The sequence below is a fragment of the Wukongibacter baidiensis genome (assembly GCF_050888315.1).
Lineage (GTDB): Bacteria > Bacillota > Clostridia > Peptostreptococcales > Caminicellaceae > Wukongibacter > Wukongibacter baidiensis.
The window spans coordinates 230,687-288,357 of record NZ_CP138202.1; the positions used below are offsets into that span (position 1 = coordinate 230,687).

Sequence of the window (57,671 nt, forward strand, 5' to 3'; positions counted from 1 at the left end):
ATAGTATATTTAAAGTAAAATTAGGCCATATTATAATAGCAGGATTAAAATACTTATGGACTAAGAAAAAGTAAACCTGGATTATTCATAGGAAGTTTAAAAGAGTGTAGTAGAATTTTGAACTTTCTATAAACAATCTTGGGTAAATAAGAAGGTGGTGTTAGGTATGGATAAACATCCAATAGAAGCATTAATGAAGACCACAATGGAAAGTTTAAAAGAAATGATAGACGTTAATACAATAGTGGGAGATGCAGTTGAAACACCTGACGGTACGACAATAATACCTATATCCAGAGTATCATTTGGTTTTGCTTCTGGAGGTGGGGAATACAAAAATAATAGTGGTTCAGAAGAAAACAGCGACAACTATCAGGATGGACAAGACCAAGGCTTACCTTTCGCTGGAGGAACAGGTGCAGGGGTATCTGTACAACCAGTTGCCTTCATGATAGTTGGAAAAGAAAAAACAAAACTACTTTCAGTTGATCAAAACGCTAATATGTTTGAGAACTTAGTAGGTCTGTCATCAAAAATAATTGATAAGGTTCAGAATGGAAATTCGAAAGGGAACAATAAAAATAGTAAAAATAATAATGGCGAAAACCAAGATAGTAGCAGCGAGAATTAAGGGCGGTCAACCGCTCTTTAATAGTTTTTAAACGGAGTGATGGATATGAGATTAAAAAAGACACTATTTAAAGCTTTAATGATATTACTCATATTTTCCCTAATTCCTGCAAATGTCTATGCCAATTCTGCTGAATGTGCCATTGTAATGGAAGTAAAAACTGGGAGAATATTGTATTCTAAGAATATAAATGTGAAAAGACCCATGGCTAGTACTACAAAGATAATGACAGCCTTAGTTGCCATGGAAAATAGAGATTTAGAATCGATTGTTAATGTACCAGATGAGGCTGTGGGCGTAGAGGGATCATCAATTTATTTAAGAAATGATGAGAAAGTTAAACTTAAGGATTTGCTATACGGTCTAATGCTTAGATCCGGAAATGATTCAGCTGTAGCTATAGCACATCATGTTTCAGGCTCAGTTGAAGACTTTAGTAATTTAATGAACAAAAAGGCTAAAAAACTAGGTGCGAATAACTCGAACTTTAAAAATCCCCATGGGCTACATCATAAAGATCATTATACAACAGCTTATGATTTAGCTTTAATTACAAGAGCAGCTCTCCTAAATGAAAACTTTAAAAAAATAGTTAGCTCTAAAAGATGGATTGCAGAAAGAGATGGATACAATACTTTCTATAATAAAAACAAAACTCTAAGCCAGTTTAAAGGTGGAGATGGAGTAAAAACAGGCTATACTAAGGTTGCAGGCAGGTGTTTAGTTACATCAGCCACAAGAAATGGAATGCAAGTACTGTGTGTAGTTTTAAATGATCCAAATTGGTTTAACGATTGTTACTCTTTAATGGGAAGAAGCTTTGAGAAATATCAGGCCTATAAAGTACTTGACAAAAATTTTGACATTAAAGGCTTTACAGTTGATAAAGGAGAAAAAGATAAATCCTACATGAGAGTTAAGAAGGATATCATTATACCAGTTACAGAGAGCGAAAGAGATAAAGTCCGTACCGTCATTGAGTGTAACGAAAAGTACCAAGCTCCTATAGCGAGAAGCCAAAAACTTGGTAAGGCTAAAATATACATTGGTGACAAGCTTATCACAACAGCAGATTTATACTCAAGAGAAGACATAGATAAAAATACTTTTATGAATAAGATAAAGAACTTTTTTAACAAAGACTAGGTCTGGTTGATTTTTCAACCAGGCTTTTTTATTGAGGTGATTTCTTGAAGAGAAGTCTGACCAAAACGAAAGGGTTCGATGCCCTTGAGTTTTTATTCTTTAGCTTTTCTGGCACCAAAAAGCGATCCACTCACTTCCTTGATTTTTGTAACACAATTTATGTGTTGTCAATATGCTAATATTATAAGGTTTATTTTGAAAAGTGAGGGATTAAGGTGAGTAAAAGAATAATATATGAATGTATCGATGCGGGCAGCGATTACTGCCCATGCTATTTAGCTGAAACCAATGATTGTATCACATGCTCTCATCTCCAAGGAAAGGAATTTTGCGACTGTAATTGGAGGGGAGTATGCATTTTTCAAGAGTATGTTTGGAATGGAAAGAAGGCTAAAACATCAAGGAAAAACTTCAAAGCTAAGATAGTGGAAAAGAAATTGGTCGGTGAGAATTTAATTATTTTTAAAATCGCTGTTACAAAAACATTTGCAAGAGATTTATTGCAGCCCGGTTCCTTTGTATTTATAAGAGATATCAGTAAGCCAGAGTATTTTGACATCCCAATGTCAATAATGCACTCCGATGATAGTAAGGGTGAGATCCATGTTGCTGTTCAAATAATAGGAACGAAAACTAAAACTCTGTTAACTATTGGTGATGAGATAATGATACGTGGTCCATATTGGAATGGTATTTTAGGACTAAAGGACCTGAAAACTTTAAAAGACTCAAATGTATTGATTGTTGCAAGGGGAGTTGCCTTAGCACCTGCTGTGCATATTCTAAAATACTTGATTAGGAATAATAATAGGATAACTATGATAATGGACAGAGGAAAGATACATGAAATATTTATAAATGATTATATTGATGAATCAAGAATTATCAACATTGAAACGGATATTATAAGTGAGAAAGGGAAATTAATAATACAAGAATTAATCAGAAATAATCATTATGACCTATGCTTTAGTGGGGGATCAGATAGACAGCACGATGAAATTCAAGAGCTTTTAAAGGAATCATCTCCTGACACAAAATTTGTAATAACAAATAATAAAGAGATATGTTGTGGAGAAGGGATTTGTGGTTCCTGTACCATCAAAGTAGGGGATAAGATCATAAAGGCATGTAAATCTCAAATAAATACTTCTTATATATTTGAAAAGGGGGATAAATAATGAGTAAGGTTGTAATAATTGGTGGTGGCTGGGCAGGATGTGCTGCGGCAGTTACGGCTAAAAAAGCTGGTGCAGATGTAGTAATATTAGAAAGAACTGACCTCCTGTTAGGACTTGGAAATGTAGGAGGTATAATGAGGAATAACGGAAGATATACAGCAGCAGAGGAGGCTATTCTACTTGGAGGTGGAGACCTTTTCAAAATTTGTGATAAGGTTTCTAGGCATGTTAATATTGATTTCCCAGGACACAAACATGCGAGTTTATACGATGTAAGTAAGATTGAACCCGCAGTAAGAAGACATCTTCAGGAGATGGGTATAAAAATTCTTTTTAGAACAAGAGCTATAGATGTTGATATGACAGATGGTGTTATAAATGGTATAGTTCTTTTTAATGAGGAAATTATAGAAGGCGATATATTTATAGAAACAACAGGATCAACGGGTCCGATGGGTAATTGCTTAAAATATGGAAACGGCTGTGCTATGTGTATTCTTAGGTGTCCAACATTTGGACCACGGATTAGTATAAGTAAGAAGGCCGGTACGGAGGATATTTTGGCACAAAGAAAAGATGGTTCATATGGAGCTTTTAGTGGGTCCTGTAAGTTAAATAAGGATTCTCTAAGTGAGGAAATAGTAGATGAGCTTAATAGAACGGGAGTAGTTGTTTTACCGGTGCCTGTGGAGGATATTAACGAAAGTAAACTGGAAAAGAAGGTATGTCAGCAGTATGCTTTAAAGGAATACGCACAAAATGTAGTATTGCTTGATACGGGTCATGCAAAACTGATGGCTCCATACTACCCATTAGAGAAGCTTAGGAAAATTGTAGGATTAGAAAATGCTAGATATGAGGATCCATACTCAGGAGGTATAGGTAACTCAATAAGATATTTGTCCATTGCTCCTAGGGACAATAATATGAAGGTAAAGGGTGTAAAGAATCTACTATGTGCTGGAGAAAAGTCAGGATTATTTGTAGGCCATACAGAGGCCATAGTAACTGGCAGTTTGGCAGGACATAATGCTGTTAGATTAAACAAAGGAATGAAATTGTTAGAGCTTCCAGTTAGCATAGCAATAGGTGATATAATTGCCTTTGCTAACGAGAAGATAGGTAATCCAAATGGATTGATGAGTAGATATACCTTTGCTGGTTCAGTATATTTTGAAAGAATGAAGGAATTAGGTATGTATACTATAGATAAATCTAGTTTAAAGAAGAAGATAGATAGATTAGATCTATTAAAGATTTTTGAGGAAAAATTAGTATAGAACATGTAGTTTTTAGTTTGAATTATAGTAACTACTCGTATAAAATATATATAGCTGTAAAACAATTAATTTATACATATTCAAAACTCTCCCCAAAAGAGAATTTGGATATGTATAAATTAAGTTTTATATACATATGATAAGGAGTTGTGAAGAATGAGACTTCAAAAATATATAGCATTAGCTGGAGTTGCATCACGAAGAAAGGCTGAAGAACTCATTAGTAATGGAAGAGTTAAGGTTAATGGAGAGGTTGTCACTGAGATGGGTATAAAGGTTGACCCAGAAGCAGATAAAGTAAGGGTTGATGATAAAGAAGTGCACATTTCGCTGGATAAAATATATGTTTTATTAAATAAGCCCGTAGGCTACGTAACTACACTATCCGATGAGTTTAACAGACCTAAGGTAATAGATCTTCTAAAGGAAATAAAGGAAAGAGTATATCCAGTTGGAAGGTTAGACTATAATACTTCTGGATTGCTTTTGCTAACCAATGATGGAGACTTAACCCATAAGATCACTCATCCTAGCAGTCATATATACAAGACCTATGTATGTAAGATAAAAGGAAGAATAACGAAAAAGGAAATGAATCTATTTAGGAATGGGGTAGACATTGGAGGATATATAACTGCTCCTGCAAAGATAGAGCTATTAAAACAATATCAGGATAATTCTTTAGTTAAGGTTATTATTCATGAGGGGAAAAATAGACAAATAAGAAGGATGATGGAGGCTATAGATCATCCCGTTATTACACTAAAAAGGATATCCATAGGTAATATAGAATTAGATGATTTGCATGTTGGAAAATGGAGATATTTAACGAAGAAAGAAGTAGAATACTTAAAATCTTTATAATTGTCTAACCTCGTTAAAAAAGCGAGGTTATAGTCGTTTATAAAGCTTTGACATTCTAAAGCTTCATTTTAAAAGATATGACTTATCTTGGAACTCTCTATAAATGATTCTTTATCTAAAGGAGGATGCATATGTTAAATATTAGAGTTGCTGAAGAAAAGGATAAGAAGAATATATATAATTTATTGAATGAAGAAGGATATAATAGTATTAATTTAGACAGTGATAAATTACATAATTCAATGGTAGTTTCTGACGGAGGAGAAATTATTGGGTATTCTGCATATAATGAAATACCTAATAGAAACATTGCCATTATTGAAGTATTGCTTATAAAAAGTGAATTCCAAGGGCAATATTTAGGAGACGGGTTAATTAAGTCCGTTTTAAATCTAGCCGATAAGAGAGGGATAACAAAGGTTTATGTACCAGCCAATAGTAAAAATTCTTCATTCTTCAAGAACGCTGGACTGACTAAAAGAGTATTAGATAAGGCCAATGAGATTAGTACCTATATAGAAGTGAATTCCGGTAGTGATGCCGTTGAAGCCTTTGAAGCAGTATTACCTGATTTTTTTAATAAAGCATGTAGATCAAAGAGATAGAATGCTGTTAATAAAAGCCTATCAGATATAGAACGGAGGGAAAATATGCAAGCAAAATACCTAAATAAAGCCACAGACCTAGCAAAAGACTTAATATCTAAGGTTGTGATGGAGAAGGATATAGTGGTGGATGCTACTGTAGGAAATGGAAATGATACATTATTTTTATGCGATTTAGTTGGCGAAGAGGGAAGGGTTATTGGCTTTGATGTTCAAAAAGTAGCATTAGAAAAGGCTGAAAAAAGACTTTTAGAAAGAAAAGTATTAGATAGGGTAGAGCTTATAAATTCTGGACATGAAAATATGAAGGATTATATTAATGGTGAAGTGTCAGCTATTATGTTCAATTTAGGATATTTACCTGGTAAGGATCACACTATAACAACAAAATATGATACTACCCTTAAAGCTATAAAGGAAGGAATGGAATTATTAAAGAAAAATGGTGTAATGACTGTAGTTATTTATCCTGGTCATAGTGATGGCATGGAAGAAAAGGAAAATTTACTAAAGTTTTTATGTACAGTGGATCAGAAAAAAGCCAATGTATTAAAAATGGAATTCATAAATCAAGTAAATAATCCTCCCTTACTTGTAGCTATAGAAAAGAAGTAAAAAAAGAAATCAATTAGCAATTTTCATGAAGATATATTTTTTGGGGTCTATTACTTCTAAACTCCAATATTTTTACTGGGCTGTTATCTTCGATTCTTTTATCGCACTTAAGACAGATATATCTAGATTTTTTAACTTTGTCATAGCTAATTTTCGTTGGAAGAGATCCGTATTTGGCAAAACTTTTCCATCCAGTTTTACAAAGGCTAACTCTATTATCATAGTCAGAATAAACCCAGCGAAGAATTCTATGGAAATGAAAAGGATATTTTGTATAACTAATAAACCTTTTGGGAAAGCCCAAGGATACAGTATAGTCTTCAAAACTCGTTTCAATTTGTGATTGTAAGGGTTCTTCTATTTTTGCATTTATATACTTGTAGTTGTTATCTGAAATCCAAGGTCTAAGTTTATCAAACATATAACCTCGGCAGATATAGATTTCTTCATTATGATCAACATTTAGCTTCGTAAATAAATCTTCAACGATATTGATCACGTAATCAAGATAAATTTTTTTTTGAAACAGTTCAGGTGAATAATACTTTAGTGGAATGGTATCATAAAAATATTCTTTAGTATCATACCTCATTGCACCTATTATAGTTCCACCAATTAAACTTCCACTACCTGCATCATCTATTAAAATCAATAAAATCACCTCAGAATTTTTTGTAGAGCATTATATATCTTTATTATTTGTATAAAATTATTTGACTATTAGTTTAATTTTAATATTTGCTGAATTTAACATGACTATAGCAAGAAAATATTTGACATTTTGAGGGTATATAAGTTATGAAAAATATTATCGTATTATATATAGAAAGGACGTGTTTGTATTGAAGATACTTGTAACAAACGACGATGGCATTTTTGCTGAGGGAATATATAGGTTAGCGAAAAAGTTAAGTGAAAAATATGAGGTTGTTGTTGTAGCTCCTGATAGACAGCGAAGTGCTACAGGACACGCCATTACAATGCATAATCCTTTAAGAGCAAAGAAAATAAAATTTTTTGATACAGACTTAAATGCATGGTCTGTGGATGGTACTCCATCGGATTGCGTAAAATTAGCTTTAGAAGCCTTGCTGCAGGAAAAACCTGACTTTGTTATATCCGGAATTAACGATGGACCAAACTTGGGAACTGACGTACTGTATTCAGGTACGGTTTCAGCAGCAGTGGAAGGTGCAATCCATGGGATACAGTCTATTGCAGTATCCATGGCATATACCAGAGATATTGATTTTAATGTGGGAGCAGATTTTGCAAATAAAATGGTAGACGAGTTAAGGCTTAAAAAACTACCTCCACATACTCTATTGAATATCAACGTTCCAAAGGGTTCGAAGGAAGAACTTGGTGGAGCTAAAATAACTACATTGGGAATAAGAAGGTATAAGAATGCCTTTGAAAAGAGACATGACCCAAGGGGCAATGAGTACTATTGGCTTAGTGGGGAAGTAATAAATGAAGCTCAGGGGGAAGACTCTGACATAAGTTGCATAGAGAATAAATATGTATCTGTGACGCCTATACATTATGACTTAACAAAGTTTGATTTGGTTCAAACAATGAAGCAATGGGATATTAAATTGTAAGATTTCTAAGTGTCATCTATATAGATAAAAGTAAGATCGTCATACTCCTTGAAAAATTTGTCGAAATTATGCTATAATGGGAATACTGACCTCAAACTACATGTGTTTTCATGCTAATAGTTTTAATGATAATACTTGATTGTGTTCGCTAGTATAATTTTGACCTTGGAGTAGGTGATATATAAACATGTTAAATACAATAAAATATATAAAAAATAATGAATCAAATAGTGATTGTGTAGGAATGAGACCTAGAAAGAGCTCCATTCTGAATATGTCAATCATCTACTCATTAATAATTTTCATTATTCTTGTCAGTCTTGGCGAAGCAAGTCATAAACTATATGAGACTCGTAAGCAAAAGTATGTTAGCGAAAAACTATTTTCTTTAACTAATAAATATTCTCAAGAAATTCAACGAAACCTAAATAATGGAATGTATGTTGTAAATACATTAGAAGCAATTTTAGATTTAGTGGAGTATGATGCGTCAAGCTTTGATAAATGGGCTCCACACATATTAGAATCAAATTCTAATGTAAGCGTTATTCAGTTAGCTGAGGCTGGTACTGTTAGTCATATATACCCGTTAGAACATAATGAAAAGGCCATGGGACATAATCTCTTAAAGGATAAAAATAGAGACGATGGTGCACTTATTGCTATTGAAAATAAAGAGGTAACTCTTGTGGGTCCAATAAGACTCATACAAAATGATAAAATAGCAGTAATTGTTAGAAAACCAGTATTTAGACAGATCGATGGTAAAGAAGAGTTTTGGGGATTTACTATTGCTTTGATTTATGTAGACGATATCTTAATACCAGAACTCAAGAAAATGGAAAGCCAAGGATATGCATACAGGATTATAGGAAATGACCCAGACTCTGATAAGGCTCCTATAATATTAGCATCTTCTAGCGAGGAAGTGGAGTGGGAATGTTCCTATCCAATAGTTGTTCCAAATGGCGAATGGATGATACAAATGGCCTATGTAGAGTCAGAGGATTATACATATTTACATTTTATCATAATACTTGTGTCTTTGATCATATCAAGTTTATACCTTTTTCAGCAGACACGAATACACAAGAGAACTGTTAAAATAGAAGAACTTAATAATGAACTAAAAAAGATGTCCTATACGGATTACTTAACTAATATAAAAAATCGCAGGGGAGCTTTCATATTACTTGAAGCATTAATGAAGGAAGCTGCTTTATATAGTAGGCCCCTTAGCGTTGGATTAATGGACATAGATTTCTTTAAGAATGTAAATGATACCCTTGGTCATGATGGTGGTGACAGTGCGTTGCTATATATCGTAAATCTTTTTCAGGAAAATTTACGAGAGGGTGATATTCTGGCTCGAATAGGTGGCGATGAATTTATTTGCATATTTACAAATACTGATTTAGAGAAAGCCAATGCAATTGCTAAAAGACTAAAAGATATTCTTGGATTTGCACCATTCAATTACTTAGGAAAGGAAATCTTTTTAACCTTTTCTATGGGAATTACTCAGCTTTCATCTGATGAAGAATCATTAAAATCTTTTATAACACGGGCTGATAAAGCACTTTATGAAGCAAAGGCAAATGGAAGGAATCAAATAAAAAGTACCGATAATAAGTAGCTTATTGGCTTTTTTATAACACATGGGAAATTATAAACCATGTAAAGTTATGGAGAACTTTATATGGTTTATAATTTTTTTTGCATATCTTGCTATGTATATAGAGTTCATAGAGAAAAACTTAATTCATACATTTTTAAGAAAAAGTCTGACTCGAAAAAAGTAAAAGAGGATAAACTTATTGGAATATCTTAGATATAGAGGTTATTTATAGATGGAATAAATGCATACAATTATAGAAAAACTCATTTATACCGTGATGCTGACATACAAAATGCAATATAAATTGCAAAATACCATTATATTTTGAAAAAAATGAAATTTTAATTGCATAATTTATTTGAACCTGTTATTATGTATTTAGACATTGAAATATGCATGAATAACCAACAAAAAACTACAAAAAATATCAAAAAAATTAGATTGATATTTTGGTTGGTTATCTATTGATAATAAAGGGAGGTAATGTTCTTGAGCCAAAATAATAAGAATCTATTAATAAAGCCAGAACTATGTAAGGGATGTGGAATATGTGTAGCTTTCTGTCCTAAACAAGTCCTTGCTATGGAGAATGAAAAGGTTGTAGCTGTAGATATAGAGAAATGTATAAAGTGTGGATTGTGTGAGCTTAGATGTCCAGATTATGCTATTTACTTAGGAGGTAACGAGGATGAAAAATAGAAAAATAAAACTAATGCAAGGAAATGAAGCATGTGTTGAAGGAGCTATGGCTGCTGGAATGATGTTTTATGGCGGATATCCAATAACACCGTCAACAGAGATTGCAGAATTTTCAGCTGAAAAATTACCTCGTGTTGGAGGAAAATTTATACAAATGGAAGATGAGATTGCTGGTATAGCAGCAGCAATTGGAGGTTCTTTAGCAGGACTTAAGTCAATGACAGCTACTAGTGGTCCTGGATTCTCACTTAAGCAAGAGAACTTAGGTTATGCAATAATAGCTGAGATTCCTCTTGTTGTTGTAAACGTACAAAGAGGTGGCCCAAGTACAGGTCTTCCTACAGCTCCTGCTCAAGGAGACGTTATGCAAGCAAAATGGGGTACTCATGGAGATCATCCAATAATAGCAGTTAGCCCATCATCTGTAAAGGAAACTTTCGACTTAACAGTTAGAGCATTTAACTTAGCTGAAAAATATAGAACACCTGTAGTTATTTTGACTGATGAAGTTGTTGGTCACATGAGAGAGAAAATTGAAATTCCTGATCCAAGTGAATTAGAAATAATAGATAGAGTAAAGCCTTCTGCAGATGAAAAAGACTATAAGCCTTATAAAATGTCACAAGGAGATTTAGTACCTCCTATGGCTGCATATGGAGACGGACACAGATTCCATGTTACTGGTTTAATGCATGATGAGACGGGTTTCCCAAGTAACAGTTCAGAAAACGCTGAAAAAGAATTAGATAGATTAATGAACAAGATAAATAAAAATCTTGATGACATAGTACAGTATGAAGAATATATGTTAGAAGATGCAGACTTTGCTATCCTTTCCTACGGAAGTACAGCAAGATCGGCTAAAAGTGCTGTTAAAGCCTTAAGAGAAGAAGGAATAAAAGTAGGAATGTTCAGACCAATTACTATTTGGCCTTTCCCTGAAGAGCAAGTTTCTAGATTAAGTGAAAAGGTAAAATCAATAGTTGTAGCTGAAATGAACCTTGGTCAAATCGTTTATGAAGTAGAAAGAATCGCAAAAGGAAATTGTAAAATAGATCTAGTTGGAAAAGCCAATGGAGAAGTTATAACTCCAGACGAAATCGTAAGCAAAGTTAAGGAGGTTTTATAAGTGACTAGCAAATTAATCAAAGACTACTTTAGAACAGATAAATTGCCTCATATTTGGTGTCCGGGTTGTGGTCACGGAATTATAATGAGATCAGTAGCTCAGGCCATTGATAACTTGGGTTTAGATAAAGATAAGGTTTGTGTTGTATCAGGTATAGGATGTTCATCAAGAGCTCCAGGGTATATGGATTTCAATACTCTACATACTACTCATGGTAGAGCGTTAGCCTTTGCGACTGGTGTTAAACTTGCTAGACCAGAACTTGAAGTAATAGTAATAACTGGTGATGGAGACTGCGCAGCAATCGGTGGTAACCACTTAATCCATGCAGCTAGAAGAAATATCAATATAACTACAATCGTATTTAACAATAATATATACGGTATGACTGGTGGACAATACTCACCAACTACACCAAAGGATGAGTACGGTACAACTGCGCCATACGGAAATATAGATAAGTCATTTGATATACCAGCACTAGCAGGAGCTGCTGGAGCAACTTATACTGCTAGAGGAACAGCATATCATGCAAAGCAACTTACAAAGCTTGTAGAGAACGGAATTAAAAACAAAGGATTTTCATTAGTAGAAGGAATCAGTATCTGTCCTACTTACTATGGAAGAAAGAATAAAAAAGGTACAGTTGTTGATATGATGACTTGGCTTAAGGATAACGCTGTAGATGTAAAAGTAGCAGCTAAATTACCAGCTGAAAAGACCGAAGGTAAGTTCTTAATAGGAGAACTAAAAAACACTACAGAGCCTGAATACACAGAAGAATATATGAAGATTATAGAAAGATTTCAAAAGGAGAGATAATATGGCTATGCAGACTGAGATTAGATTAACTGGTTCCGGGGGTCAAGGACTAATATTAGCTGGTATTATATTAGCGGAAGCAGCACTTTTAAAGGGTGATAATGCTATACAATCACAATCTTATGGACCAGAAGCTAGAGGTGGAGCTAGTAAAGCAGAGGTTATTATAAGTAAAGAAGAAATAGATTTCCCAAAGGTAAGAAAGGCAGATATTATGCTTTCACTTACTCAAGTGGCTTTAGATAAATATGCTGATACATTAAAGGAAGATGGATTATTAGTAGTTGATTCTTCAATTGAAGTACCTTCAAACTTAAAGGCTAAGAAAATTGTATCTATTCCAATGTTAAACACTGCAAGTGAAGTTATTGGTAAGACTATGGTTGCAAACATAGTAGCTTTAGGGGCAATCCAAGAGCTTACTGATATCGTTACTAAGGAATATCTTGAAGAAGCAGTTTTAAGTAGAGTACCTAGGGGAACTGAAGAGTTAAACAAAAGGGCTTTACAGGAAGGGTATAATTTAGTAAAATAGCCTTAACACAAGAAAAGAGGGCTATTTATGAATGGAGATAAAAAAGATTTACTAATTAGAATTAGAGAAAAATATAATAAACTTAGTAAGGGTCAAAAATTGATAGCTAGTTTTGTTATGAATAACTATGACAAAGTGGCTTTCATGACTGCATCTAAATTAGGAGAAAAGGTCGGGGTAAGTGAATCAACAGTTGTAAGATTTGCTAATGCTTTAGACTATAAGGGTTATCCTGATTTACAAAAGGAATTACAGGAGCTTATCAAGACTAAGCTCACTACGGTTCAAAGACTGGAGCTTTCTAAGAACTATGATGAAGAAGGTTTTTTCAAGAAAGTTATGCAGGCCGACGTAGACAACATCTTGAAAACTGTCAGTGAACTGAATACTGAATCCTTTAATGAAGTAGTCAAAAATATCCTTGAGGCAAAGAAGGTATATGTGTTTGGACTAAGGAGTTCTACTGTAATTGTTGAGTATTTCTCTTTTTACTTGAATTTTATCTTAGATAATGTACGCATCGTGCCTTCAGGTATAAATGATATATTTGACCAATTAATTAACATAAATGAAGATGATGTCCTTATAGGATTCTCATTCCCAAGATACTCAAAGAAGACCATTGAGGTTATGGAATTTGCTAAAAACAAGGGTGCAAAGATACTAGGTATTACAGATAGCCAGTTTTCTCCAATATCTGAAGTAGCAGATATAACTCTAACAGCTAAGAGTAATATGACGTCATTTGTTGATTCCCTAGTCGCGCCTATGAGTTTAATAAATTCATTAATAATAGCTTTGAGTATGAAAGAGAAAGACAGGATCGCTGATAGGCTAAAAAGTTTTGAATCTACTTGGGAAAAATATGATATATATATAAACAAGTAGTTAGTTAATAAGAGGCAAAAGCTTTTCACTTTAAGTGAATCAGCTTTTGCCCTTTCTTTTTGTTAAGGCCATTTTAAGGAGAGGAATCTAATCAAAAAGGAAGCGATTAGGTGACACTAAGTTTTTCTTAAGGCCCTGTTAAGGAACTTTTAAGATTATTTGAACGTCTAAATTATTGATATCACTTAATATAAATAGTAGAATAAATATGTTGACTACAGAGAGTTCCAAGTAAATCTTAATTTATACATATCAAAATATCTGATGCTTTTGGAGATTTTTGATGTGTATAAATTAAAGTTTTGACTGGAATCTCTATGCTATAATACACTAATGACAGTTGTAGAAAAAATCTAAACTTTTGAGGGGGTAGTGGAATGAAGAATAATGACAACAGAATAGTACTAATTGTATTAATAATGGCCTTTAGTTTCACCATATTTCTTGGTGGAGCATGGAGCATAAGCTATGCCGAAGAAAAATTTGAAACAGACGTGAAAATAGGCTTTGATGGATACGTAATACCAAATGAAGTTACACCGATTAGAATAGAGATAAAGAATAACTTTGAGGATATTGAGGGTAAAGTTCAACTATTGTACGAGGACAAGTTTAGAGGAAATCAGACTAGCTTGTATACGGCATATAGTAAAAGGATAAATATTGCAAAAGGGTCAACAAAGATTGTAAATATTGAGTCAACATTTTACCAAAACGGTAACCTGTTTATTAGGGTACTAGATAAAAAGGATAATATTGTCTTTGAAAAGAGAGTACAATATCTAAATCTAAAAAAGCCCGATGATTTATATATGGGAGTATTTAGTGAGAACACTGATAGTCTAAGATATTTAGGGAAAACATATTCTAAAGTAACCCATGGTAACGGAGGAAGCTCATACTTTAAAATACTAGAACTAGATGAACATATACCAGAAAACTATAAAGTATTAAAAATGTTTTCTACCATTGTAATTAACAACTTTGATTCCGAAAAGCTAAGCAGTGGTCAACAAGAGGCTTTGAAAAAGTGGGTTGAATCAGGAGGTTTGCTTTTAATCGGAACGGGGTCTAATTATCAAAAGACACTAAAGGGACTGAATGAAGAGCTTAACTTTTTAGATGTTAAAGGTACTAAAACAATAGATAATTCTCAACTTAGTAGTGAAGAATCATTAGTATTACTGAATGCAGAACTGAAGACTGGAGAGAAACTTGTAATAAATGGTGAGGAAATACTTCCTATTTATCATCAAGAGATTGGTAATGGAAACGTTGTAATTACATCATTTGACTTAGCACTTTCGCCCTTCGGAAATTGGGATAAAAACGATGAGTTTATGAATGAGGTTATTAATAAATACTTCAAAGGTAAAGCAAATGAGTTTGTAGGTAGAAACATAAAAAGGAACCATTCCTATAGATTTGATAATATTGTATCTTACTTACCATACAATCTTCTACCATCCATTAAAACCATTGTAATAATATTGATTCTATTCATATTATTAGTTGGACCGATTAACTACTTTATCTTGAAAAAGCTCGACAAAAGGGAGTTTATATGGTTGACTATTCCACTAATCGTAATTTTGTTCTCCGGTTCAATATATGTATTAGGATTTAAAACTAGGCTAAGGCAGCCTATAGCAAACAATGTATCGGTTATTAATATTGATAGCAAAACAAATACAGCGGAAGTAACCGCCAGATCCGGTCTAATGGGATTTAATAATGGAGATTGGGATGTAGTTTTCGATAAGCAGAATGAAGTCTTTCTTCAAAATAATAGAGATTACGATAAATTGCAGAGATTTGCAAATGGAGAAATCGTGACTGAGTATATCTTCGACGATCAAAAGCATATTATTTTAAGAAAAGCTGGGGTTTTGGATGTTGAAACTGTTTCGAATAATTATGAGTTTAAAATGAAAGATAAACTAAGTGGCGAATTCAAGCTAGTAGATGGTGCCATTGTTGGTGATATAAATAACCTTTCGGATTTAGACTTAGAAGATGCAGTCGTTTTTCTAGGAAACAACTATAGAAAGCTAGGAGATATAAAATCAGGTGACAAATCAAAGGAAATAAAGTTTGAGATGAGTAAGGTTAAGGCCTATACGGCTAATGCTAGGAGGAATTGGTATGATCTATTTGATGCTGTTTACGGAACCTATCGCGGCAGTAGAAATAGCAACAACGAAGATTTAAATGACATACTTAATCCTAATATCAAAAGAGATATCTTAGATGGGGTTATTAACTCAAACTTGAATTCTATTAGCAAAAATAGATTCTTTATGTTGGCTTGGAACAGAGATAAAATTGGAAAAGGTATAAAAATAAATAATAAAGAGGCTAAAACCCTTGATAGAAATTTAGTAGTGTTACCACTCAGTATTGAATATAAAAAAGGAGATACAGTAACAGTACCTTATGGAATATTGTATCCAAATATAGTAGATATTTATGATATGGAACTAGAGGATGAAGATCAAATGCTTTATGGTGAAGGGTATGCTGTACTGAGCTTTAAACCTGAAAAGAATATGGAATTAAATTCAATGGAAATAAACTACAGCATAAATAAATATCGAGGAAAGCATGAGATGTACATTTACAACTTCACAACCGAGGAATGGGAAAAAACTGATAGATCAAATGTTTTAATCGATGCTTCTAATAAAACAGATTATTATGATGTAAATGCTGGAACTCTCTTAAAGATAGATCCTACCGACCATGGTGATCTATATGTCCCTAATTTTACTGTAGAGGGGGTTATTAAATAATGTTGAGACTAGAGAATTTGACAAAGAAATACGGTAAGCTAACGGCTGTAGATAATATATCACTTCAAATAAAAGAAGGTGAAATATTTGGATTTGTAGGCCCAAATGGAGCAGGAAAAACCACAAGCTTTAAGATGATCGCTACCCTTATGAGACCTACCTCAGGTAAAATATTTTTAGATGGGACTGAAGTTACCACTAAAAATCTTAAGGAGATAAGAAATAATATCGGATATATGCCGGACTTCTTTGGAGTATATGATAAGCTTAAGGTTACTGAGTATATGGATTTTTATAGTGACATAGCTGGTATATATGGTAAGGAAAAAGAAAATATAATGAGCGACCTTCTAGAATTGGTCGATCTAGCCCATAAAAGAGATGCCTATGTAGACTCGCTTTCTAGAGGGATGAAACAAAGGCTTTGCCTTGCTAGATGTTTGGTTCATAATCCTAAGCTATTAATTCTAGATGAACCTGCATCGGGAATGGATCCCAGGGCAAGGATTCAAATGAAAGAAATACTTAAAGAACTTAAGAGAATGGGTAAAACAATAATAATTAGCTCACATATACTGCCAGAGCTTGCGGAGCTATGTACCAATATAGGAATAATTAAGGGAGGCAAAATAGCCGTTAACGGATCGGTTGACGAAATAATGTTAATGGCTAGGGGAGCCAATGCTATAAAGATCGAAGTCCTTGGAGAAATTGAAAAATGTGTAAAGCTTTTAAAGGAGGAACCTTTAGTTAAATCGGTGATTGAGAATGAGAGGGATGTTGAGATAGAATTTTCCGGAAAACCTATAGAATTGTCAAACCTTTTGAAAAGGTTACTAGGTGCAAATATTCCTGTAATATCCTTTAAACCTTTAGAAAGCAACTTAGAGACTATATTCATGGATGTTACAAAGGGGGATGCAGAATGATGAGAATAAATCCTGTTTTAAAAAAGGAATTAACGGTTAGAACAAGATCATGGAAAATGCCAATAACTATATCACTATATTTGTTTTTTATATGCGCATTCTTGGCCCTTATTGCATCACAAATGGTATTTGGGTATAGATATTATAGAGGGATAAGGATAGAAGAGCTTAAGACTCTATATGCGGTTATTACGATATTTCAGCTGATACTTATAGCATTTATCATACCGGCTACTACATCAAGCGGTATATGTGGTGAAAAGGAGAGAAGAACCTTTGATTTATTGCTTTGTACTAGGCTGTCTAGTTTTTCAATAGTTTCAGGAAAACTCCTATCATCATTATCATTGATGATATTGCTATTAGTTGTATCGGTACCTATATTTAGTATATTCTTCTTGTTTGGAGTTATAACGCCATCAAGTATAATGTTACTTTTCGGATACTATTTAGTAACTGCACTGTTGTTTGGAAGTATAGGAATCTTTTCTTCTGCTTTCTTTAGAAGGACTACATCATCTACAGTATTTACCTACTTTCTAGTACTTCTACTTATGTTTGGTACGGGATTCTGTTTACTTATAACAAGATCTCTAATAGATAGACTTGATATAAACAATATAAGTGATACAGTGAAATGGATTTACAATTCGATAGTTTACATGAATCCTATGGTTGGAATAGGAGCAATTTTGGAAAAGCAATTTGGTGAGGGACCAATAAGGGAGATATTGATAGGAAGAAAAGCAAATGCAAACATTTTAGAACCATTGTACTATAATATGAGCTTTAGCTTTGTAATGTCATCTATTTTATTATTAGTAACTTCTATAAAAATTAATCCAATGAAGAAGTTTGGAAATAAGAGGGAAGATAAATTAAATAGAAAAAGAAGAAAGAAAAGGGATGAAAAAGTAAATGCTGGATAAAAAAATAATTGATTTATTAAAGCCCTTAAAACTTAAATACTTTTTTAAAAGGTTTATCCATATTATTTCATTATCACTATTAGTTTGGGGAGGTACCTCGTTAATCATTATGATGATATCGAGGTTTATCCCCATAACCTTTATATGGACTAAACTGTCAATGTCGTTAGTAATTATATTAGGCATAGGTACCATATGGACATTTATAAAGAAACCATCATATAGTGATACAGCTGCCTTAATAGATTCCTTTGAATTAAAAGAAAGGGTTTCTACCTCCTTAGAGCTTAAGGGGAAGGAGACAATAGTTGCTAAAATTCAAAAAGAGGATACAATAAAAATCCTTGAGAAAAAGGAGCTAAAATCAAAGATATCATTGAAACCTTCAATGAGAATACTTCTTTTCATTTTCATATTTATTATAGCAACAGTTTCTACAAGCTTTATTCCATCTAAATCATATGTAGTTGCAAAGGAAAAGGAAAAAAGCTTAGAAAAATTAGAAGAAGAGAAGGCTAAGATAGAGAAGATAAAGGATAACGTAAAGAGTGATAAAGAGTTAACCTTGGACGAAAAGAAGAAGTTAGAAGAAAGCTTAGAGAAAATGCAAAAAAAACTTGAGAAGGCTAAAAATATCAAAGATGCGAAAAAAGAACTTGTAAAATCAAAGAAGGAATTAAACTCAATAAAGGAAGAAATAGAGAAGCGTAAGATTGAGGAAACAGCAAAACAACTAAGTGAAAATCCATTTACTAAGGAACTAGCAGACAAGTTAAGGAGTAAAAACTCCCACGAAGTTGCTAAGGAAATGGAAAAGATGGCTGAAAAGATACAAAACATGAATAAAGAAGAGTTGAAGAAGTTAATGGATGGGCTAAATAAGCTTGGAGAGGCATTAAAGAATAATCCTGGTTTAGCAAACGCCCTTAAAGAAGTTAAGGATGCCCTTGCACAGTCTATAAAGGAAGGAAATCCTAATAGTGCTGCCATTAATCAAAGCCTTCAAAATTTGAATAAAGCAATAAATAATCAGTTAAGTAATCCTCAGATATCGGGTGAGCTAAGTGAAGCCTTAAGCACCCTTGATAATATAAATAATACCCTTTCAGAGATGTCTGAAGAGTCCACTGAAAACAAGAATCAAGGTAGTCAAAGCGCTCAAAAGTCAGGAGATGAAAGTCAGCAGTCCACATGCCCAACCGGAGAGCATTCTGGGGAAGGGGGCTGAGAGTTTAGTGGAGAGTCGCCAGGTGGTGACGGAAATTCAGGAGGTCAAGGAAACTCAGGAAATGGATCTGGAAATGGACAGGGACAAGGTAGTGGTGGTAGTAGTGCAGGAAATGGAAGTACACCAGGAAGTGAAAATGGTGGAGGTAGTCAGCAAGGTGGAGGTGCTGGAAGAAACGGAAGCAGCAATAAGGAAGCTAAGGACTACGAAAAAATATTTGCACCAAAGAATCTTGATACCGAAGGAGATAGGACCAATGTCCAAGGTAATGTTAACAAGACTGGACAAAAGGATACTATAGAAGTTAAAAAATTTGGTGAGACGATGGGTGAGTCAATTCCATTTAGTGAAGTATTAAAGAACTACAAAGAAAGTGAATTTCATAGACTAAATGAAGATGAGATTCCTCCAAATATGAAGGAAATAGTCAAGGAATATTTCATAAAACTGGATGAGTAAATAAGCACTGAAAAGATATTTTGCACATATATTTATGATGATAAGGGATTATTCTCAGAGTAGCATAAGGAGTTAAGTTATCTCTTTGTAGTAGTTCCTGTGATTCGGGATTTTGATAATTTCTCTTTCTGTATGCAATAAATTTATGCATGTAAATATAAACAGATTCATTGAAATCACTCAAATAAAATATCAAAATCCCGTAAGTAATTCAAACTGCAAAAAATATTTGCGGAAACTATACCTGAAAAGATTTTTTGCACATACTCAAACGAAAGAAAATTTGCCATCCTCAGAAACGATGGATGTCAAATATCCATAATGTGAGATCTTTATCGTATTATATATAGACTATAGAAAAAGGGTGATTTTAATGGACTTTACTGAAAAGGATTTTAGAGAATTTAATGATAAATTTAGTAGTATAAAAGAAGAAATACAAAGAGCGATTATAGGACAAGAGGAGCTTATAGAGAAAGTACTTATCGCTATGCTTTGTGAGGGGAATGTACTCTTAGAAGGTGTACCGGGTCTTGGAAAAACTCAGCTTGTTAAAACTATAGGACAGGTTTTGAACCTAGATTTTTCTAGAATTCAGTTTACTCCTGATCTTATGCCTGCCGATGTTTTAGGTACAAACATAATAGTCCATGATGAAAGTGGTAGGAATAGATTTGAATTTGAAAAGGGTCCCGTATTTACAAATATACTTTTAGCCGATGAGATAAACAGAGCAACGCCGAAAACTCAAAGTGCTATGCTTCAGTGTATGCAGGAAAAAATGGTTACCGCAGGTAATAAAACTAGAGAACTAGATAAGCCTTTTTTTGTACTAGCTACTCAGAACCCAATCGAAATGGAAGGAACCTATCCACTACCCGAGGCACAGATGGATAGATTTCTATTCAAGCTAAATGTAAAATTTCCAAACCTTAATGAACTAAGTAGAATAGTAAATCTTACTACCCAAAGAGAAGAAATAACTCTTAAAAAAATAAGTAATAGAGAAGATCTTCTGCAAATGATAGACATATCTAAGGAGATACCGGTTGCAGATGCAGTTCTGGAGTATGCTATGAAGCTAGTATTATCTACTCATCCTGAAAACGAAACAAGTCCAGAAACTACTAAAAAATATGTTAGATTCGGATCAAGCCCTAGGGGAGCCCAGGCAATAATAAAAGCAGCTAAAGTAAAGGCTCTAATTGATGGAAGATTTAATGTTTCCTTTGATGATGTAAGATATGTTTCTTTACCAGCTCTTAGACATAGGGTAATACTTAACTTTGAGGCAATGAGTGATAACGTAGACAGTGACTTTATAATAAAAGAAATAATTAGCAAAATTGACTAGAGTAATTTACAACTGAGAGACGGGGGTGAGATTTTGATTGATAAAAGCTTCCTGAGTAAATTGAATGGACTAAAACTTAATTACAATTTATCAATAAATAAGGGATATAGCGGTGGAAGAAAGTCCAGAGCTAAGGGTTCTTCCAGCGAATTCTCAGATTTTAGAGAATATATACATGGTGATGATTTTAGAAAAATTGATTGGAATGCCTATGGTAGATTTGAAAAGCTTTATATAAAGGAGTTTATGGAGGAAAGGGAGGTTCTAGTAAATATCTTTTTGGATACCTCAAGATCAATGGATTTTGGCGAGCCAAAGAAGGCAACTATCCTCAAAAATATTGCTTTAGCCTTTTCTTTCATTAGTCTTAACAACCTAGATAGGGTAAATTTATACTACCATAAAGAGAATGAGATTAAAGAATCGGGATATTTAAGTGGAAAAAACTCGCTAAATAAGGCAATGGTTTTACTAGATGAATTAGATTTTCAAAATAAAACGGACTTCTTTTCAATAATAAATAAGCGACCATATAAGTCTGGAATATCTGTAATAATATCGGATCTATTCACCGAGGATTTTGAAAATATAGTGAAATACCTGTCCTATATGAATCAAAAGATTATTGTATTACATTTACTAGATAAAAAGGAGTTAAAGCCTGATTATATAGGGGATTTAAGGCTTATAGACAGCGAAACACTAACCGGTGATGACATATCCATTAGTGGGCCAATATTAAGCTCCTATGAAAGGACATTGAGATCCTTTATGCAAAACATCAAGGAAACCTGTAAAAAGTACGGATGTGCGTATTCTATGATATCGAATGAATTTTCAATCGATGAGATTATATTTGAAAAGCTCGTTAGGGCTGGTATTTTGAGGTGATAAAATGAGTTTCTTTTCTCCAATGCACTTTTTGTTTCTTCTAGGAACTATACCAATTATTATTATGTATCTATTAAAAAAGAGGCATCAAGATTTTGAAATATCTAGTACTTTTCTATGGCAAAGAGCTGTGGCCGATATAGAAGCTAATGCTCCTTGGCAGCGTCTTAGAAAAAATATACTTTTGATATTACAGCTCCTGGCTTTTATAATGCTCGTATTTTTCTTAGTTAAGCCATACCTTATATCAAGTACTCTTGATGTTGACAACTTAATTGTTGTATTGGACAAATCCTTGAGTATGGGAACGCTAGAAGACAGTAAAAGTAGGTTCGAAAGGTCAAAGGAAGACATTGATGAGATTATTGATAATTTAAAATCAAATGGAACCTTAACCCTTATAACCATGGGAAGTACACCGGATGTAATAATAAATAAGTCAGGAGATAAGTCGGTTCTGAGTAGAAAATTGAAGGATATTGATATATCAAATGAAGCGGATAATCCTGAAGACACTTTATCCCTTATTAAAGCTATGACAAAGGACTTGGAAAACTATAGGATTATTTTTTATACAGATAAGAATATAGATATGGACAATGCTATAGTAAAAAACACGTGGTCTAATCAGAGCAATGTTCTTATTGAGAGCCTGTCATGCAAACAGGTTAATAATTCTATAAGTGCCTTGGTTCAGGTTAGAAACTATGGTAACACAGATGTCAAAACTGACTTAATAATATATTCGGAAGATGAAATATATGATGTTAAAGAGGTAGAGCTTAAGGCAAATGATAGTAAAAAGATTTATATTGAAGGTATGCCAATGAGCAGTATAGTAAAGGCTGAGCTTGACGTTGAAGACGCTCTGATGGCAGATAATATTAGATACAGCGTAGTAAGAAGCAATCAACTTCAAAAAGTTCTTTTTACGACTTCAGGCAATGTATTCTTGGAAAAGGCTATAGCCCTTAACGAAAACATAGAACTTTATAAGACTAACGAGGTGCTAAGTGATGTCAGTGGATATGATCTATATATTTATGATGGACTATTTCCAAAAGAGCTCCCAAAGGATGGAAATATATTTATCTTAAATCCAAATACATTAGAGGGAGTTGTAGATGTAAGTGGCTCAATGAATCAAGGAGATATAACTATTCATGATGATGATCTTTTAAGGTATGTGAATTTTGATATATCAATGAGCAAGGTTAAAGCCCTATCGCAGCCAGGCTGGGCAAAACCCTTTATGTTTTCTAATGATAAGGCAATAGCATTAAAGGGTGAGAAGGAGAATCAAAGGTTTGTAATAGTTGGATTTGATATACATGATACAGATTTTCCACTAAAATATGATTTCCCAATATTTGTTCAAAACGTACTAGACTATACATTAAGCTTTAATACCCAAAGAAAGACTGAGGTGTTAAGCGGTGAAGACATTAATATAGATGTGTCACCCAAATCAAGTGAAGTATATGTTGAGACTCCAGATAGAAATAGAAGGAAGGTAGGACCGCCTTTTCCAGTTGCAGCCTTTACAGATACCGATGGGATAGGTGTATATACCATAGAGCAAATAATAGATGATAAAGTCAATAAAAACTTTTTTGCATCCAATGTCAATACAATAAAAGAGTCCAATGTAAATCAAAGTATTAGAGCTAGAGATAAATTAAACACAGAAAACAATGTAAAAGAAAAGGGCATGAAGAATCTAAAGAATATATTTTTAGTGTTGGCTCTTTTACTTTTAGTAGTAGAATGGGTGGTGTATAACCGTGGGTATTAGCTTCCAAAATCCAATATATTTAGCACTCATACCGATTGCGATTGCTTTTCTCTTCTATTTCAGTAGATCTAGGCTTAAAAGCTCACCTAGAAGAAAGGCTATATTAGGGGTTAGAACAATTATATTTCTATTAATTATTCTTAGTCTTAGTGGGATTAGCTTAAAAACCGATGTAGATACAACCACAACCATTTTTGCAGTGGATTTATCCCAAAGTGCCGCCCATAATGCAGAAGAATTTAGAGAATTTATTAATGAAGCTTTAGAATTTGCAAAAAAGAATGATAGAGTTGGAGTAGTGGCTTTTGGTGAAAAGGGAGAAGTTGAGCAGCCTGTAACCACAGATCTAACCAATGTTAAATTTGAAACGAAAATCGACAAGGGTTTTACAAATATAGAAAAGGCCCTAAAAATATCGAGAGCCTTAATTCCTGAGGATTCTAAAAAGAGGATAGTTCTATTTACAGATGGTAAAGAAAACGTAGGAGACAGCCAAAAAGAAGGCAATTTACTAAACATCAATGATGTGGAACTAAAAGTCTATCAAAAAGACTCTTCTATACAAAATGAAGTACAGCTTAAGACTATCGATATACCAAAGGTTCTATATGAAAATCAAAGCTTTGATGTGATTCTAGATATATATAGCAACATAGCTACACAAACTAAGATAACCTTATTTTCAGGGAACAATGTAGTTGGAGAAAAGGATGTAAGACTTGAAAAGGGTAACAACAGGTTTGTTTTTAAGGATAAGGCTGAAGGAAGCGGTTTTAAATCCTATAGCGCTGTTATAACTCCAGAGAAGGATACTTACACACAAAACAACACATATTCTGCCTTTACAGATGTAAAGGGCAAGCCATATGTATTGCTAATCGATGGAGAAAGCAATGGAGGAAGAGAATTATACAAGATATTGAAATCTGCTTCAATAGGTGTAGATTATATAAATGCTAAAGAAGTACCAACTGAACTAACTAGCATCTTAAAGTATAAAAGCATTATTATGTCAGATGTATCTCTTCATAATATAGATAAAAGATTTTTAGAGTCTTTACAGATATATGTTAGAGATTATGGAGGTGGTTTAGTTGTTACTGGAGGCGAGAATAGTTATGCCCTAGGAGGATACTATAAGACTAAGCTTGAGGAGATTCTCCCAGTTAATATGGAAATGAAGATAAAAGGAGAGGTTCCTAGCCTTGGGCTTATGCTAGTAATAGATAAATCAGGAAGTATGGATGGTGGAGAAGTAGGAACTAGTAAAATTGAGATTGCTAAAGAGGCAGCCATTAAGGCAGTCAACTCACTAAAACCTAAGGATCAGATAGGTGTGGTTACCTTCGATGACACGCCACAATGGGTAGTTGAGCCTTCTCCAGACCAAAAAGAAGATGAGCTTATTGGGGCAATAGGGAGCATAAGAGCTGGAGGTGGGACTAGTATTATACCAGCTCTAAATGAAGCATACGAGTCTCTTTCAAAGCTAGATACAAAGCTAAAGCACGTTATTCTATTAACCGATGGACAGGCGGAGAGATACGGATATGAGCAAATATTAAGTAATATGAAGGAAAAGGGCATAACTATTTCTACAGTAGCTGTAGGTGAGGGAGCCGATACAAGACTTCTTGAATCAATCGCCAACACTGGTAAGGGAAGATATTATTTCGTTGACGAATATGGTACTATCCCAGAAATATTTACAAAGGAAACCTTCTTGGCTTCTAAAACCTATATAAATAACAGAACCTTTGTGCCCAAATTAAGCTCCATAAGTGATATTGTATATCCAGTCATGGAAAATCCCATTGCTTTAAATGGATATATTAGCACTAGCTCAAAGGACAGAGCGGAAATAATACAGAAAAGTGATACTGATGAGCCAATTCTTGCAATATGGCAATATGGACTGGGTAAAAGTATTGCTTGGACACCTGACACCAATGGAAAGTGGACATCAAACTATTTGGCTACAGAGCAAGGGATAGACTTTTTTAATAGAATGCTTCTAGCATCCTTCTATAAGGGTGGTAGTGACGATCTATTTGTAGAATCCAGTACAGAAGGAAATATAGCTAAAATTAATGTAAAGGATCTAAAGGATAACGATAAGGTCTACGACACTAAAGCTTCTATAATAACCCCGAATTTAGAGAAAGTCGATATTGACCTTACAATCAAGAATATCGGTGAGTATAGTGGAGAGATAGAAGCACTAGAAAAGGGAACATATGTTATTAAAGTGTCTCAATATGAAAATGATAACCTTATAAAATCGACTCAGCAGGCTATTACCATAAATTACTCTAAAGAGTACGATATAACCCTAACCTCAGAGGGCTTATCAGAGCTTGTAAGGAAATCTAAGGGTGACTTTATAAATAGTCCTAAAGAAGTGTTTACGAAGAACGAAAAGGATGTTCATGGTTATAGGGATATAACAGATATTTTAATAATAATTTCTTTGCTTCTATTCATAATAGATATTGCTTTAAGAAGACTTAATATAAGGTTCAAGGGATTAGACCGTGTTAGAAAAAAAACAGCACAAATTGCAAAAGATATCAAGGAAAAACCTATAAGTAAAGAGGTTCGAAGAAGATCGTCAGTAGATGAGAAGAAGATCTTTGAAGATAAAGGATTAACTGAACCAGAAAAGGAAAAAGTAAAGGAAAGCAAGCAGCCTAAAAAAGCAGAGAGTAAAAGCCCTAATAGTTTAAATACAAACAGGCTTTTAAGCGCAAAAAATAAGAGAAAAAGATAGAAAGGGGCTGTCTCATAAAGGTTTCTTATGAGCTCAGCCTCGGGGTGTTTCAGAATGAGTGAAGTTCAAGGTTTTGAAATTTCAACGGTTTGGCTAGTACTAACGTACGTGCCAAGTCGGTGAACATTTCAAATAACGCAGAAATTCGCCATTCTGAGACATCCCTTTTTTTATGTCGGAGGACTAATATCAGAAAATAATGGATAAAATAATAAAAAAGAGTTTTTCAAAAAGTTCGGGGGTTATTATGTTAAAGCTTTATCTAATAAGACATGGAGAAACTATTTGGAATAAGGAGTGTAAAACTCAAGGATGTAGAAACATTCAGCTTAGCAAGATGGGGGTGTTACAGGGAAAACAGATAGCCGAGAAATTGAAAAGAAGAAATGATAGCTTCAAAAGAATTTTTACTAGTGATCTTGATAGGTGTTATTTGACTGCTAGCTTTATTGCACAGGAGCTTAATATAGATATTGAAGTTAATAGTAATCTTAGAGAAATGTCCTTTGGTGAATGGGAAGGTCTCACTATAGAGGAAATAAAAGAATTATACAATGAGGAATATAGAAGCTGGAGGAGTCAACCCTATAAAAGTAGCATTCCAAATGGCGAAGACTTAAGAGGAGTACAGAAACGATGTCTAGAAGCGGTAGATAAAATTATGGAAAGATATGATAACTGCTCTATAGTAATTGTATCCCATAGCGTAGCAATAAAAACTATGATATTAGGCCTACTAGGAATCGACCTTAAACATTTTTATAGTATAACTTTAAAAAATGCTTCTATGAATATATTTGAATTTAGAGACTACGGACCTGTTCTAGTTAGCTTGAATGATGTTTGCCATTTAGAAGAAGCTTTAGGATAAGAGTCTTTTGTGGAGGGAAAAGTATGGGTAAAACAATTGCAGATAAACATGAAAAGATAGACAAAATGCTAATAAAAATGGTCATAAGCTTGTGCATTGTACTAATGTTTGTACAGGGATATCTAAGAATAGTAAACAGAGGGATAGAACCTTTTCTAAATAAACTATATAAAGACGAAGGTTTAAGCTTTAAAATCATGGAAATAGTTCAATAGATTATTAAACCCGGATTATTCATGAAAAATTCAAAATTACTTACACCCTTTCAAACTTTTCACGAATAATCTAGGTTAAAATTACTATATATACTTGTTATAGTTTACATATTAAGTTATAATTTTGATATGTATGTTATAATTTGTTTTGAATAGATATGCATATATTTATAATGAAGCAAATTTGACCACCAGCCATCTGGTGGTTTATGTGTTAGGAGGAACATTTGTGGATAAAGTAAGCATAGCAATAGACGGCCCGGCAGGTGCAGGTAAAAGTACTATTGCTAAAAGGATTGCAGAAGCGAAAGAAATATTATATATTGATACTGGAGCAATGTATAGGGCAATTACATTAAAACTCTTAAATACCAATGTTTCACTCGATAATAATGAGATGGTTTCAAAAACTCTCGAAAGTACAACAATCGAATTTAAAGAGGGAAATATATATTTAGATGGTATTAATGTAAATGAAGAAATTAGAAGGCCCAATATAAATGAAAATGTATCAGCAGTTGCAGCAATGTCATGTGTTAGAAAAACCTTGGTAGATATTCAGAGAAAAATTGCAGAAAACAATGATGTTATAATGGATGGTAGAGATATTGGAACAAGAGTCTTACCATCGGCAAAATATAAGTTTTTCTTAACTGCTTCCGTTGAGGAAAGAGCTAGAAGAAGATACGTTGAGTTAACGGAAAAGGGTTATAAACTTAACTACGAAGATGTTGCTAAAGAAATTGCTAAAAGAGATAAAATGGATACTGAGAGAGAGTTGGATCCTCTAAGACAGGCTGAAGATGCCATTTTAGTTGATACAACTGGTAAAAGTATTGATGAAGTTATAGATACCATAATAAAGAGAATAGATACAATGAAATAGATTTTATTGTTTGCTACATCATTGTTCTTAGTTTCTATGCTTAGGAGGTATATATACTTGAATATTTATATTGCTAAAAATTCAGGTTTTTGTTTTGGTGTTAAAAGAGCTCTTAAGAAAACCTTGGAAGCTGTAAAACAAGAAGAAAATAAAATATTCACCTTTGGTCCGTTAATACATAATACACAGGTCATAAACAGATTAAACAGTCTGGGTGTTAAATCTACTGATAAAATTGAAGATGCAGAGGATTCTACCCTAATAATTAGATCCCATGGAATTCCTTTGAAGATCTACGATGATGCAGATGAAAAAAACGTTGAAATCATTGATTTAACATGTCCGTTTGTAAGACGAGTGCAGGAAATAGCTAAAGAATACCATAATAAAGGATACAAAATAGTAATAATTGGAAACCCAAAACATCCTGAGGTTATTGGAATAAATGGATGGTGCAATAATAGTGCATATATCATTGAAGAAATTGCTGAAGTAGAAAAATTACCTTTTATACCAAAAATGTGTGTTGTAGCTCAAACTACTATAACTTTTGAAAAGTGGAATACTATAATAAAGGAACTAGATAAAAAAGCAGATGAAATTAGAGAATTCAACACAATATGTTTAGCAACAAAGGAAAGACAAGAAGCATCAGCTGAAATAGCTAAAAAGGTTGATGCAATGATAGTAATTGGCGGATATCATAGTTCAAATACTCAAAAACTATTCAAAGTTTCCAAGAGCTATTGTGATAATTCTATTCATATTGAAACTGCTGAAGAACTACCTTTAGAAATATTTGAAGGATGTAAAGACGTTGGGATAACAGCTGGTGCTTCAACACCAGATTGGATTATAAATGAAGTTGTAAAAAAAATAGAAAATGAAGGTGGCGATTAAATCATGGATAACAACAGTACTTTTAACGAGCTATTAGAACAGGAGGAGAAGCTTTTTACTGTTCCAAGACGCGGAAACATACTTAAAGGAAAAGTTGTACAAATTCAAAAGGACGAGGTTGTAGTAAATATTGGATATAAATCCGACGGTATAATTCCTTTTAGTGAATTTTCAAATAATACAGATATTAACCCTGGTGAAGTAGTAAAAGAAGGGGACGAAATAGATGTTTATGTATTAAAATCTGACGATGGTGAAGGAAACGTTGTATTATCTAAAAAAAGAGTTGACGCTATAAAGGATTGGGACGTTATAGAGGAACTTGCAAAAGATAATTCTACGATAAAAGTTAAGACAGGCCAGGCTGTGAAGGGTGGAATCATTGCATTCTATAACGAATTACGTGGATTTATCCCGGCCTCACAATTATCGAATCAATATGTTGAAAGTATAGATGATTTCAATAATAAGGAACTAGAAGTAAAAGTTCTTGAAGTAGATAAGCAAAAAAATAAGGCTATTTTCTCCCACAGAAAAATATTAGAAGAAAAAGCAGCAGTAATGAAAAAAGAGCTATGGAGCAAAATAGAGAAAGATATAGTTATGAAGGGCGAAGTAAAAAGATTAGCTGACTTTGGTGCTTTTGTAGACCTAGGCGGTGTTGATGGTCTTATTCATATATCAGAGATGTCTTGGGGTAGAATAAAGCATCCAAGTGAAGTATTAAAGATTGGTGATACTGTTGAAGTTTATGTAAAGGATATTGATAGAGAGAAGGAGAAAATTTCTTTAAGCTTAAAGCAAGCTCTTCAAAATCCTTGGGACACTGCTGGGGAAAAGTATAATATAGGTGCTGTAACTACGGGTAAAGTAGTAAAATTAGTTAACTTTGGTGCGTTTGTTGAACTTGAAGCTGGATTAGAAGGTTTAGTTCATATTTCACAGATATCTGAGAAAAGAATAGCTACACCAGCTGAAGCTTTAGAAGTTGGACAGACTGTAGATGTAAAGATATTAGATATAAAGAAGGAAGAGAAAAGAATAAGCTTATCTATCAAGGAAGCAGCGGCTTCTGAAGAGGCAGAAGAGTTTGTTTACGAGAACGAAGAAGAGGAAAAAGCAACTATTGGAGATGTTTTAAAGTCTAAGGAAAATTAATTTATAAATATTATTTTAGATTGAGCCGTAGATGAAATTATTTTTATTTATGATTTGACTTACTTGAAAAGTTACTGCGATATGATGCAGAAGATATAGCATATATAAAACTCAAGGTTTATAAGCCTTGAGTTTTAAAATTTTTGAAGACTAACTATTTTTAAAAGTGTAAAGAAAAGTTCTATTTATATAGAATATTTTTTATTGGTTTGGAAAGAATATTAATACCCTCACAAAATATTAAGAAGACCCCCTTATATTTCTCGTTTACCGTGTTTAACACGGTATTTTTTTTGCAAATATTCATATCCCTATATATATAATTTACTCCATTTACTAAATGTGTTAAAATTATTTATATATCGACATTTTATATAAGTAAAAATACATAACTAAAAGTGGGGTTTTAATATGTTAGGGTATGAAAAATTTAAAGAACAAGTTTTTAGAAAAACAGGTATTAACTTATCGGCTTATAAAGAAAGACAAATGAAAAGACGTATAGAATCCTTGATAAAGAGAAACAATTACGATACCTATGATGATTATTATAACGCTTTGATAAAGGATAATAAGCTTTTTGATGAGTTTATAAATTATCTTACAATAAATGTATCGGAGTTCTTTAGAAACCCAGCTCAATGGGAGGTACTAAAGAACGAAATATTCCCATATTTATTAAACAATAACGGAAAAAGAAAATTAAAGGTATGGAGTGCGGCTTGCTCTACCGGTGAAGAGCCTTATTCTCTTGTAATGGCCCTTAGTGACTTTTTTGACCTCAGAAACATTGAGATTATTGCTACAGATATCGATAATGAGGTATTAAACAAAGCGAGCATAGGTCTGTATTCAGCGAAAAGCATTGAAAATACTCCAGATAGATTTAAGAGTAAGTATTTTGAGAAAACTGGAAACTCATTTAGAGTTAAAGATGAAGTAAAAAAATGCGTGAAATTTAAGAAGCATGATCTTCTAAAAGATGCTTATCCAAGTAGCTGTGATTTAATAATTTGTAGAAACGTTTTGATATATTTTACTGAGGAAGCAAAGGAAAAAATATATCAAAAGTTTAATAGTAGTTTAAAGAATGATGGTGTTCTTTTTGTGGGAAGTACAGAGCAAATAATACTTCCTCATAGATACAACTTTAAAGCTATGAAAACATTCTTTTATAAGAAAATATAGATCTAATCCCGAATTAGTCATGAAAAATTCAAAACTCTGCTGCGTCCTTTTGATTCTAAGACATCCATCAAATTCTTGACGTACCGTTTAGGTATGTCTTCGAACTTGATGAAAGCCTTAGAATTCAGAATTACTTGCACCCTTTCAAACTTTTCATGAATAATTAGGGATAATTTATAAATTTTAAATTACTAACAACGATAAATAAAGGTCCTTTTCTATGAGATTAATAGAAGAGGACTTTTTTAATTGTATAGATAATGGAGAAAATACATATGAAAAATAGAATGATGTCGTTTGCTATTATTGTATAAAAATATTTGTAGTATATACTCGTAAAATGGTTGAAATTGCTATAAAAAAACTAGATATCCTTAAAGGAATTCAAGTATTTTAAAAGAATAAAGTAATATACCAAGATTATATAATTAGGGGTGAATAGATAGATGATTGATATTAACAAAAGCTACACAATATCAGAGGCAAGTGACCTCATCGGTTATCCAAATCATGTTCTAAGGTTTTATGAAAAGGAATTCGAACTCGAAATTCCTAGAAATAAATCTGGCCATAGATATTATTCGTATATCGAGATGGAGAAATTTCTGTATATTAAAACTTTAAAAGAGAGGGGGCTGTCAAACAAGCAAATAAAAACCATACTAAACTCCCCAGAAGAAGTAATAAATATTGATGAGATAGCAGCTACGAGCTATAGTGCTAATGTAGAAGCAGGAAACGATGTTATACCTATCAATAATAGTTTGAGTGTAGATCAGCCGCAAAATTTAATAGAAATAAGAAAGATAATTCAAGATAAACTGGATGATAACTTTAATAACCTTAGTAAAGTCTTGGTAGAAGAAATACAGGGGACATTAAATAATTTTAAGGATGAATATGTTAACGAAGATAAGGATGCACTAATATCTGAGAATGCAAGACTAAAAATGAAGTTAAAAGAGAGGGCATATGAAGCTGCAATGTTAAAAGACAAATTGAAGAGATATGAAAATAGTAAAGGTTCTTTTTTAAAGAGAATTTTCAAAAGCACTAATAATGGGATTTAATATATGAAGATATATTAGATCTCTTTTTTTAAAAAAAATACGCAAATATAATTGTATACAATTGACAAGACGGAATACATGTATTATAATATAAATGTAAACAAGAATAAAGGGAGGAATAAATATGAAAAAGCATACTGAAAACAGAGATAACACTGCTAAAAGAAAATGTGGAATGGTAACATGTATTCATTGTATTTGCAATAACTGTACAGTTGAAAAATGTGATTTTTACGAAAGAGCTTATAAACAAGAGCATTAGGAAGGAAGTGGCCTGTGAGCCTTGTTAAAAGATTAAAGGTATAGCCCAGATTATTCATAGAATGTTTAAAAAGATGCTAATAGTCTTTAGAATTAAGGACAAAGCAGAGTTTTAGATTTTCTATGAGTAATCTGGGTTTATTATTTTTTGAGGATATTTTCAACAACAAAATTTAGATAAATCGACACTTAATTGAACATAATTAATATTGTGAAGAAATATGTAGAATTTAAGTAGCTTGAGTTCAAGAGGCAAACTATAAATATATTATTTACCCCAAATATTTAAAATTGTAATCAACAGAAATACGACTGAAAAATGGCTAAAATTAATGATACAAAAGAACTAAGGAATTTTTTTGAAATATACGATATTATATATGTAAGTTTATTTATATGGGTATGGGAACTGCCGAAATATGTCGTATAAAAAACACGAACTTTATGTTATAATGGATATAGTTTGAAATGTAGTTTTGAGGTGATAGATTGAGATTAATACCCTTATCTGTTGTTAGAGATGGCGTGTTTCTAGCACAGACATTGTATAATGCTAATGGTAAGGTACTGTTAGTTAAAGGAACAAAATTAACACATAGTTACATACAGAAAATCAAAGAACATGGTTTCTATTCAATATATATTTTTGATGAATATAGCGAGCAGGAACTAGATGATGTAATAAAGCCACAAGTAAGAAGGAAAGCTATAGACACAATACAAAATATATATAACAATTTTATGACTACTCAAGATACAAGTATAAATCCCTTTAAACAGGAGAAAATACACAATCAAAATCAATCAAATCTTGATGAAATACAGAAGATGGCTAAACTTATAGTTGATGATATATTTTCTCAACCCCAGCTATTAATTAGCTTAGTTGATATTAAAAGTCTTGATACATATACCTTTAACCATAGTGTAAATGTAGGTGTCCTAGCTTTAACTTTAGGAATAGCCTATGGATTAAATAGAAACGACTTATATGACTTAACACTAGGTTGTATGTTGCATGATGTAGGAAAAATCTTTGTCCCAAATGAAATATTAAATAAACAAGGGAAATTGAATGATGATGAATTCAAAATTATACAGGATCATTGTGAAAAAGGATTTGCTTATCTTAGGGAATATACTGACCTGGGGCCTAGAGTAAGAATTGTTGCACTCCAGCATCAAGAAAGATACGATGGCTCAGGGTATCCACAGGGACTAAAAGGGGATCAGATTAATACATTATCTCAAATTGCGGCAATTGCCGATGTATATGATGCACTAACTTCAGACCGCCCATATAGAAAAGCACTATCTCCACATGAAGCAATTGAATATCTAATGGGATCTGGTGGTACACACTTTAATATGAATATGATTAAGAGTTTCCTACAAAAAATAATACCTTTCCCTGTTGGAACCGTTGTTAAACTAAGCAATGGATTCATAGGAACTGTTGAAAAGATAAATCAGGAAATGTTATTAAGACCGTCAGTAAAAGTTTTTAAACATAATAGGGAAGAAGTCAATTCTTTTTTATGTGATTTATCTCGAGAAAAGAATGTTGTTATTAAGAATGTTGTATATGATGTATAAGTTTCTATAGAGTATCTAAATTTTAAACTCCTGTTTGTAGGGGTTTATTTTTGTATAACAAAAATAGGGTGTCTCATAATGGCGAATTTCTGCGTAATTTGAAATGTTCACCGACTTGGCACGTACACTATAGAGATTCTAGTAAAGACTTCAACTTATACAGGTCCAAAACTCTTAAAAACTCTGAGTATTTGTACCTGTATAAATTGAGTTTTACTAAGAGCTCTACACAACTAGCCAAACCGTTGAAATTTCAAAACCTTAACCCCGGATTATTTATAGAAAATTTAAAAGGGTGCAAGTAGTTTTGATTCTAAGATTTTCATCAGGTTCGAAGGCATACCTGTACCGTACGTCGAGAATTTGATGGATGTCTTAGGATTAAAAGGACGCAGCAGAGTTTTAAATTTTCTATGAATAACCCGGGGTTAGCTTCACTCATTCTGAAACACCCCGGGCTGAACCTAGAAGAAACCCTTATGAAACAATCCAATTACTTTCAATGTGTAGAATTGCTTAATACTAAGCCTAGTTATTGTTATTGCCAGACTCATCTATTACGGCACCTACAATAGAGAAAGGCAATACTTTCTCTAATAATATAGTACGATCATCAAACAGAAGTGTTTGTCTGATATCCACAATACCAGTTAGAGCTGATACAAAGATGTCATCAGCGATTTGCTCTTGAGTTACATTAGTTACTATCTGTATATTTGCATCAGGTTGTTGATCTACCATCTCTTCCACCTCCTTTCGGTATAACGTATTCAGAAGGTAGAAGTTTTGTACCAAAATTTGGGAAAAAATAAGTTCGAATTACTCTGTAGGTATTTTTTATAGAAACCTATTAAGCTTTATAGCTACTTATCTCTGGTGACTTTTGAAGCGATAGCTAGAGAACCGAATAAAGGTAGAAATATAAACAATGTGAACACAAAAACTGAGATTGAATAAGGGAAACTTTCTATAGAGGTTACTACATATTTGGCAAACATTCTACAGATATAGCTTGCAAAAAATGTAAAGAAAGTTCATAAAATAAGGCGAACAGTTTTATTTACACGTATTAGCTTATTCATGGCAGAAAACAAAAACATTAATGGTATAAAACTAGATAAAAAAACTGATATCAAAGTATAAATTGCCATATTATCACCTACTTCAAAAAATAAATACATAGTAACTAATTATATCATAAATCTAATGCTAAAGAATCTATAGATTAACTATAATTTTCATGTTATGATAATTTAAGGAATTAATTAGTTGTAATAAATACGATCTAAAGGAGTGCATAAAAAAATGAAACAGTCAATTGTACATATAGCCTTGGTTGTTAGAGATTATGATGAAGCTATAGAATTTTATACAAAGAAGCTAAATTTCACGTTGATTGAGGATACTTATCAGCCAGAGCAAGACAAACGTTGGGTAGTTGTAGCTCCCCCAGGATCAACTGGTACAACAATTTTACTAGCCCGCGCTTCTAAACCTGAGCAAGAAGACTTCATTGGTAATCAGACAGGCGGAAGGGTATTTCTATTTCTTAATTCTGATGACTTTTGGAGGGACTACAATGATATGGTTTCCAAAGGAATAGAATTTGTGAGAGAACCTAAAACAGAATCATATGGTACAGTAGCTGTTTTTAAAGATCTATATGGAAACCTATGGGACTTGCTTCAACTAAATGAAGATCACCCTATTTCTAAACGAATGGGATAACTATAGTTAATGAAGAACGAGGAGACTCGGTTGTATTTATCCTTAAAATTGTGATAGAATTTAATGTAGGAATAGCTAGATAATTTTTATACTCATTATAATTTGGAGGGATAAAATGATTCATAACATGCTATATTCTATTCATGCCTGATCGGGGACGAAGGCCGATGTCAGTGAGGTTGAATATACACATACCGGTGGAAGGTGGGCCCGAGTAAAAAGTTATCCGCCTTACAGTGGCCAATACAAAGTAAAGAAAAATTGGTCGTGGTTCGGATTTAAGGTTGAAAAAAACCTTAATGAAGCAGGAAAAGGAAGTAATCGCTGACCCTAAAGGAACTGGCGGTGAATTTGTCACTATTTCAACCAAGCCTGAAGAGTAATTGCAGAGCAAAACGGAACCCGAACTTCTTGGTTTATAAAAATAAATCAAGATGAGGGAGTTCGGGTATGAGTAGAAAAAAAGAAAATACAGGATTTATCTGTGAACGTTGTAGTGAATATGTATATCCATTAAATAATGGGAGCTTTAGAAATCACTGTCCTTTTTGCTTGTATTCAAAGCATTTGGACAATAAACCAGGAGACAGAATGAATCAATGTAAAGGCCTAATGAAACCAATAGGTATCAGAAATAAATCAGGTAAAGGGATGCAAATAATACACAGATGCATGAAATGCGGTAAGGAAAAGGTTAATAAAATTGCTGAATTTGATAATCAGCCAGATGATATTGATGTGATAGTTAAATTGATATAGTAGCTTTAAAATTGAATTTAGCAAAATTTTGGGGCTGTCTCATAAAGGAATCTTATGAGTACAGCTATGGGGTGTTTTGGAGTGAGTGTGGTTCAAGGTTTTGAATCTCGCCATATATGAGATACCCCCTTTTCTATTTTTTGGGAAAGCTTTTTACCTTTAGAAGCCGAATCAAATACTGACACAGTAATGCTATGCTTAAACATAAAATAATACTAACTTAAGGTACATGGGGAGAGGGAGATATTTATGGACAAAAATCTTGAAAATAAGGTTAATAAATTGTTGGTAGAATTAGGTGACATAAAACTTGAGTATGCTGAAAGGGTAAAGAAGGATAATAGTCATGGAAGAGGAGATTGTCATGAATCATGGGAAACGGAGGGAATTGACTTAGCTATAGATCTAATTAAGAAATATTTCGAACAAACATAATTGGAGCAAAAACTAATGTCGCATGGATGTTAATCTATCCATGCGATAATTTCAATTAAATCATTTTAAAATGATTTAGAGATATAGAGATTCCAGTCAAAACTTTAATTTATACACATCAAAAATCCCCAGAAACGTCGGATATTTTGATATGTATAAATTAAGATTTACTTGGAACTCTCTATATATAATTTTTTAATTTGATTGTCCATATAACTATGGTCTTGGATATGGACTAGGAAATGAACTTTGATACGGCCATGGAAACATTACAGGATATGGTACAAAATACGGCATTGGGTACACAACAGGAAATGCTCCCGGATATAATGCAGAAAACGGTGCTGGATGTGGATTAAAGGTCTCTATTGAATATTGTCCAGGTAACGGCATTGCGTATGGTCCGGGTAACGGGCCTTGGATTGGACCAGGGAATGGCCTAGTTTGCAATCTTATAATCGACATCCTAGCTGGGCTTATGCGTGGTCTTGTTGGCCTTAAGGATGGTCGCCGCCCAGGGCTTATGCGTGGCCTTGTTGGCCTTAAAGTTGGTTGCCGCCGATGTTCTGAAGTTGATTCTGGAATTAACGGAGAAACTCCAACTAGATCAGTATAATGAACACTAGTAAAATCATCATGTATCCCAATAATTTCTATATCTGCCATTCCAGTCTCGTCATGATACTTTACAAGACGACCTGTAACTGTACCTACATCTTTAATAGTTGTTTCAATAAATCTTCCTTCATGGGACTTTAGTAGTTCTTGTGTAATAGGAAGAATAGGGCTTTCTTCCTGTTGCGGATAAGAATACGTAGACATTATAGTTATTTACTCCCTTCTTTTTTTGCGGCCTTATTAAGTCTATACTTTATTTATTTTACTAAGCAAAATACTTGGTTATCAAATGAGACACCGCTCATCTTAAAAGGCTTTAATATCATAATATGCATATAAAGTGATTTTGTTAAAATCATTCAGACATGCAGATTTGAGTGCTAAACGGGAAAATATTACCAAAAATGTGCAAAAAAAAAGCATCTCTAAGAAGATATAGTCGATATTAAACAGTGTACTAAAAATATAAAGTCCTCAACTAATTATGTGAGGACTATTTTTTACCAACGTTATTAAGTTCCGTAATCTAATTATCTATATGGATATGGTCTGAAATATGGTCTGCGATATGGTCTTCCATATAGTCTTGGATATGGGAAAAGGTACGGTCTTGGCCAAAAACCTAACCAAGGTCTTGGACGGTAATATATAGGCATTATAGTTATTAACTCCCTTCTAATATGCTAATTTACTTGTTTTATAGAGCTATAATAACATAATATGCAAAAATAGTGATTTTGTTAAAACTATTAAAGTATGCTAAATAGGATTTTTACTAAACCAAACAATATATTTTAAACCTTGTTATATTTTGCAAACCACCCTAATGTTTAACAAAAGAAATATAAAATAATAAGCCCCCAGCTAGTATGTGAGGACAAATTATTTAATCAACTCCACCAAATTTTTTAATCTGATTCTCTATATGGATATGGTCTAGGTCTAGGATGTGGCCTATGATAAAGTGGTGGATATGGTGGAGGGAACGGAGGTGGATACGGTCTATGATGAGGCGGAGGATATGGAGGGGGATATGGTGGTGGATACGGTCCGTAATGAGGTGGAGGATATGGTGGTGGGTACGGAGGCGGATACGGTCGTATAAATGGTCTTGGCCGATAATAATATATTGGCATTGTGCTTATTAACTCCTTTCTTTTAAATTAGTTTATTTGTTTTAAAAGGCTTCAATAACATAATATGCACATAGAGAAATTTTGTTAAAATTATTTAGATATGGAAAATAGAGCATTAGCGAAGAATGGGGGCAAAGAAATAGAGCTTGAAAATTTCAAACGCTATTATCTCAAAGACATTCCTAAAAACTCATTAATATTTTCGGAAATAGATTCAAATGTTGTAACCTCATTTAAAAGAATTGCTATAAGATTTCAAGCTAATCCCTCTTTGCTTTATATTTTTTAGAGTTAAGTGTTAACCTATCCAAATATAAAATTGAGATCTTACTGCTAATACTAAATATTCACTGTCAATTAAGACTATGGTTACATAATATATAGTGAAAATTAGAGTCAAGCTGAATTCTAATAGAATATTAAGGAGGTTAAGAATCAGTGAGTAATAATCAAGAACTTCAATTTTGTGAACCTGTTAGCAATTTTACTAAATGCAAACTAAATCATCTCAAACCTAAAAAAATACTATTAGAATGTGGGGAGGGAGCTGGGAGAACAACCTTTACATCATCAGATGATGCTTCATTCCAATTAGCACATGTGACTGTTGAAACAACTTTTTTAAACAGAACAGAAGTTTTAATAAAGTTTTCTAGTACTGTACGTATGGTTAACCTAACGCCTTCAATTCAACAACCTGGAACAGTTGTATTAAAATATGAACTGCTTAGAGTATGCAATGGCGGAGACCCAATATCACTAGGGATTTGGATGTTTGATGAAGTTAATGTCAATTCTAATTACTTTGACAACATTGAAGAAGCATTCAGCTTCATATATTGTGATTGTCTCATATGCCAAGGCTGTTGTGATTATTTTGTAACTATCACACCCGTTGAAATAGATGATGCTATAGCAACCATTAGTAATGGAAGGTTAGTAGCATTATCTCAATCTTTATGTGATTCTTTAGAGCAATATAAAGCCCTTGACACTAAAAATAAAGATACCAAATTCAATCAAAACCATCCTAGGCCTAAAGAAATATTATTAGAGTGTGGACAGGGCAATGGAGGTATAGTATTTAGAGAACCAACTGACCCGCCATCTAATATAGCCTATGTTACTATTGATACTAACTGTTTAAGTAGACCTGAAGTATTAATAGATTTTTCAAGTATAATTAAACTTGGTAGAGGTTTATTTAACACTATCCTTCAGTTTGAATTATTTAGAGTTTGCGATAATGGCGAACCAGTATTACGTGGAAACTGGAGATTTGAAAGAACAGGAGCTAATCTTACACATGAATTAGATGAGGCTTTTAGTTTTATATTTTGTGAGACTTTAACTTGTCATGAATGCTGCGAATATTTTGTTAAAGTCACTGTCTTAGATATATTGAGTATTGGAGATGCCTCTGTGTTAATAGATAATGGAAGGATGACTGCATTAGCACAGTCAACAAAGGATTGCTATTATCATGATAATTATGAAATCCGCAATGAGAAATGTGACTGCATAGATTGTAAGTCACAGTCCCTTAAACCTAGGAGAATAGTATTAGAATGTGGAGAGGGAACTGGAAGTAGAACTTTTACACCATCATCCGATGAAACTCCTTTTCAATTGGCTCATACTACTATAGATACCACTTATCTGTATAAGCCTATGGTGAATATTGAGTTTTCAAGTATTGTGAGTTTTGAGAATTTAACAACCCTACCTGGAGATGGAAGATTACGGTACGAATTATTTAGAGCGTGCGACAGTAGAAAGCCAATAGCACTAGGCGTTTGGTCAATAGGAAGAAGAGTTTTCGCAGGGTCTGCTATTGATAGAGTAACAAACACATTTGATTTTACTTTTTGTGACTGTATAACCTTTCCTAGCTGTTGTGAATACTTTGTAACGGTTACACCTATTGGATTAAGAGGTACAGATTTCACAGTAACAGTCAGTAATGGCAGAATGGCTATATTAGCAAGTGACGGGTAGAAAAGATATATAAGTCTCAAGTTAATATCAATTTTCAGTCTATTAATACAGAAATAGGAACTACTCAAAACTTGTATTTACTGAAGAAATATGAATGTTATTTATCAGCAAATTTAAGGCTCTAAAGTTTTATATGCTACAAAAATAATTGCTATATCAACGAGTACATCGGTAAATGATTTTATAATTGTCAAAAGGGAAACAAAATTAAAAATTGAGGAACCAGTCATAAACATTACCTCCTTTTATAAATATGTAAATATATTTTAAGATAAATTCTTTTTGCATATGCTATCCGAAAAGGAGTATCTTGATATCCTTTCAATAAAAGCAAATACTATAAACTTATATCTCAAAAGGATACGGCATAGAAATATAGGAAAGTATAAACTTTAACTGTGGAAAAATTGAGAGTTATAAAAATATTAGGTATAATGTTTTGTGTAGATAAAGCTCACAAATTTAAAGGGGAGAGAGAAAATAGATGAAAGATAACAATGAATTAATGGAGAATGAATATTCAAAAAACTATTCTAAAGATTTGTTATTTGATAAGATATTAAAAACTGCACAAAAAGCAGGAATAAATGTGATTTATGCAGGGTTACTATTATTTTATACACTACAAAAACCCGTAATCCCTAAGTGGGCTAAGGCAACAATAATTAGTTCACTGGGATATTTTATTTCACCGATAGATGCTATTACTGATATAACACCAGTTGCTGGATATACTGATGATATAGGCGTTTTAGTATTAGCTATTGCATCGGTTTCTATGTTTATTGATGATGAAGTGAAGGATCAGGCGAAATCAAAGCTTAGAGATTGGTTTGGCGACTACGATGAGGATTTAGTTGAAGATATAGATAAGAAGGTTAATGATAGCAAATAAAATAGAGAATTATAAGAAGATCTATTTTGAAGATAAATCTTTTTTTCGTTTTTAAGGTATGTTGTTAAGTTGATGACATTACAACTTATTTATTTCAACTAAATAATTAATAGGAATTCTTTTAAGCTCATAACAGAAGGGATAGAGTATTTACTCTGTCCTTTTGCTGTATAAAGAAACTTGGGATATAGTTTTATTTAAAAAAGTGTTTGACAAGATGAGAATAAAATATTATACTGAAATCAAATATACTAACTACCTTGGTAGTTAGTATATTTATGTAAGAATTGTAAAATATGAGATGATTGATTCTAAATGTTGATTGAAAAATCAAAAAACTGAAAAAAGTAGTCAATAGCTTTTAATGACATGACTACAATTCTGAAAAGGATAGCTAATAACTCACGAAAAAGACTAAAGGAGGACAAAAAATGAGAATAGTAGTAGCTTTAGGCGGAAATGCGCTTGGAAAAACACCTGGAGAGCAATTGAATCTTGTAAAAAGTACAGCTAAGCCAATAGTTGATTTGATTGAGAAGGGAAATGAAGTTATTATAGCCCATGGAAATGGACCTCAAGTAGGTATGATAAACTTAGCTATGGAAACAGCTTCTAAAACAGAGGCTGCAACTCCAGAAATGCCGTTCCCAGAATGTGGCGCAATGAGCCAAGGGTATATTGGATATCACCTTCAAAATGCTATTAGAGAAGAATTATTAAGTAGAGGAAACAAGAAACCAGTTGCTACTGTAGTGACTCAGGTTATAGTAGATAAAGATGACCCAGCATTTGAAAATCCTACAAAGCCGATAGGAGCATTTTATACAGAAGAGGAAGCTAAAAAACTTGAAGCAGAAAAGGGCTACATAGTGAGAGAAGATGCTGGTAGAGGTTGGAGAAGAGTTGTTCCATCACCTATTCCTGTAGATGTAGCTGAAAAAGAAACAGTAAAGACATTAGTAGACAATGGACATGTAGTTATAACAGTTGGTGGAGGCGGAATTCCAGTTGTAGCGGAAGGAAATAGCCTAGTAGGAGTACCAGCAGTTATAGATAAAGATTTTGCAAGTGAAAAGATTGCTGAGATATTAGATGCGGATTATCTAATAATATTAACAGCAGTTGAAAAGGTTGCAATCAACTTTGGAAAGCCTAACCAAGAGGTATTAAGTGAAATGAATTTAGCAGATGCAGAAAGATATATTGAAGAAGGACATTTCGCTCCTGGTTCAATGCTTCCAAAGGTTAAGGCTGCCATGAAGTTTGCAGCATCAAAGGAAGGTAGAAAATCACTTATAACAGCTCTTGAGAAGGCAGGAGAAGGAATTGAAGGTAAAACGGGTACTTTAGTGGTTAAGTAAAAGGTTTTCCTTGAAAAAATCAAAGAAGAAAGAGAGTAATAGACTAATGAATTCAAACACAAAATTTGTTACATCAATAAATTGTATGGATGGAAGAGTTCAATTACCTGTAATAGAATTTTTAATGGAAGAATACAATGCTCAGTATGTTGATATGATTACCGAGCCAGGTCCAAATAAAGTTTTGGCGGAATGCCAAGATTCTGATATTATTGATTCTATAAAAAGAAGAGTTGAAGTTTCTACAGAAAAACATAATTCTAAATTAATAGCTATAGTTGGACATTATGACTGTGGAGGAAATCCTGCAGAGGAAGAAGAGCAAATAATACAAATCAATAGGGCAATTGAAAAAGTAATCCCATGGAATGAAAATGTACAAGTCATTGGACTATGGGTAGATGAAAATTGGAAGGTTAATAAGTTATAATTTCCTATGTATTATAAAAAAATATATGAAGAGTACCATAAAGCTTAGCATAAATAAATATCTTATAACATTTTATTATTCTAAGAAATCATACTAAGGAGGATTTTATGAAAACAAAACAGCAATTATTATTCAACGTAAAGAACAAGTACTTAGTTTTAATTGGAGCACTACTTGCTCAAGTTACAATAGCAGGTCTTTATGCTTGGAGTATCTTTGGAACTGCTATTCAAGCTGAAAGAGGATGGGGATCAAATGAGATTCTATTTACTTATGCTCTTGCACAATTTATATTTGCATTTAGTACTCTCTTCTCAGGTAGATTAGTAGACAAAAAAGGACCAAGACCGGCACTTATAATTGGTGGATTATTATATGGTGGAGGACTAATTTTATCTTCATTTGCAACATCACCTTTTATGTTATATCTAACATATGGGGTCTTAACTGGAGCAGGAGTTGGTTTTGTATATGTATGCCCACTTTCTACTTTAATCAAATGGTTCCCTAAAAACAAAGGTATGATTACTGGATTAGCAGTAAGTGTTTTTGGTGGAGGAAGTATCATTTTCAAAGAAGTTATTTCTAGACTTTTGGTAGGCTCAAATGTATCTGGTGCATTTTTAAATCTTGGACTATTTTCTATGGTTTTAATTCTTATTGGAGCAGTATTTACAAATAACCCAGAAGGATTTGAGAAGAAAGCAGCTGAAAAACAAGAAGGAGATTACACTACTGGTGAAATGATAAAAACTCCTAAATTCTTTAAAACTTGGCTCATGTATTGGCTAGCAGTAATTCCTGGACTTTTAGTGTTAGGTGCTGCTAAAAACATTGGAATCGAAGTGGCTGGTTTAGATGGAGCTGTTGCTGCTGGTATTATCTCCATACTTGCAATTTCAAATGCTGGAAGTCGTCTAGTTTCCGGAACCTTATCTGATAAGTTTGGTACATTAAATGTATTGAGAGCAGTATTTGTAATCACAATCATTTCATTATTATCATTAAGTTTCTTAGCTGGTATTAAAGCGATGTTCTATCTTGGTGTAATCGGTGTTGCTATCGGATATGGTGGTTTCCTAGCACTATTCCCAACATTCACTAATCAAGAATTTGGATCATTCAGATATGCATCTAACTATGGAGTGATATATCAAGCCTACGGACTAGCTGCATTATCTGGTATCTTTATTAAAACAATGGCAGGAAGCTTTACAAACACATTTATCATTTCTGCTGTAGCTGCAACAATTGGTTTAGTGTTAGCATTTATGATTAAAGAAAGAAAAGCAGTATAATTAACTTTAAATAAATACTAGTATTGACATTTAAACTTATAACAACAAGGACGGAGAATTCACTCTGTCCTTTTATTTTTAACATTAAGGCAATTCTAAGACCCTCTTATGGTGTAATACTCATATTAATATTTAGACAAGCATATATATGTGGTATATAGGAGGGATCATATGAACTATGAAAGAGATATTAAAACGTATATCGATGAAATATTAGAAACTACGAAGAAAAAGAATCAAAGTTCAATGTTAATATATTTACTTTGTTTTGGTATTACTATATTAATGTTTGTATTGTTATTGATTCAAAGCTTCAATACTGGTATAACTGGAAATACTGTTGCTTTAACATTATCCTTTGTTGCTATAGTTTTAGTAATGATGCAAATATATTTTACAAATGAAGATAACTCTAGAGAAAAAGTTGTATGCTTATTGATTTTTGGTATTTATGCAACATTAAATAATAGGGGGAGCATTAATAAGAAAGATAAAGAGCTATACAAGAAAATATTAAGTGAGATTAGTGACAGTAAATTAGAATAGAACTTCTAAAAAGTAGAATGAATTTTGTAGTAGCTGATAAAACTTTATAATTTGAAATAATAGAATATGAAGATTAATGTTATTAAGGGTAAGGCTTTGGCTTTATCCTTTATTGCTTTTGGTGCTAAAGTATTGATTAGAATAGTTGTTGAATCCGTTTTTTTACTATTATAGAAAGCAAAAAAAGTTGCGCTAAGGTTTAGCCTAGTTTGATTAAGCGAGCGGGTCGAAAAATGTCGTTAAATATTTCTTTAAATGTAATAAAATGTCGACTATAATATAATTTGTATCCAAAATCATAAATTGCATAGGAGGAGTAAATATGAGAATTAGAAAGTGTGGAATGTATTTTATTTTATCAGTATTAATTGTATCATTTGCTTGCATTAGCTCAGTAATTGAAGTACATGCAGCAGAAGGTATAACAATCAACAACACTACTTTGAATTTTAATAACATTTATTATGTAGATGGAGCCGATGGTGATGATACGAGTGGTGACGGTTCTAAAGCGAATCCATATGAGACTTTTACCAAAGCCTATAATGAATGTGCATTGACAGGGGATGCTATATACCTAGTTGGTAAAGAAGGGGTCAATTATAATGATTATATCGGTGCAATTAGTAAGGAAATATCTATAATTGGTGATGGACTATTAAGTAAATTAGACTTTGGCGCATCCCAGTCAACTTGGAGCAGTTCATCTGCTGATATCAAATTGTATAGGTTAAATATTAAAGCAAGAGAACTTTTTAGACAGTCTGGAAATCATAAGTTTCAATTTTATAACTGTGTTTTAGAATTAGACATTGCTTTAGCAAATTACAATACACCAGTGAGTTATCCTGTGGAGTTTTATAACTCTGTTATCGACGCTAGAAACACAGGATACGGTGCTTACAGAGACGATTCATATATGGAAAATTCACTTATTATAGGTAATGCTGATCGATTTGGTAACTATGGAGATTCACATTTAGTAACTACACAAGTTAATGATAATCTTATTGAAGATCAAGTTAACTATACAGAAGACAGCACAGCATTTTCATATACTATAGACTCTAATTATAATATATCGGGAATAACTTGGGAACACATAGGAACTGGTACAAATCCTGATGGAACACAGGCTAATATAGGTGTATATGGTGGAAAATTTGCATGGAGCGAGTGGGAAACATCTGAAACTCTAAGTCTAGATATCGAAGCACCAAGTTACGAAATACCAGGCGGAACAGAATTTGAAACTTTTGTTGTCATAAAAGAAGCAAATAGTATATATGCAGAAGATATTAATATAGAATATGATGAAAACTTATTTGAACTTGTTAGCGCTGAACCAGTAGACTCTGCTGATTTGAAAATATACCATGAAGAAACCTCAACGGAGGGAGAAGCCAGATATGTAGTAGCAAGTAAGGGCGAAGAAAATGGCTTAGATGGAGACGAGCAAATATTAAAATTAACATTCAAAGCTAAGAATGTTGATGGTTCAGGAGATATTGAAGTTTCTTCTGGTCTTGTTGCTGATGGGGATGGTAATGAAATAACACCAACTTTTGGAGGAAAGACATTTACAATTACTAAACGTAATCTAGGCGATGTTAATAAAGATGGTGAGTTTACACTAGGTGATTTAGCAATTGCAGGGCGATTGTTTGAATCAAGCTCTGATGATTGGGGCAGCTTTGAACCAGATGTAGATGCGAATGGTGATGTAGAAGATATTGATTTAGTAAGTATAGTACAATCAATATTAGATAATGAGTAGTAAATTTATGAATTAGATAAGGATAGAGTTTTTTACTTTATCCTTTTTGTTTTAAAAAAGTTAAAGTATTAGTCAACGCATAGGTTGTATTTAAAAGCAAAGTGTATGAGGAGGACGGATGAAAGCCCGAATTCAAATGAAGCTTCAGCTACACCAGAAGGCAGCAGTAGTGGAGGTAGAGCGCTATTAAGAATTACAATGACTAATGGTATAATAAATGAATATGATTTATCAATGAATGATGTAGATGACTTTATTGATTGGTATGAGGATAGGGCTGATGATAGAGAAGAGGCTTATTACAAAATAGAAAAAAATTATAATATAGGTCCATTTGAAAGTAGAAAAGACTATATCGTGTTTGATAAAATTTCACAGTTTGAAGTAATGGAATATGAGGATTAGGAATATCAGGGGTAAGGCTTTGGTCTTATCCCTGATAATTTTATGGTATAAAGCATTAGTGTGCATAAAATGAAGAAATCGGTCATTTTATATAGAAATGAAAAAAATAAGTACTAGAAAAAAGGGTTGAAAGATTTACAGGATGTGACTAAAAGCGAAAGTCGAAAAATGTCGTTAAATATTTCTTTAAATGTAACAATTTGTTTATTATAATAGAATTTGTATTAAAAAGTTGACTATAAGGAGGACGAAAGATGAGTATTAAAAGGTTAGGAATATTGTTATTGATGGTATGCTTTATTTTTTCAAGTTTAGGAACTCAAGCATTTGCTGTTGGGGTTGAAGTTACACTTAATCAAAATGACAAAGAAAGCTCATTGGAATTAAGCAATGGAAACTTATCAGTAAATAATCCTGGAGGAAGTTACAGAGGTATTCGTGCTACTAAAGAAGTTACAAGTGGGAAATGGTACTATGAAGTTAAAATAGAAGAGGGCGGAAGAATAGATGCTGCAATGGTTGGTGTTACAACAAAAGATGAGGTGTTAAATCATGGAACAAGTATAGATTCACTACAATATGGAAGAGTATACAGAGGAAATGGAACTACATGGATTAATAATAAATCTTATGGTGAAGTATATAATGTTGGAGATACAATCGGTGTTGCGCTTGATATGGATAATGGTACAATTGAATTTTATAAAAATGGTGAGTCACAAGGTATAGCATATACTGACTTACTATCACTTAATGAGGTATATCCGTTTTTAATTATATATGATACTGGAAAGATGACAGCAAACTTTGGAAATACACCTTTCCAATATGATATTCCAGAAGGCTTTAGTCCATATAATGGTGAAAGTAGCGAGCAAAATGGTACAAGTGTATTAGATATAGAACCAGAAAAAGAAAAAATAAAAGTAAATGAAAAAGTAACAGCTGACTTAGTAATAGATAACATAAGCGAAATAGCAGCGGAAGATATAAAAATAGACTACGATGAAGAAAAGTTAGAATTCTTAGGATTCGAAGAAGTAGATGGAATGAAATTAGTAAAATCAATCGAAGAAACAGACGATGGAGAGCTAAGGGTTATAATAGCAAGTGAAGGTGAAGACAATATTGTAGATAATAAAGAAATACTGTTGAAACTAGAATTTAAGGGTATTGAAGTAGGAGAAGCTCTTGTAGATATAGCTAAAGGTAGAGTAACAGACGGTATAGAAATGGAAAAAGATTTAACAGATGAAGAATGTGGTGAAGGAACGATAATAATCGAAGCAATGGCGGATGTTAATAACAGTGGAGAATTTACATTGCTTGATCTAGGTATTGACGCTAGACATTTCTCTAAGGACCCTGAATCTTCAGAACTAGAAGATTATAATACAGATGTAGTAGTAAATGGTGAAATAGATGAAGATGACTTGCTAGAGATAGCAAAATATATGCTAGAAAATCCAAATTATGAGCCAAATAACTAAATCGTTAGAAGCTAGTTTTACATAAGAATTTTTATTTTACACCAAGAGTAATTCAAAAAAACAAAAAAAGAATATTAAGAAATAAGTTTTGTAAGTTACTAGGCCGGGCGAACCCGGTCTTTTTTTATTGCTTAGAAGTATGAAAAAAGATGGTACAGAAAAAATTTATTAAATTACTAAAGGATTAACTAACGAAGAACCGAGGAAACTTGGTTTTTTTCTTTTGAGAAAATTATCTAAATGAAATTAGATATATGGTCCTACAGATTGTATTTATTGTATAAAATTAACAAATATACTGAAAAATAGAAAATACATGTAATGTTGGGATAATTTGTTGCATAGTGTATTAAAAATAGAAAAGGAGGACAACTATATGAATTGGAAAAGAAAAATTAGCTTCATTATTGTTTTTGCACTTGTTTTTTCTCTACTTAATTTTTCTGGCCAAGCAGTGGCTGCATCTAACAATGATGTAGTAATCAACGAAATAGCATGGATGGGTACTACTTACAGTTACGCCGATGAATGGATCGAACTTTATAACAACACTAATCAAAGTGTTGATTTAAGTGGCTGGACACTATCTGCAAAAGATGGAACCCCTTCCATAAATTTATCTGGAGCAATTCCTGCAAATGGATATTTTCTTTTAGAGAGAACAGATGACACTACTGTTCCAGAGATTTCAAGCGATTTAATCTATAGTGGAGCCTTAGGGAACACCATAGAAAACTTAGAACTTAAGGATTCTAGTGGAAGTGTAATTGATACAGTTGATTCCTGGTATGCTGGAGATAACGGCACAAAAGCTACTATGGAAAGAATCAGCTCTACTACTAGTGGAACTACATCTTCTAACTGGAAAACTGCCACAAAAGCATATGATGGGGGATTAGGAACTCCATCCAACTCATCGACTCCAAGTGGAGGATCAGGTGGGAGTTGGACCCCTGGTAACTTAGAAATACACCATATTAATATCGGACAAGGTGATGCTACTCTAGTGGTTTCGCCTAGTGGCAAATCTCTTCTTCTTGATGCTGGCGAATCTTACTGGAACAGTAGCACAGATGCTGAGAAAATTGGACCTTACATAGAGAATGTGATAGGCTCAAAAGAATTGGATTATGTATTAATATCTCATTTCCATCTGGATCATATTGGATATACTGGAGAAGGAGGACTTTGGCATCTTGTTGAAGAACAGGGCTTTACAGTTGGAAAAATGGTTCACAGAGACTACAATAATTATCTTGGAACAACTAGCGGAACATTTGATAAGTGGAAAGCTTATCTAGAGGGAGAAGGAAAAAACAAGCTAAATCCAGAGATTGCTGTTGAAGGCACAAATCAGATAGATTTAGGTTCAGACATAACAGTTAATATTATAGCCACTGACGGCAATGGAGCTCTAATTAAAGGTGACTTTAGTAGTGATTCAGTACCACCGTCTGAGAATGATTACAGTGTAGGTGTGATCATTAGCTTTGGCGATTTTGATGAATGGATTGGTGGAGATTTCTCAGGTGAATATGCAACGAGTGATTATGGCTATACATATCATGACATAGAGTTAAGTGCAGCAAAGGAAATTGGAGATGTTGATGTACTTAGAGCCAATCATCACGGAAGTGATCATTCTAACAATTCAACATTTGTAAACCAATTAGATCCCGAAGTATCAATTATTAGTGTCGGGGACGATAACACATATGGACATCCTCGACAGTCTGTAGTGGATCTCTTGCTTTCAACAAGTGATCTATACTTAACTGAGCATGGTGATTCTAGTACGAATATTGGTAATGCGATAGTTGCTGGAGATATAGTAATAAAAACATCTGATGGAAAGAAATATACTGTAAATGGAACAAGTTATACAGCTACAGAACCAATCAGAACCGATAGTGATGGGGATGGGTATTTCAATGAGGTTGATCCTAATGATAATGATGCAAATACAGTACCTCAACCAAAAGGTGGTACTGATCCAACATACCAACCTTAAAAAAGATTAAGAGAAAAATATGAGAAATAGCATAGATATAAAGGGTAGAGCTTAGGCTTTACTCTTTTTTATTTAGAAAACCTTATGATTGATTAAATTATAAGAGAAAAAAGTGATAAAAGAATTCGTACCAACTATGTTGAGGATTTTTTATAATTTCTAGACAAACTATTACAAATTATGACATGGAATATTGTTTATAATTGAAACTGTAAATAAAGGAGGGGTTTTCATGAAGAAACGTTATTCAATTCTTCTAACTGCTTTACTAATAATGTTTTCATCAATATCATCATATGCAACGGTAGAATTTCCAACTAAAATTGATATTCCTTTAAACAAGGATTGGACTATCGAATTTAATATGAACATTGATGAAAGTACTATTAATGAAGAGAATATTTATATCATTGATTCAAAAAGCAATAAACATGATTGTGAATTACCTTTGCCAGATTTATTGGATTACAATTTTATACAAATTGTACCTCGGAGTAATTATAATTCTGGTGAAAAATACACTCTCCATATTAAAGGGGTGAAATCAACTTCTGGTAAAGGGTTGAAAGATGAAATTACGATGAACTTTAACACTATAAACAATTTAGATGAAGTAATTAATTTTACAGATGCAAACTTAGAATCTGTAATAAGGAGAAAAATAGGGAAACCTACAGGTGACATATATAAGAGTGAAATAGAGAGTATCTTAAATATAAATGCCGAGCAAGAAGGGATTTCTAATCTAGAAGGAATACAATATTTTACTAATTTGCAAAGAATATACCTTGGTAACAATGAAATCAGCGATATAAGTCTATTGAGAGATTTAACGAATATAGAATATTTATATCTTCATAAAAACAAAATTACTAATTTAAGTTCGTTAAAAGGCTTAACGAATTTAAAGAGTCTAGATCTTTATGAAAATAAAATAAGTGATATAAGTTCATTGGAAAATCTAAAAAATTTAAATATTTTATGTCTTGAAGACAATTTTATAAAGGATATAAGCATGTTAAAAAATTTGAAAAATTTAAAAAAGCTATACTTATCAGCAAATCCAATAAGTGACTTTACTCCAATAACTGAATACTATGATGATCTAGAGGATAAAGATTTTCAACTGAAAAAGACAAATTTAGATAACCTTGTAAACCATCTTGCAGATTATTATGAAGTAAAACGTTTTGAGTATACTACTCGGAAAGGAATGTATGGCTATAGGCTAGAATGTACTAAGAGTTTTGAACTACCTTGGAACTCTGTAACCTACTACTATATAGGTTCTGAAACAAGTAAAGACGATATTTCTAAAGATACTTTAGGATCTGTTTTAGATATGAATCTTACTTCACAATCAAGAGAAATTGAGGCTGATACTGATGAATATCTTCTTGGGTTAGATGGTGCTTCTTCTGGTAAATATGTTTACTATAGAATAGTGAATTTTAGAAAATCCATGACTGATGGAGAATTGTTTGATGAAAATTATTTAGAAAAGGCAAAAGAAATTTCTGAATGGATTCCAGACGGAAGACTTGAATGATAATATATTTTAATAGTAATAAAGAACGGCTGAGCGGAGAATCTAAGAAGGATTTTCCGTTCTTTCTTTAATACATGAAAAAAAATAGGGGTTAGGGATCTGGTAAGTAGTTATGGAACCATTATTCGACTAAGAATTGCGAAAAGTATTCCAATGATTATGACTAGAGATAGAAAGATAAAATATAATATTTTGAAAAATTTTTTCACAGTAAGGCTCCCTTCGCTATAATGATAAAATTAACATTTTATAGAATTCTATGGGAAGTGGAGAAAACCTTTTAGTTTTTTTAAAAAAAATCTAAAATTGAACGATAACGATTTCGTATTTTGAGATAAATTAGTCTATTTTGTTATTTGAAATGTAATTAATTTTATTAAGTAGACCAGTTTTAACTTGAGCTATGCTAATATTTGCTCCACTAATGTTGACTTCGTATACAAGATTAGATTTTTTAAGTAATATATCAAAGCTATTTTCATCGACTTTTAATAAGACTTTATCACTATTGTATTCAGTCGGATCAAGCTCAATAGCATCTTTGAAATGTTTTGCAAGTGTTTTAAAAAGTTCATTAGCATTTTGCTCATCGTTTTGAATAGATAAATTAGTTTGAACATCAAATTCATTATCTTGGCTATTGACAAAATATATATGATATAGACTATAAAAACCTAAGTCATTTGAACTTTTTGTAAAGAAGTAATCTTTATTATTTTTAAGAGGCTTTACCCTATAATCAGATAAATCTAATTCTGATATGTCTTCAGGCAAGAAAATATAGTTTATATCTGTTTCGGAGAGTTCGAATTGCTTAGTGCATGAAAGTAAAGAAGTAGATACAAATATAAGTAATATTAGACAATAAATCTTTTTCACAATTAGTACCTCCAAGTTTATAAAACTTATAATATCAAATTAAATAATACCACTCATAATTATGTAGAATCAATAGAAATAAAAGGATAGATATGAATATGGAGGTAAGAAAAAAATTAAAAAGTAACGAGTAAGCAGAAAAAAGTGCTATTTAGCGCCTATGAATAACAGTTTATTTAGGGTTATTTATAACTTCTAAAATTGAACGATAAAAATCAGTAATGATATCTTTGTTTTCTAGAATTTTTACTTGTTTATTTGCATCATTCATAGAACCTATAGCATTTAACCAGGATATTGTAATTTCAGCTGCTAGTCTTTTATTATTGTCGTAATAATTAGACATATTACCATCTCCTTCAAACGTATCATAGGCGCTTTTTAGAAATTGAACATATGTAAATAGAAATCTTTTTATAATAATGAAAAAGTAACTAATTAAATAGAATACGTATAGAAAAAAATACTTACTAATTAAAGAAAAACTAATAGTTAATTAAATCAAAAAAATCAATGGATGATAGTTATATATATGCGTAAAATTTACAATTGATGACTATGAAAGGATTATTTGGGAAAGGTGACAACTTTGGAGTTTAAATATGTTAAATGGCATAACAACTACGATTTAGAACTTAGCAAAATCTATAGAGAAAATTTACATAATGAAAAATGGATATTGACCCATCTAAATGATTGGCTAAATCTGTGCAGGATAAACCTAGTTATCTTAAAAAATATATAAGTTGATAAAATTGATAATAGTGTATATAAGATGAGCAATTTATCAAACTTTAAATTCATAAGAAAATTTCTTTAAAAGAGATTATTTTAGGAAAAATTATAAGCCGATAATATAACACTTTTTTTATCTTAAAAATATAAGCAATATTATAATAAGACTTAGTGATTATCTTGAGGAAGATGCATTAAATAATAGAATGAGAACTGAATTGTAGTAAGTATAGGACTATAATACTTAAAGTCAAAAAGTAAGATCAATACCAGAGAAGGAAAAAAAGTCAAGAAGAAGAGTGTTATTTGATATCTTGCCTTACTTCCAAGCCATTTTATTAACTTAGATTTATAGTGAATTTTTTTATTAACAAGATATAGAACTATGATAGAAATTGATGGGCAGATAATAGAGAGAAGATGAAAATAAATCATAATTACACCTCACTTCAATGTTTAACCTAATATATTATACCAGAAAGAGAGGAGTAAGGTATGAAAGTTTAAATTTAGATATCAGTAATGTATATAGATTATTCATTAAATGAGTGGTTAGTGATGGAAAGTGGTGTTAGGGAACGATTACTTGTTGTAGTATCAAGATAAGTCTTAAAAATACTAAAAATAGGATTACAAATATACAAGACAGTATGCTAATATTCCTTTTCATAACAAGGCTCCTTTCGAATAAGGATAAATTTGATACTCATAGAATTCTATAAAAAAAGATAAAGTCCTCTTTAAGTTTTTGAATATACTATGCAAAATATAATATTCATGTTAAAAATATAGGGTGTCACTACCTCCGCACCTTGTTATCATTTATGCATTAATAAAGCACCCCTTTTCTAGACTGTTACTTAGTCCGGAAATCGAGATGCACTACATTAAAGCGATTTCTCATCAAATTTCATTTAGAAGAGTAACATATTCAGTTGTATGATTTAGAGGATCATTTCCATATTTATTTGGTCCATAAGTACCTTTTGTAATCATTAAATGGCAATAAAAACCACAAGCTATCAAAAGTAAGATATACACATTTGCTAATTGACCAACAAGTCCAAGAATCATAGGAATTAGAAGAACTATACCGGGCGTATTTATGTCGTGTAACCTTTGTACTGATGTTGTAATACCAATAAAATTTCTAAACAACAATATGGACCAAAACAAGAGACTTTGTATAAGGTTATCAGGTTTGTAAATAGCGAAAAAGATATAGGAAATTAGAAAAATAAGTTGAAGATACAAGTAAATTTTTCGATTAATACGACCTTTAAAAGTAAGATATTTTTTTACATTCATAACTGCACCACCTGTTATTCAATAAGATTCCTCAATATTATAACATAGTAGGATTAGAACATAGAGTAACAAAATATGGAACAAAACAAGATGTTAGCATAAGAAAGAGATTACTAAACAAGCAATCTCATATAATCCAACATATTAGCTAGCAAATATACTTTTTACAAGTTTTGATTTCAAGGGTAGATTATTTGTACTCCTGTAGTTGCAATTATACATGTTAAAAATCTGAAAAAGTAAACCAAATTAGTTGATAAACTATTTTTTCACCATGTATGCTAGGGAAACCTAGTCTATTTGCTATTTCGAGAGTGATTTTTTATGCAATATAAAAAATTAATACTTGTTCAAAAATGAAAAAAATTTACTTTTTATCAAAAAAATACTTGGGATATATTGTAAAATAATCAAAAATGTACTATAATATGTATGTGCATGTACAAACCATTAGGATCCTAGTAGTAATTAAATATTCTACAATGAAAGGACGAAAAAATATGAAAAGAAGAGTATTTTTAATAACCATGTCAATTCTGGTATTTAGTATTGCTTTGTGCTCAGTTGCATTTGCAGCAATGCAGAGTAAAACTATTGAATTATCTAACGAAGATAGTTCATATTTCCCTAACGAATATATATATTACAATGAAAGTGGTTATAATGGTTATCTTTATAAAGATGGACCTGTTCGCACAGAAAGAAACCCCGGCAGTGGCGGTATTGATGAAAATGGATACACATCTTATCAAAAATATACGGGAATAGTATCCAATAATGGTATCACATTTGTAAAAGACATAGAATCACAAATCTGGGGCGGTGAATGGGGAACTCCACCTTCTTTTCCTGACGAAATAGATTATGGCCCAGATAAGTATGGCTATAGTGGTAGAATCAAAAAAGTAGGACAACCATACAAGATTAAAAATATTCCTAGAGAAGAAGAATCGTTATGGGGACAAAAATATGAAGGTACTGTAAGTAGATAATTTAATTTGATTCAATGTAATTTTAAGGTAGAGCTTAAGCTCTACCTTATATATTTTGTACAAAAACTTAGTAAAGTTGCATAGTAAGGTGTCACTGTCTCCGTCTCTTTTTATCACAAATTTAGATTATAGATTAAATAGAACATTAACGCAATTCTTTTGGAATACGAACTAGATATTGATTTAAAAAGACTATAGAAAAAAGTAAAGGATTTAGTTTTACCAAATTGTCTGTTGAGAAAAGAAATAGTCCAAATAGAAAATATGCTGATGCCGAAATAATAGATACTGAAGTTTGATAAGCCTTAGTGGATTTGAATTTCTTTATAAATTTTATCTTTAGATTAAAGAACCTGTCTAAGATATAGAAAATCAAAACTGGTAGAAATGGTCCTAATATTATGAGAACTAG

At 32.5% G+C, this 57,671-nt stretch carries 56 protein-coding genes (1 of these 56 cut by a window edge); 50 read left to right on the plus strand and 6 right to left on the minus strand.

Annotated elements, in window-relative coordinates; all coding sequences use genetic code 11:
- The 8 genes from R9X47_RS01085 to R9X47_RS01120 form a co-directional block, all read left to right on the plus strand.
- Window positions 1–74: the final stretch of a DUF2953 domain-containing protein gene (locus tag R9X47_RS01085; protein WP_432664834.1), read on the plus strand. The gene continues 535 nt to the left of window position 1, outside the view; 74 of the gene's 609 nt are visible here — the last part of the coding sequence; its start codon lies beyond the left edge, outside the window; the stop codon is at window positions 72–74.
- Between the two features lie 92 nt (window positions 75–166).
- Entirely contained in the window at window positions 167–631 is a 465-nt protein-coding gene (ytfJ, locus tag R9X47_RS01090) for a GerW family sporulation protein (protein WP_432664835.1), read from the plus strand.
- Between the two features lie 45 nt (window positions 632–676).
- Window positions 677–1,777: a D-alanyl-D-alanine carboxypeptidase family protein gene (locus R9X47_RS01095; protein ID WP_432664836.1), complete on the plus strand. Its 1,101-nt coding sequence runs from the start codon at window positions 677–679 to the stop codon at window positions 1,775–1,777.
- Between the two features lie 215 nt (window positions 1,778–1,992).
- Window positions 1,993–2,958 (plus strand): sulfide/dihydroorotate dehydrogenase-like FAD/NAD-binding protein, encoded by a 966-nt coding sequence (locus R9X47_RS01100; RefSeq protein WP_432664837.1) that lies wholly within the window; start codon window positions 1,993–1,995, stop codon window positions 2,956–2,958.
- Entirely contained in the window at window positions 2,958–4,238 is a 1,281-nt protein-coding gene (locus tag R9X47_RS01105) for an FAD-dependent oxidoreductase (protein WP_432664838.1), read from the plus strand. Before R9X47_RS01100 ends, R9X47_RS01105 begins: the two co-directional genes overlap by 1 nt.
- A 156-nt stretch (window positions 4,239–4,394) precedes the next feature.
- On the plus strand, window positions 4,395–5,102 hold the full coding sequence (locus tag R9X47_RS01110; protein ID WP_432664839.1) for a pseudouridine synthase: 708 nt from the start codon (window positions 4,395–4,397) through the stop codon (window positions 5,100–5,102).
- A gap of 131 nt (window positions 5,103–5,233) precedes the next feature.
- Window positions 5,234–5,707 carry a GNAT family N-acetyltransferase gene (locus R9X47_RS01115; RefSeq protein ID WP_432664840.1) on the plus strand — a complete coding sequence of 158 codons (474 nt, stop codon included), beginning with the start codon at window positions 5,234–5,236 and terminating at the stop codon, window positions 5,705–5,707.
- Between the two features lie 45 nt (window positions 5,708–5,752).
- Window positions 5,753–6,322 (plus strand): class I SAM-dependent methyltransferase, encoded by a 570-nt coding sequence (locus tag R9X47_RS01120; protein ID WP_432664841.1) that lies wholly within the window; start codon window positions 5,753–5,755, stop codon window positions 6,320–6,322.
- 13 nt (window positions 6,323–6,335) lie between these two features.
- Here the strand turns inward: R9X47_RS01120 and R9X47_RS01125 are convergent, their stop codons facing one another.
- Window positions 6,336–6,983, minus strand: coding sequence for a hypothetical protein (locus R9X47_RS01125; protein ID WP_432664843.1), 648 nt, complete (start codon window positions 6,981–6,983; stop codon window positions 6,336–6,338).
- 181 nt (window positions 6,984–7,164) lie between these two features.
- Between R9X47_RS01125 and surE the strand changes: the two genes are divergently transcribed.
- From surE to R9X47_RS01255, 26 genes are all read left to right on the plus strand, one after another.
- Window positions 7,165–7,926, plus strand: coding sequence for a 5'/3'-nucleotidase SurE (surE, locus tag R9X47_RS01130; protein WP_432664844.1), 762 nt, complete (start codon window positions 7,165–7,167; stop codon window positions 7,924–7,926).
- Between the two features lie 187 nt (window positions 7,927–8,113).
- Window positions 8,114–9,562: a sensor domain-containing diguanylate cyclase gene (locus tag R9X47_RS01135; RefSeq protein ID WP_432664845.1), complete on the plus strand. Its 1,449-nt coding sequence runs from the start codon at window positions 8,114–8,116 to the stop codon at window positions 9,560–9,562.
- 471 nt (window positions 9,563–10,033) lie between these two features.
- Window positions 10,034–10,243 carry a 4Fe-4S dicluster domain-containing protein gene (locus R9X47_RS01140; protein WP_432664846.1) on the plus strand — a complete coding sequence of 70 codons (210 nt, stop codon included), beginning with the start codon at window positions 10,034–10,036 and terminating at the stop codon, window positions 10,241–10,243.
- Window positions 10,233–11,372 (plus strand): 2-oxoacid:acceptor oxidoreductase subunit alpha, encoded by a 1,140-nt coding sequence (locus tag R9X47_RS01145; RefSeq protein ID WP_432664847.1) that lies wholly within the window; start codon window positions 10,233–10,235, stop codon window positions 11,370–11,372. The genes R9X47_RS01140 and R9X47_RS01145 overlap by 11 nt, the downstream gene beginning before the upstream one ends.
- Window positions 11,373–12,194, plus strand: coding sequence for a 2-oxoacid:ferredoxin oxidoreductase subunit beta (locus R9X47_RS01150; RefSeq protein ID WP_432664848.1), 822 nt, complete (start codon window positions 11,373–11,375; stop codon window positions 12,192–12,194).
- A 1-nt stretch (window position 12,195) separates the two neighbouring features.
- A complete protein-coding gene (locus R9X47_RS01155; RefSeq protein WP_432664849.1) occupies window positions 12,196–12,729 on the plus strand; it encodes a 2-oxoacid:acceptor oxidoreductase family protein in 534 nt (177 codons plus the stop codon).
- 27 nt (window positions 12,730–12,756) lie between these two features.
- The gene (locus R9X47_RS01160) at window positions 12,757–13,617 is read left to right on the plus strand and encodes a MurR/RpiR family transcriptional regulator (protein ID WP_432664850.1); all 861 of its coding nucleotides are present in this window, start codon (window positions 12,757–12,759) and stop codon (window positions 13,615–13,617) included.
- Window positions 13,618–13,994: 377 nt separating this feature from the next.
- The gene (locus tag R9X47_RS01165) at window positions 13,995–16,409 is read left to right on the plus strand and encodes a hypothetical protein (protein WP_432664851.1); all 2,415 of its coding nucleotides are present in this window, start codon (window positions 13,995–13,997) and stop codon (window positions 16,407–16,409) included.
- The gene (locus R9X47_RS01170) at window positions 16,409–17,338 is read left to right on the plus strand and encodes an ATP-binding cassette domain-containing protein (protein ID WP_432664852.1); all 930 of its coding nucleotides are present in this window, start codon (window positions 16,409–16,411) and stop codon (window positions 17,336–17,338) included. The genes R9X47_RS01165 and R9X47_RS01170 overlap by 1 nt, the downstream gene beginning before the upstream one ends.
- The gene (locus R9X47_RS01175; RefSeq protein WP_432664853.1) at window positions 17,335–18,267 is read left to right on the plus strand and encodes an ABC transporter permease; all 933 of its coding nucleotides are present in this window, start codon (window positions 17,335–17,337) and stop codon (window positions 18,265–18,267) included. The genes R9X47_RS01170 and R9X47_RS01175 overlap by 4 nt, the downstream gene beginning before the upstream one ends.
- On the plus strand, window positions 18,257–19,495 hold the full coding sequence (locus R9X47_RS01180; RefSeq protein WP_432664854.1) for a hypothetical protein: 1,239 nt from the start codon (window positions 18,257–18,259) through the stop codon (window positions 19,493–19,495). Before R9X47_RS01175 ends, R9X47_RS01180 begins: the two co-directional genes overlap by 11 nt.
- 22 nt (window positions 19,496–19,517) lie before the next feature.
- Complete coding sequence (locus tag R9X47_RS01185) at window positions 19,518–19,796, plus strand: hypothetical protein (protein WP_432664855.1); 279 nt, start codon at window positions 19,518–19,520, stop codon at window positions 19,794–19,796.
- 23 nt (window positions 19,797–19,819) lie between these two features.
- Complete coding sequence (locus R9X47_RS01190; protein WP_432664856.1) at window positions 19,820–19,954, plus strand: hypothetical protein; 135 nt, start codon at window positions 19,820–19,822, stop codon at window positions 19,952–19,954.
- A 373-nt stretch (window positions 19,955–20,327) separates the two neighbouring features.
- A complete protein-coding gene (locus R9X47_RS01195) occupies window positions 20,328–21,308 on the plus strand; it encodes an AAA family ATPase (protein WP_432664857.1) in 981 nt (326 codons plus the stop codon).
- Window positions 21,309–21,341: 33 nt separating this feature from the next.
- The gene (locus R9X47_RS01200) at window positions 21,342–22,199 is read left to right on the plus strand and encodes a DUF58 domain-containing protein (protein WP_432664858.1); all 858 of its coding nucleotides are present in this window, start codon (window positions 21,342–21,344) and stop codon (window positions 22,197–22,199) included.
- A 4-nt stretch (window positions 22,200–22,203) separates the two neighbouring features.
- Complete coding sequence (locus tag R9X47_RS01205; protein WP_432664859.1) at window positions 22,204–23,994, plus strand: vWA domain-containing protein; 1,791 nt, start codon at window positions 22,204–22,206, stop codon at window positions 23,992–23,994.
- Window positions 23,984–26,764: a VWA domain-containing protein gene (locus R9X47_RS01210; RefSeq protein WP_432664860.1), complete on the plus strand. Its 2,781-nt coding sequence runs from the start codon at window positions 23,984–23,986 to the stop codon at window positions 26,762–26,764. The genes R9X47_RS01205 and R9X47_RS01210 overlap by 11 nt, the downstream gene beginning before the upstream one ends.
- A gap of 247 nt (window positions 26,765–27,011) precedes the next feature.
- Window positions 27,012–27,635 (plus strand): histidine phosphatase family protein, encoded by a 624-nt coding sequence (locus tag R9X47_RS01215; RefSeq protein WP_432664861.1) that lies wholly within the window; start codon window positions 27,012–27,014, stop codon window positions 27,633–27,635.
- Between the two features lie 23 nt (window positions 27,636–27,658).
- Entirely contained in the window at window positions 27,659–27,850 is a 192-nt protein-coding gene (locus tag R9X47_RS01220; RefSeq protein WP_432664862.1) for a hypothetical protein, read from the plus strand.
- Between the two features lie 229 nt (window positions 27,851–28,079).
- A complete protein-coding gene (gene cmk, locus R9X47_RS01225; protein WP_432664863.1) occupies window positions 28,080–28,736 on the plus strand; it encodes a (d)CMP kinase in 657 nt (218 codons plus the stop codon).
- A 57-nt stretch (window positions 28,737–28,793) separates the two neighbouring features.
- Window positions 28,794–29,636, plus strand: coding sequence for a 4-hydroxy-3-methylbut-2-enyl diphosphate reductase (locus R9X47_RS01230; RefSeq protein WP_432664864.1), 843 nt, complete (start codon window positions 28,794–28,796; stop codon window positions 29,634–29,636).
- A 3-nt stretch (window positions 29,637–29,639) separates the two neighbouring features.
- Window positions 29,640–30,794 (plus strand): 30S ribosomal protein S1, encoded by a 1,155-nt coding sequence (gene rpsA, locus R9X47_RS01235; protein WP_432664865.1) that lies wholly within the window; start codon window positions 29,640–29,642, stop codon window positions 30,792–30,794.
- Between the two features lie 411 nt (window positions 30,795–31,205).
- Window positions 31,206–31,982, plus strand: a complete 777-nt coding sequence (locus tag R9X47_RS01240; protein ID WP_432664866.1) for a CheR family methyltransferase — start codon at window positions 31,206–31,208, stop codon at window positions 31,980–31,982.
- 446 nt (window positions 31,983–32,428) lie between these two features.
- Window positions 32,429–33,052, plus strand: coding sequence for a MerR family transcriptional regulator (locus tag R9X47_RS01245; RefSeq protein WP_432664867.1), 624 nt, complete (start codon window positions 32,429–32,431; stop codon window positions 33,050–33,052).
- Window positions 33,053–33,176: 124 nt separating this feature from the next.
- Window positions 33,177–33,314 (plus strand): hypothetical protein, encoded by a 138-nt coding sequence (locus R9X47_RS01250; protein ID WP_432664868.1) that lies wholly within the window; start codon window positions 33,177–33,179, stop codon window positions 33,312–33,314.
- Window positions 33,315–33,802: 488 nt separating this feature from the next.
- Window positions 33,803–34,909 (plus strand): HD-GYP domain-containing protein, encoded by a 1,107-nt coding sequence (locus R9X47_RS01255; protein ID WP_432664869.1) that lies wholly within the window; start codon window positions 33,803–33,805, stop codon window positions 34,907–34,909.
- Window positions 34,910–35,437: 528 nt separating this feature from the next.
- On the opposite strand, the gene R9X47_RS01260 is transcribed toward R9X47_RS01255, so the two are convergent.
- Window positions 35,438–35,650, minus strand: coding sequence for a hypothetical protein (locus R9X47_RS01260; protein ID WP_432664870.1), 213 nt, complete (start codon window positions 35,648–35,650; stop codon window positions 35,438–35,440).
- Window positions 35,651–36,214: 564 nt separating this feature from the next.
- On the opposite strand from R9X47_RS01260, the gene R9X47_RS01265 reads away from it, so the two are divergent.
- The 3 genes from R9X47_RS01265 (at window position 36,215) to R9X47_RS01275 (ending at window position 37,831) form a co-directional block, all read left to right on the plus strand.
- Window positions 36,215–36,637, plus strand: a complete 423-nt coding sequence (locus R9X47_RS01265; protein ID WP_432664872.1) for a VOC family protein — start codon at window positions 36,215–36,217, stop codon at window positions 36,635–36,637.
- Between the two features lie 450 nt (window positions 36,638–37,087).
- Window positions 37,088–37,396: an RNHCP domain-containing protein gene (locus R9X47_RS01270; protein WP_432664873.1), complete on the plus strand. Its 309-nt coding sequence runs from the start codon at window positions 37,088–37,090 to the stop codon at window positions 37,394–37,396.
- A gap of 249 nt (window positions 37,397–37,645) precedes the next feature.
- Window positions 37,646–37,831 (plus strand): hypothetical protein, encoded by a 186-nt coding sequence (locus R9X47_RS01275; protein ID WP_432664874.1) that lies wholly within the window; start codon window positions 37,646–37,648, stop codon window positions 37,829–37,831.
- A gap of 216 nt (window positions 37,832–38,047) precedes the next feature.
- Here the strand turns inward: R9X47_RS01275 and R9X47_RS01280 are convergent, their stop codons facing one another.
- Window positions 38,048–38,653, minus strand: a complete 606-nt coding sequence (locus R9X47_RS01280) for a hypothetical protein (protein ID WP_432664875.1) — start codon at window positions 38,651–38,653, stop codon at window positions 38,048–38,050.
- 769 nt (window positions 38,654–39,422) lie between these two features.
- On the opposite strand from R9X47_RS01280, the gene R9X47_RS01285 reads away from it, so the two are divergent.
- The 12 genes from R9X47_RS01285 to R9X47_RS01340 all read left to right on the plus strand — a co-directional run bounded on the left by R9X47_RS01285 (window position 39,423) and on the right by R9X47_RS01340 (window position 53,345).
- Window positions 39,423–39,554 carry a hypothetical protein gene (locus R9X47_RS01285; RefSeq protein ID WP_432664876.1) on the plus strand — a complete coding sequence of 44 codons (132 nt, stop codon included), beginning with the start codon at window positions 39,423–39,425 and terminating at the stop codon, window positions 39,552–39,554.
- A gap of 469 nt (window positions 39,555–40,023) precedes the next feature.
- Window positions 40,024–41,583 (plus strand): DUF4489 domain-containing protein, encoded by a 1,560-nt coding sequence (locus tag R9X47_RS01290; protein ID WP_432664877.1) that lies wholly within the window; start codon window positions 40,024–40,026, stop codon window positions 41,581–41,583.
- A gap of 484 nt (window positions 41,584–42,067) precedes the next feature.
- The gene (locus R9X47_RS01295) at window positions 42,068–42,478 is read left to right on the plus strand and encodes a YkvA family protein (protein WP_432664878.1); all 411 of its coding nucleotides are present in this window, start codon (window positions 42,068–42,070) and stop codon (window positions 42,476–42,478) included.
- A 431-nt stretch (window positions 42,479–42,909) separates the two neighbouring features.
- On the plus strand, window positions 42,910–43,839 hold the full coding sequence (gene arcC / locus R9X47_RS01300) for a carbamate kinase (RefSeq protein WP_432664879.1): 930 nt from the start codon (window positions 42,910–42,912) through the stop codon (window positions 43,837–43,839).
- Window positions 43,840–43,849: 10 nt separating this feature from the next.
- The gene (locus R9X47_RS01305) at window positions 43,850–44,269 is read left to right on the plus strand and encodes a carbonic anhydrase (protein ID WP_432664880.1); all 420 of its coding nucleotides are present in this window, start codon (window positions 43,850–43,852) and stop codon (window positions 44,267–44,269) included.
- A gap of 107 nt (window positions 44,270–44,376) precedes the next feature.
- On the plus strand, window positions 44,377–45,567 hold the full coding sequence (locus R9X47_RS01310; RefSeq protein ID WP_432664881.1) for an L-lactate MFS transporter: 1,191 nt from the start codon (window positions 44,377–44,379) through the stop codon (window positions 45,565–45,567).
- A gap of 171 nt (window positions 45,568–45,738) precedes the next feature.
- Window positions 45,739–46,113 carry a hypothetical protein gene (locus R9X47_RS01315; protein ID WP_432664883.1) on the plus strand — a complete coding sequence of 125 codons (375 nt, stop codon included), beginning with the start codon at window positions 45,739–45,741 and terminating at the stop codon, window positions 46,111–46,113.
- A gap of 322 nt (window positions 46,114–46,435) precedes the next feature.
- A complete protein-coding gene (locus R9X47_RS01320) occupies window positions 46,436–47,890 on the plus strand; it encodes a cohesin domain-containing protein (RefSeq protein WP_432664884.1) in 1,455 nt (484 codons plus the stop codon).
- A 105-nt stretch (window positions 47,891–47,995) separates the two neighbouring features.
- Window positions 47,996–48,295 carry a hypothetical protein gene (locus tag R9X47_RS01325; RefSeq protein ID WP_432664885.1) on the plus strand — a complete coding sequence of 100 codons (300 nt, stop codon included), beginning with the start codon at window positions 47,996–47,998 and terminating at the stop codon, window positions 48,293–48,295.
- Window positions 48,296–48,549: 254 nt separating this feature from the next.
- Window positions 48,550–49,785, plus strand: coding sequence for an SPRY domain-containing protein (locus tag R9X47_RS01330; protein ID WP_432664886.1), 1,236 nt, complete (start codon window positions 48,550–48,552; stop codon window positions 49,783–49,785).
- Window positions 49,786–50,161: 376 nt separating this feature from the next.
- Window positions 50,162–51,796 (plus strand): lamin tail domain-containing protein, encoded by a 1,635-nt coding sequence (locus tag R9X47_RS01335; protein WP_432664887.1) that lies wholly within the window; start codon window positions 50,162–50,164, stop codon window positions 51,794–51,796.
- A 232-nt stretch (window positions 51,797–52,028) separates the two neighbouring features.
- A complete protein-coding gene (locus tag R9X47_RS01340) occupies window positions 52,029–53,345 on the plus strand; it encodes a leucine-rich repeat domain-containing protein (protein WP_432664888.1) in 1,317 nt (438 codons plus the stop codon).
- Window positions 53,346–53,684: 339 nt separating this feature from the next.
- On the opposite strand, the gene R9X47_RS01345 is transcribed toward R9X47_RS01340, so the two are convergent.
- From R9X47_RS01345 to R9X47_RS01355, 3 genes are all read right to left on the minus strand, one after another.
- On the minus strand, window positions 53,685–54,224 hold the full coding sequence (locus R9X47_RS01345) for a hypothetical protein (RefSeq protein ID WP_432664889.1): 540 nt from the start codon (window positions 54,222–54,224) through the stop codon (window positions 53,685–53,687).
- A gap of 172 nt (window positions 54,225–54,396) precedes the next feature.
- On the minus strand, window positions 54,397–54,570 hold the full coding sequence (locus R9X47_RS01350) for a hypothetical protein (RefSeq protein ID WP_432664890.1): 174 nt from the start codon (window positions 54,568–54,570) through the stop codon (window positions 54,397–54,399).
- A 1,292-nt stretch (window positions 54,571–55,862) separates the two neighbouring features.
- Entirely contained in the window at window positions 55,863–56,267 is a 405-nt protein-coding gene (locus R9X47_RS01355; protein ID WP_432664891.1) for a DUF805 domain-containing protein, read from the minus strand.
- Between the two features lie 500 nt (window positions 56,268–56,767).
- On the opposite strand from R9X47_RS01355, the gene R9X47_RS01360 reads away from it, so the two are divergent.
- Window positions 56,768–57,259, plus strand: a complete 492-nt coding sequence (locus R9X47_RS01360) for a hypothetical protein (RefSeq protein WP_432664892.1) — start codon at window positions 56,768–56,770, stop codon at window positions 57,257–57,259.
- The last annotated feature ends 412 nt before the right edge of the window (window positions 57,260–57,671 follow it).

What these genes read in the sequence shown, in the direction of transcription:
- ytfJ (WP_432664835.1), top strand. Translation starts at nt 167, where the DNA reads ATGGATAAACATCCAATAGAAGCATTAATGAAGACCACAATGGAAAGT.
- R9X47_RS01095 (WP_432664836.1), top strand. Translation starts at nt 677, where the DNA reads ATGAGATTAAAAAAGACACTATTTAAAGCTTTAATGATATTACTCATA.
- R9X47_RS01105 (WP_432664838.1), top strand. Translation starts at nt 2,958, where the DNA reads ATGAGTAAGGTTGTAATAATTGGTGGTGGCTGGGCAGGATGTGCTGCG.
- R9X47_RS01110 (WP_432664839.1), top strand. Translation starts at nt 4,395, where the DNA reads ATGAGACTTCAAAAATATATAGCATTAGCTGGAGTTGCATCACGAAGA.
- R9X47_RS01115 (WP_432664840.1), top strand. Translation starts at nt 5,234, where the DNA reads ATGTTAAATATTAGAGTTGCTGAAGAAAAGGATAAGAAGAATATATAT.
- R9X47_RS01120 (WP_432664841.1), top strand. Translation starts at nt 5,753, where the DNA reads ATGCAAGCAAAATACCTAAATAAAGCCACAGACCTAGCAAAAGACTTA.
- R9X47_RS01135 (WP_432664845.1), top strand. Translation starts at nt 8,114, where the DNA reads ATGTTAAATACAATAAAATATATAAAAAATAATGAATCAAATAGTGAT.
- R9X47_RS01145 (WP_432664847.1), top strand. Translation starts at nt 10,233, where the DNA reads ATGAAAAATAGAAAAATAAAACTAATGCAAGGAAATGAAGCATGTGTT.
- R9X47_RS01155 (WP_432664849.1), top strand. Translation starts at nt 12,196, where the DNA reads ATGGCTATGCAGACTGAGATTAGATTAACTGGTTCCGGGGGTCAAGGA.
- R9X47_RS01160 (WP_432664850.1), top strand. Translation starts at nt 12,757, where the DNA reads ATGAATGGAGATAAAAAAGATTTACTAATTAGAATTAGAGAAAAATAT.
- R9X47_RS01165 (WP_432664851.1), top strand. Translation starts at nt 13,995, where the DNA reads ATGAAGAATAATGACAACAGAATAGTACTAATTGTATTAATAATGGCC.
- R9X47_RS01170 (WP_432664852.1), top strand. Translation starts at nt 16,409, where the DNA reads ATGTTGAGACTAGAGAATTTGACAAAGAAATACGGTAAGCTAACGGCT.
- R9X47_RS01175 (WP_432664853.1), top strand. Translation starts at nt 17,335, where the DNA reads ATGATGAGAATAAATCCTGTTTTAAAAAAGGAATTAACGGTTAGAACA.
- R9X47_RS01180 (WP_432664854.1), top strand. Translation starts at nt 18,257, where the DNA reads ATGCTGGATAAAAAAATAATTGATTTATTAAAGCCCTTAAAACTTAAA.
- R9X47_RS01190 (WP_432664856.1), top strand. Translation starts at nt 19,820, where the DNA reads ATGGGTGAGTCAATTCCATTTAGTGAAGTATTAAAGAACTACAAAGAA.
- R9X47_RS01195 (WP_432664857.1), top strand. Translation starts at nt 20,328, where the DNA reads ATGGACTTTACTGAAAAGGATTTTAGAGAATTTAATGATAAATTTAGT.
- R9X47_RS01205 (WP_432664859.1), top strand. Translation starts at nt 22,204, where the DNA reads ATGAGTTTCTTTTCTCCAATGCACTTTTTGTTTCTTCTAGGAACTATA.
- R9X47_RS01215 (WP_432664861.1), top strand. Translation starts at nt 27,012, where the DNA reads ATGTTAAAGCTTTATCTAATAAGACATGGAGAAACTATTTGGAATAAG.
- R9X47_RS01220 (WP_432664862.1), top strand. Translation starts at nt 27,659, where the DNA reads ATGGGTAAAACAATTGCAGATAAACATGAAAAGATAGACAAAATGCTA.
- rpsA (WP_432664865.1), top strand. Translation starts at nt 29,640, where the DNA reads ATGGATAACAACAGTACTTTTAACGAGCTATTAGAACAGGAGGAGAAG.
- R9X47_RS01240 (WP_432664866.1), top strand. Translation starts at nt 31,206, where the DNA reads ATGTTAGGGTATGAAAAATTTAAAGAACAAGTTTTTAGAAAAACAGGT.
- R9X47_RS01245 (WP_432664867.1), top strand. Translation starts at nt 32,429, where the DNA reads ATGATTGATATTAACAAAAGCTACACAATATCAGAGGCAAGTGACCTC.
- R9X47_RS01250 (WP_432664868.1), top strand. Translation starts at nt 33,177, where the DNA reads ATGAAAAAGCATACTGAAAACAGAGATAACACTGCTAAAAGAAAATGT.
- R9X47_RS01260 (WP_432664870.1), bottom strand. Translation starts at nt 35,650, where the DNA reads ATGGTAGATCAACAACCTGATGCAAATATACAGATAGTAACTAATGTA.
- R9X47_RS01265 (WP_432664872.1), top strand. Translation starts at nt 36,215, where the DNA reads ATGAAACAGTCAATTGTACATATAGCCTTGGTTGTTAGAGATTATGAT.
- R9X47_RS01270 (WP_432664873.1), top strand. Translation starts at nt 37,088, where the DNA reads ATGAGTAGAAAAAAAGAAAATACAGGATTTATCTGTGAACGTTGTAGT.
- R9X47_RS01275 (WP_432664874.1), top strand. Translation starts at nt 37,646, where the DNA reads ATGGACAAAAATCTTGAAAATAAGGTTAATAAATTGTTGGTAGAATTA.
- R9X47_RS01280 (WP_432664875.1), bottom strand. Translation starts at nt 38,653, where the DNA reads ATGTCTACGTATTCTTATCCGCAACAGGAAGAAAGCCCTATTCTTCCT.
- R9X47_RS01285 (WP_432664876.1), top strand. Translation starts at nt 39,423, where the DNA reads ATGGTGGAGGGAACGGAGGTGGATACGGTCTATGATGAGGCGGAGGAT.
- R9X47_RS01295 (WP_432664878.1), top strand. Translation starts at nt 42,068, where the DNA reads ATGAAAGATAACAATGAATTAATGGAGAATGAATATTCAAAAAACTAT.
- arcC (WP_432664879.1), top strand. Translation starts at nt 42,910, where the DNA reads ATGAGAATAGTAGTAGCTTTAGGCGGAAATGCGCTTGGAAAAACACCT.
- R9X47_RS01310 (WP_432664881.1), top strand. Translation starts at nt 44,377, where the DNA reads ATGAAAACAAAACAGCAATTATTATTCAACGTAAAGAACAAGTACTTA.
- R9X47_RS01315 (WP_432664883.1), top strand. Translation starts at nt 45,739, where the DNA reads ATGAACTATGAAAGAGATATTAAAACGTATATCGATGAAATATTAGAA.
- R9X47_RS01320 (WP_432664884.1), top strand. Translation starts at nt 46,436, where the DNA reads ATGAGAATTAGAAAGTGTGGAATGTATTTTATTTTATCAGTATTAATT.
- R9X47_RS01325 (WP_432664885.1), top strand. Translation starts at nt 47,996, where the DNA reads ATGAGGAGGACGGATGAAAGCCCGAATTCAAATGAAGCTTCAGCTACA.
- R9X47_RS01330 (WP_432664886.1), top strand. Translation starts at nt 48,550, where the DNA reads ATGAGTATTAAAAGGTTAGGAATATTGTTATTGATGGTATGCTTTATT.
- R9X47_RS01335 (WP_432664887.1), top strand. Translation starts at nt 50,162, where the DNA reads ATGAATTGGAAAAGAAAAATTAGCTTCATTATTGTTTTTGCACTTGTT.
- R9X47_RS01340 (WP_432664888.1), top strand. Translation starts at nt 52,029, where the DNA reads ATGAAGAAACGTTATTCAATTCTTCTAACTGCTTTACTAATAATGTTT.
- R9X47_RS01350 (WP_432664890.1), bottom strand. Translation starts at nt 54,570, where the DNA reads ATGTCTAATTATTACGACAATAATAAAAGACTAGCAGCTGAAATTACA.
- R9X47_RS01355 (WP_432664891.1), bottom strand. Translation starts at nt 56,267, where the DNA reads ATGAATGTAAAAAAATATCTTACTTTTAAAGGTCGTATTAATCGAAAA.
- R9X47_RS01360 (WP_432664892.1), top strand. Translation starts at nt 56,768, where the DNA reads ATGAAAAGAAGAGTATTTTTAATAACCATGTCAATTCTGGTATTTAGT.